This is a genomic window from Clostridium sp. 1001270J_160509_D11 (assembly GCF_015667935.1).
Classification (GTDB): domain Bacteria; phylum Bacillota; class Clostridia; order Peptostreptococcales; family Peptostreptococcaceae; genus Intestinibacter.
Map to the genome: position 1 here is coordinate 1 of NZ_JADPET010000002.1, position 57,671 is coordinate 57,671.

A 57,671-nucleotide genomic window follows, 5' to 3' on the forward strand; every position below is an offset into this window, starting at 1 on the left:
ATAATATATATGGAAAGAAAAATTTAAAAAATCACCAGTAAAAGTACATAATCATATCTAAAATTAATAATTTCAAAACAACTTATTGGAAAAGCTTATCTAAATTAACATCACACAATAAAAATTTTCAAAATAACAATTAAAAATACATTATCAGCCCAAAGTTACTATCACATTTGAAGGATTAACCCAAAATGTAACATAGTAACTTTTTTTATTTGCTCTATGAAAGGGGGGCGAGGGATTATGGGTTAAAAGTATAATCAAATATAGTTAGTTTCTAAGTATCAATTCTAAAATTAAAAGTTTATAAAATCAAAAAGGAGTGATTTATATGAAAAAACAATTATTAATCGGATCTATGTTGGCATTATCTACCATATTATCTGCTTGTAGTAATGACAAGTCAAATCAGTTGTATGAGGAGGCTATGGCAAATGGCAAGTCAAGTGTAATAGAAGAGGAGTATTACGAGGCAATTGATGATTTTAGGTCCGCTCTGGAGTATAAAGAAGGGGATACAGAGGCTGAGAAGTTAATTGAGCAGTTGGAGTTGTTGTTGGATGCGAAAAAGGCAAAGGAAGATAATGTTTATTCTGGGGAAATTGAGAAGTTAGACAAGGTTAATTCTATTACAACTGATGATGATGTTGTTAAGGAGAAGGCTAATGAGTATAAAAATGAAGCAGAGGCTTTTACAATATATGAGGCTATAGTAAAAGCAGAGAAAGACTTGGATACACCTATATATGATTCATCAAAGAATTATGAAAAAAATCATGAATCATATATTTCTATAAGTAAAGAACCTCAATATATTAATGGTGAGAAGGCATATATAGCTACAGTTTATTGGTATGAGAAAGGTGATGATTTTTGGATGCATCAAAATGTTTATGTATTTGAAAATAGAATAGAGTAATTTTATTTGGTACTCCCAGGGGGATGCTCCTGGGAGTTTTTTTAACAAAATCAAAGAAAAGAAAGGATGATAATATGTCAAAATATAAAAAACAACATTATGTACCACGTTTATATTTAAAAGGATTTGCAATTAATAAAAAGCAAGACAGAATAAATGTGTATGATAAATCTAGAAATAAATTTAGAAAAAATCAACAATTTATGAATGTTGCAGCAGAAAATTATTTTTATGACTTTGATTTGGAAGCCATATATGAAAGTTGTTCTGAAGAAAAGAAGACAGAATTTCATAAGGTTTTTGGAAATGATGCCACACCAAAAAGTGTAAGAGATAAACACTTAGTAGAAAAGTTTTTAGGGGATATGGTAGAGGGGGCTTACAAAAAATTTTTGGATAAATTAATTTCTTCAATAGATAGAGCAAAAAATAATAGTTGGTGTCTTAAGAATTGTATGTGCTTATCAGAAGACGATAAAAAAGAATTTTCATATTATTTAGCAATTCAATTTTTTAGAGGAAAGTACTTACCGAATTCATTTACAGCATTTTGTGAAAAGGTAGTAGGGATTAAGATTAGCGAGAATGCAGCTAAGTTAGAACAAATTAAATGTTTAATTGACAGCAAAAGAATAAATATAGTTAGGGATGTACTTTTGAAGCATAAATGGGTAATATATATAAATAATACAGATATTGATCTTTATACATCAGATAATCCATTTATAATACAACCACACACATCTAAAATGGGAGTCCAATGCAACTATTTGAATGCTGATTCGGTTGAATATGTTTTTCCAATAACAAAGTCTGCAATACTTGTTATTTATAGTGAAAAAGCATATGAAGTAATGCAATCAAAACATGGTATAGATATATATCCTGATGATATGAAGCCTGAAGATAGAAGATTTAGAGAAATGAATAATATAAAACAAGCTGAATATTATAATACTCTTCAAATAGCTTATAGTATAAATGAGATTTACTTTAGTGATGATAGTGATAAATTTATAAAACGAACTTTAAAAGCCCATCCAGAGTTTTTAACGAAAGAGTATATTACGAAATTGGACGATAATGAATAAATATATATAGTTCAGAAGGCCTTGGAAAGTAGTATATGAGGTCTTTTTATGTTGTCTCCTATATAATCAAAAAAATACCACAAAAAAAAGGAAAAAACTCCTTTAATGTAGAACTTTAGAATGTAGTCTGAAAACAAACAAGGAGGCATTCCATGAAAATAACATTATCACAAGGAATATTAGTAAACGAAAGAAGCAAAGAAATAGATGAATTTGCGAATATTGTCAAAACAATCGAGAGTGATGTCATACCTCACAAAGGGGATTTTATAAGCGACAGTTTATACGGCGAGTTTAATATTTACGAGTATGAAGTTACTGATGTTGTCATAAGTTATACGGATAATTGCTGTCAAGTGGATTTGGAACCTATGATTGTGGGAAGTAAGGAATTAGTACAAAGATATAAAGACGAAATTGCTCCATGGCACGGTTGGGAGTAAGATAAAAGGCTGGAATAGAAGTTCTGGCCTTTTTTGCGTCATGAAATGCACTGTCGAAATAGGGGCTATGATGGGGTATTTTAATTAGAAATCAAACAATATACAAAGTAAGTTTTTAGTTTTATAAACATATATCAATTTATGTATTATTTTATATAAGACTATCAATTATTATAGATATTAATAGGAATATGTCGTACGAAAGTATTAAAAAAATTGACGGAAAATAATGAAAATTCCAATAAATTGTGGTACTATTATATTACTGAAGGTGGCCGCTTTTATTTAAAATAATTTGTTTATGAGTATTTTAAGTGATATATTTTTTATTAGAAAGAAGGGTAGATAAAAAGCTATATAATCTTAAATAATTTGGTGAGAGTAAGGAATTTTGATAACTAATGTGGTTGTGAAGTGCAAAATAAGTGATGTTTAAAGGAGGTAACTTATGCAAAATATAACAAATATAATTGCAGAGATACTTTGCAAGAGAAATCTACTTTCGACAATTAAGTATGATGCTTTCCTGGATGAAATAAAAGAAAGAAATGTCTATATTATAAGTGAAAATACTGTGAAGAATATACTTTTGCTTATCGAAAATTATGGTTCTTATTATGTATATGTTCCAAGCAAGAAGACAGTTTATAAGTATCTTAGAGATGCAGAAATTGTAAAATCTCGTGATAACGGAATGACTTCAAAACAGATTGGCGAACTTTTTAATCTTAATAGAAGGAGAGTCGATCAAATTTTAAAGAAAAAGCGTGAAGAGGCTAAGAATAAGGATAAGAGAGATTCATCAATAGAAATAATATTGTTGATAAATGAGGATGAATAATAAAGTTAAATAATTACGAATAAATAATCGATAGCAAGGAGCTGAAAAGTTTCTTGCTATTTTTATTTTGAAACGTGTGCATAAATATATAAAACCTATGCAAAATATGAGAAAGATATGCAATTATAAATTTTGAAATTTTAAGGAAATTATAAATTAAAAGTGCAAATTTGATTATGTTGAAAGGAAGGATTGTTATGACTAAGGAAGAAATGATACAAGAGCTTTTAGATTATTGTGAGCAAGATGAGGAGGAACTTATGGATTATTCTGAGGAAGAGTTGGAGGAGATTTGGGAGACGAGGGAGGGGATTATTCAGGGGCTTGTTGAGGATTTTAACCAATATGATGAGGAACTTCGACAATATTCTAAGGACGAGCTTATTGAGTTGCGTGAGGAACTCGACGATATGAAGGATTTGTTATATCCAAATGAGTATGATGAGGATGCTGATGATTTTGAATATGACGATTTTGATGATGATTATGAATAAGGAGGCATAAGTCATGTTACTTGAGTTTTCCTGCAGCAATTTTAAGTCGATTAAGGAAAAGGTCACTTTTTCGGCTATTGCGACGGATGATAGCAAAAACGAGGAATTTTTAAGGAAGTTTGGCGATTTTAGGGTTTTGCATACGTCTGTGATTTATGGGCCAAATGGTTCGGGAAAGAGCAACCTTTTTAAGGCGATTGGATTTGTGAGGGATTTGGTGCTTAAAAGTTGTGAGAAAAAGGCTGGGGAGGTGTTGAAACAACCTCGTCACAAGATGGCATCTCAGGATGAAAAAAGCGAATTTAATATACAATTTATAATGGGCAATGTTAGATATGCTTATGGATTTGTGTTAAGAAACAATTTGGTGAGTGAGGAGTATTTATATTATTTTGCGCGTGAGCGCGAAGAAATTGTGAAAGTTTTTGAGAGAGAGGAAGGAGAAGTCTGTCTCGGTGAAAAATTTGAGGAAAATAAGGTGTTGTTGGAGATAACTAAAGACGAGCTTGGCGATAATAGGCTGTTGTTGTCTTGTATTGGAAATAAAAGTGGCATTTGTGAGATAAGTGATGCATTTTTGTTTTTTAAGTTACATCTTGTCATACATAATATGGAGGTAAAAAGCGAAAGGGAAAACTGCATTAGGGCCATGATGGAAAATGAGGAGATGAGGAAGTTGATCATCTCTGTTTTTAACGAGTTGGACAGCGATATAAAGGATATTAGAGTTGAAGATGGGGACGAGGGGCCAAGGGTGAAAGTGGTTTACGATGAGTTTGAAACTGATTTGGCCTATGAGGAGTCGACGGGAATCAACAAATTGTTTGACCTCGTGCTCCCTATGGTGCAGAGTTTTGTAAATGGGAAGGTGATGATTGTGGACGAAATCGAGTTAAACCTTCACCGAAATGTCTCTTATAAAATTATCAACTTATTCAACACCCATCTTCCGAACAACTCTGCCCAGCTTATTTTCACAAGCCACGATATAAGTCTGCTTAGCTTGAATTTGTTTAGAAATGACCAGATTTGGTTTGCACAGCTGGGAAAAGATAGGGCGACTGAGTTGTATTCCCTTGTTGAGATTAAAAATATTAGAGCAGATGAAAATATCGCCAAGGGGTATGTTATGGGAAGGTATGGAGCTGTTCCTATTTTTAAAAACAATGGCGGTGTTGTGAGATGAAGTCTGGTAAGCAGCGAAATTTAAATTTAACCCAAAGGAAGTCGGGGACAAGGGATAAAATCCAACCTGAAGTTGTGAAGTTTAGCTTAGATGAGATTAAAAAGCATTTTGAGGATAGCATCTCAGACATCGAGGAGCAGTTTAAGACGATTGACTTGTTGGAAAGCAAGGATAGGGAGAAAATAGACTATATCCTGCGCTCCCAAATTGTGTTTTTAGGTGGCTCGCTCGACTTTTATTTTCACGAAATTACTCAATTCGGCATAATGCAGATGTATGACGAAATATGGCAAGAGACAAAACCTTATAAAAATCTAAACATCAAGCTTGGGACGATTTTGGGCGTGTTAAAAGGAGAGAAGGACGACTCCTGGTTTATCGAGTTTATCAACTACGAATACAGCAAGATTTCGCTGATTTCTTACGACTCGATTGAAAAGGCGATGAACATGATCGGGCTGCATATGTACCAAATTGCGAACAAAATCTACGGCGAGGAAATCGAGAGAAAGGAAAGAGTAATCAAGCTGAAAGAAAGGATGAACCGCCTCTGCGAAAGACGAAACTGCATCGCCCACCAGTTTGATATGTTTCACGAAAATGCCGAGAAAAAGCCGATTCATATTAATACGGTGAGGGAGTTTATCGAGGATGCGAAGGAAATTGTTGATGTCGTTTATGAATTGATGCTGGAGCATGACGTCGTGAAGAGATAGTGTTGGTGTATTAATTGCATAATCGTGTTCAACCATTGGACATCAAATGGTTGAGTATGATTGTGCGAGTTTAAGGTTTAAGTAAGAAATATTAGAGCATTGTTATTCTATTTAACAAGTTTGTGATGAATAACTTTATAAAAAATTAAAATCCCACCTAAGTTACTTATTATGGGGGCATGGTTACTTGTTGTAGAACCTTGTTTACTTATTATAGCAACTGGGGTGGGGTTTGTATTTTATAGAAAACATCTTGTGACGATTTTAACGATATTTTTTTACATATTTCGTACTTGCTGTGATGAAGTATCCTGATTTCAGCTTATACATATTTGTGTCGCTTCGTTTTATTAGGGAGTCGACTGTGAAGACTTCGCCAGTTTTTGCGACTCCGACGACGCTGGATGATTTGAAGTCAGGGGTCTTGTGGTAGTTTACATCTTGGATGATTTTTATTAATTTTGGGATTGGTGTAGGAGCTGTGCAGTTTATTATATCGTCGACATTTATTTTGCCAGCTTTCAAATTCCAACAATCTAACTTAAATTGCACCATTTTGTCTGGATTTTTGACCATATATATTGGGCAAAGTTTGTATGATTTGCCGACGACGTCGGTGTGAGTGATGATGTCTGTTTTACAATTTAGCCCTTTATATTGACAGAGCCACGCGCATAGATGGACCATGCTTTTGTAGGTTGCATCTGTGTAGTGATTGTCTGAACCTGTTGTGGCAACTTCGATTGCGATTGCGTACGAGTTTGCACTATTTGTCGCATAACATATTTCGTTTGTCGGAATAAGTTGATAAATTGTGCCATCGAGGTCGATAACGTAATGCGATGAGGCGTAGATGTACTTGCCATTGACTTTGTAGCCATTTGCCACGACATTGTTGAAATATGAAACAGTTTTTAGGCCCTCTACATCAGCTTTGCCAGTGTAGTGAATGGCGATTTTCTTGGCAGTTAGGGGAGTGCCCGGTCTGCCGAATTTGTTTTTCTTCTGCCATTTTTCAATGACAGTTGGCTTGTTTAACATGGTATTCCTCCTTTAAAATTGTAGATAATTAACGATAAATCCTTTGCTAAAATAGCAGAGGATTATTGAGTTAAAATGATAAATTAATTATTTAAAATGGAAGATCATCATCAGTACAAGCTGTCAAGTTAGAAGTCGGGTCGTCGCTTAGTTCTGAATTATTAGTTGGATTATTAGAGGTAGTGCCAGAATTAGTGCTTGATGAAGTCTGACTATTTGTGACATCGCTGCTAGTAGATTGACTATTAGATTGATTGCCAATTTCGCTATCAGTTCCACCGATATTAGTATTTGCAACAGTAGTCTCGCTATCAGTTATATCACCACCACTATTTGTGACAGCAGTTTCGCTACTATTTATTTCGTTGCCACCATTATTCTTATTAGGCGTATTGAGTTTCATAATAGAATTTGCTACGACTTTGGCGTAGTTTCTGTTGTTGCCTGTTGAGTCGATGAAGCGGTCGATGTGGAGACTGCCGCTGATTGCAACGAGGCAACCTTTTTCGATATAAGTTGCGCAGTATTCCGCCTTTTTGCCCCAAATTTCAACAGGGATAAAGTCGGTTACGGCTTGGTTATCTTTTCTGTAGCTGCGGTCGATTGCTATTGTGAATTTTGAGATTGCAGTGCCTGTGTTGATAAATCTAAGGTCCGGGTCGGCTGTAAGTCTTCCGATTAAAGTAACTGAATTCATAATTAAACCTCCTTAAGGTATATAAATTTTAGCAAAAGCTGTCTTGTGTCCAGACAGGGGTATATCCAAAGTCTTTTTTAAGTTCGTATTCGCCTTGGGTGTAAAATCGCTTGCGGCTGTTGTCGAATGATAGTGAGAGTTTGTGTTTTACTATGCCGGTAATTCTGTTTTTTAGTATGTCTATGTAGGTTACTGACTTTTCGGTATCGCGGTATGCTTTGAATACGTAGTCGGCTAAGTTTGGGATTTCGCTGGCACCTGATATTTCAAACACGTGTGATTCTCTGTTCATAAGCGAGCTTTTGTTTGAATGGGCGACTAGGATTATGACGAGGTCGTATTTTTTAGCTAGGTTTTTCAATGCTTTGACGGCGATTATTTGTTTTTCGTATTTGTCCGAACCGCTACATTCTAGAGTCATCAAGTTGTCGAGGATAAAAAATTTTACGTCTTTTCTTATGGCGAGATATTCGATAACATTCGCCAAATTTATTTCGTCGGCTCTGGCGTCTTTTGAATATATAAAAAGTCGCTCTTTTGTCCAGTTTCTGATTAAATCAATCCCTTCTTGTGTGACTTTGGTGTATTTGCCAAAGCTGTTTGTGTAAGAGCCAAGATGTTCTGGATTTGCAACAGTTCGACAAAACCACTCGATCATCATCTGGTAAGTCAGCTCGCCGGAGTAGAGAAAGGAATTAAACCCGAGGCTTAGCGCATTTGCCAAGACTTGATTTAAAAAAGTACTCTTTCCGGAGCCGGGATTACCTGTCAAAATCGACAAAGTTCCGTAATTTAGCCCACTTCCAGTCGCCGAATCGAGACTCATAAACCCAGTCTGGATGGCGCCTGTGTTTTGGTTTTGGAGCGAAATTGTGGATGCATCGATAAAGAGATTTTCGATGTCGCCATTGTCCAAAATCGTCGACTTCAAATCATCAGACACTTTTATAAGCTCGGAACTCTCCATAGTCTGGATAGTTTTTGTCGTTTGTGAAAGAAGTTCTTTGATGCTGCGTTTTACGGCGTACTCCTTGACAATTTTCATATAGAAGATGATGTTGTCGGTGGATGCGACGATTGTCATCAAATCTGCCAAATATGACATACCGCCGATTTTTTCAAGCATACCTTCTTTTTTAAGCTCGTTGCCCAAGGTTATCGGGTCGATTTGGCTGTTGGAGTCGGACAGCTTTTTCATACATTTGTATATTATTGTGTGTTTTGGGACGAAGAAGTCGTCGGCACAAAAGTTGACGTCGTTGCCATGAGTTATGCTCTCAGGCTCGATTAAAATTGCGCCGAGAATATTTTGTTCGGCCTCAATATTGTAAAGTCCCATAAAATCTCCCCCTTATTTCAAATTTAAAACATAATATTGCAGAGCTTATATCCTAGTAAAATTGCCGTTTTCGTAGTTTTTGCGAGCGAGAATCTCGTCGTATTGTTTTCTCAAATCCCACGGACTAAGCACCAAACTTGACCAAAATTCATCATCGAGATAAATCCACTTGATAAGCTCCGTAACCTCCCTGAAATCTCGATTGTCCTCATGTAAAATAAGCTCAAATGCACTTATCCAGTTTTTAAGGTCTGGAGTTTTGAAGTTGTGATTGTTTTTCTTGATCAGCTTGAACAAAAGCTGAGCAAGTAAAAACTCGGCACTAGATTCATCGAATGTTTTTAATTTATTTGATTTATTTAATTGATCAATTATCTGTTCGTCATTTTCATCATGGGGATAAGGCATTTTGTCAAGGGGGTTGTGACTAAAATCTATGACGTTTGGATTTTTATCTAGGGGGTATTGACTGAAATCGACGATGTGTTTATCCATGTCAATAGGGTCGTGATTAAAATCATTACCTTCATTATCTAAATCACTATCTTCGGGATTAAAATTATCGATTGCGTGATTTATATCATTGAGACTGTAGTTAAAATCATTAGGGTCGGGAATTGAATCGATTGAGTTTTGGGCTGAGGTTGCATTTTTCTTATCAGTTTGGAAACGGATTAGATGGACATAATTTTCGCCCAAAGCGTAATAAGAATAATTTCCGCCATAATGAAGAAGTTTTTTCTTTAAAATTTGTGAGTCGCACATTTTTTTCAGCCTTTTATAGACGGCGCTTTTTCCGATAGACATAATGCAGATATCTTCCACAATCTTTTCGTAAAAGACCCAATAATATTTTTCCTCATCAACAATAGCACAGCGCATATTGCCAGAGTCCTTAAAATCGACAAACCATCTTAATATAACAAGATCTATCAAATCTAGATTAAATTCGCACGCGGCCTTTTGGGAAAAGCCCATAATAGTATACTTCATAATTTCACTCTCCTAAAAATTTATATAAATAGACCTCCCCCACAAGAGCAGGGGAGGCACAGGCACTCGGGGAAGTAAGCGCCCGTTTGATAGCTTATTTTGACTCTTTTAAACTGATGATATTAGTTGAAAGCTCATTTATACTACTTGTTAAGGTTTCCAGCTTGGCCTCGAGCCTTATCAAAAGATAAATCGACACAGCCACCGGAAATCCGACGTTCGCAATCAATGTTTCAATAATCTCCATATTACCACCGAGCTAAAAATTTTATAAAACTAAGTCGTAATCAGTTGTTTGAGTAGTAACAATTTGAGCCTCAACAGCTTCAACTAAAGCGTAGTCGTTTTTCTTGAAAACATTCTTTTCTACGATTAACTCCATCGCAGTTTTGATTTGTTCTTCAGTCAGGTCGTCTTTCGGGTCATCAATAGATATAGTCACATTTTTACCGGCTGAATTTCTAAATATCATTACGAGTTTTTTGTTTTCATCCATAATAAGTCTCCTTTCATATTTGGGCTGGGGAAAGATATGGTAAAGTCCCCAGCCTTAGTTTACTTCCTTTTGAAACAATGTTTCGTTATTCAGATAATGTGCTGTTGTCTAACCTAACAATGTTGTAGACTTCGTGTTTTTGGAGAGAAGCGATTGCGTTTGCAACGTCCAACACGTTTTGGTTAGTAGCAGCGGGATCGACAAAGCCGAAAGTTTTTGTACCTTTTATTTGTTTAGAGTTTTGGTCCAAACCTTTGTCAAGATATAACTTTAATGATGATAAATTTTTAGTTGCTATAACTGCCATAATTTTGCCTCCTTTTATATTATTTAAGAGAAAAAATCTCCTAGTTACATTTTTAAAAAATTAATTAGTTGCAAAGATCTAAAGAATTAAGTCGTAATCGTCTGTTTGTGAATTAATAATCTGTGCATCGACTGCCTCCACAAGCGTGTGGTTGTTTTTCTTGAAAATATTCTTTTCAATTATAAGCTCCATCGCAGCCTTGATCTGCTCCTCTGTCAAATCGTCCCTTGGGTCGTCGATACTCAGCGTGACATTTTTTCCAATTCTGTTTTTAAAAGTCATCACAAGTTTGTTGTTTTCAACCATTTCATCACCTCCAAAATCTAAAATTATCGCTTTTCTTACTAAAATAGTAATATAGATGGGGGCGCAAGTGTTAATGTAAGGCGCTTGTGTAATGTTACATTATAAAGTTACAAAAAACTTTCCAAAAATATAAAGTAGGGAAGTGATTAACATATATTATTTCCGAGTTTGAGTATAAACTTATAAGAAAATAACATATAAGGGGGAAGTAAAATGGATAAAAAAGATGAACAAAGAATATACGTTCCAGAAGACTTGCAACGCTTTTATGAAATAGTCGGCGACAAAGCATACAGAGAAGTTGTCGCTGAATATGGCGGAACTAATGTCTACATACCTGTGGATATTTATTTTACAAAGGAAGAGCGAAATAAGATGATATTTGAGGAGTATAAAAAGGGGGTTGGATATATTAAGTTGGTGAGAAAGTTTGGCCTTTGCGAGAGTACGATTAGGAAGATTGTGAAGAAGATGAAGAAGTAGGTGGATAATTTAAAGGTCTTTATTGTTCTATTCATTTATGATAAAACTTACAAAAATGGATAGAACAATACTTGTCTAAAGTACTAAATTTAAAAATATTCTATTTAATAATAAAAAATATTAAATTTATGGAAAAAAGTACCAAAAAAGATATATAATATAAAAATAAAGAGGAATAATAAGAATTATTAGTATTTAGGTAAATAATGGTACGTTTCCTATATTAAAGATATTAAATTTATTTTATTAAAAGGAATTTGTATAAATTTATCGAATTTTTTCATATTGAGGTTTTAAAATATAAATTCAGCTCTTAATAAGAGTGAAAGGGGATATTTTGATGAATAAAAAAAAGGGTGTAATAGGTGTAATAATAGTAGTTATATGTATAGTTGCAGTCGTAGCAGGTTTTTATATTAATAAAAGCAAAAAGGAAGAGGCTAGAAACAAAGTAAAGGAAGATTATAATTTATCAGATGAAGAGATGAAAACACTAACAGACGAAGATATAAAGAAACTAGCAAATGATGAGGCAAAGGTAGAAGTAAAGGAAGTTAAAAAACCTACAAAAGACTCTTTAGATGTAGATAAAATAGCAGGGTTTGACTATCAAAATCAAAAAAAAGTAGGAGGACTTACACTACCATATAAAGTAGAAAAAACAGACTTAGTAGTAGAAAATATAGGTCAATACACTGGCCAATTTATTGAAGATGGAAGCGATAAACCTGTAGCAAATGTATTATCATTATTAGTAAAAAACAATTCAAACAAAGTAGTTCAATATGGAGAAATTAACATCAAAGTAAACGGAAACAAAAATGCAGTATTCAAAGTTACAAATTTACCACCAAAAACATCAACTTTAGTTATGGAGTCTACAGGAAAAATCGAATTTAACAAAGATGACAAGTACAAATATGTTGATTCAATACAAGCAAAACTAGACAATATGTCACTTATGAAAGACAAGGTACAAATTACAAAGCAAGAAGACGGAGTAATAGGTATTAAAAACGTATCAGGCAAGGATTTGGGAACTGTATATGTTTACTATAAATACTTCCAAGAAGGGGGAGCTTATTTAGGCGGTATTACATATAGGGTTAAATTTGAAAATGTTAAAGCCGGTGCGAGTGTTGAGGAAAAGACAAGCCATTTTTCTAAGAATTCTAGTGAGATATTGATGGTGGATGCTTTTTAGGGAGTTAAATATTATTAATTACATATTTAGATATAAATTGTAATTTAATATTTATATAAGATATTTATATAAATTTGTTTAATTTATCTTAAATTATTTTGATAAAAAAAGGGGGGAAAAGATAAATTCTTAGCCGTATTTAAGGTAAATTAACAAAATGAAAGGGGGACAAAAAATGGACAAGATTTTTAAAAGAACAGTAAGTATTCTTGTTGCACTTGTTATGACGATTGTTATGATACCTGCTAATGCTTTTGTATCCTTTGCTGATGAAGGTGGAAATATAAAATCGGGCAAAGTAACAGCTAATGCAGCAGAGAATTTAACTGCAGAAGGGGAAATTACTGAAGCTAAGTATCAAAAAGTAAATAGTATAGATACACAATCCGATTATTTAATTGTTTATGAAAATGGTGGTACTTCAGTAGCATTAAATAATAAAGGTAATAGTAGTGATAATGGTACGAGTGTAACTATAACAGATGCTAAAGATGGATATTATAACATTACTAATGTTGATAGTAGTATGTTATGGAGTTTTAATAAAACAGTAACATCTAATAATACCACTAGCGAAGTTAAGATAACAAATAAAGCATCTAATCAGAATTTATCATTTAGTTCGAGAGATATTGATATTGGCAGTTCAGATAATACATTATATGTAGCGAATAGGGATGACAAATTTTCTATATATAATAAAGTTGATTATTATATAGATTATTCTTACTATTATTTAAATTATAATAGTAAATTTATGGCAAGTAGAAATGGACAACAACCTCCTTCAGCAGGTAATTTAACAATATATAAACAAATATCACAACAAACTAAAAAAGTAACTTATACATTAACTAAACCAACTAAATTAACTTATAGAGTAGGTCAAAGCCAAAATTTAAACGGGGGTAAAATAACAGTAAAGGATGAAAGTGGAAATCTTTTAAAAGAAGTAGATTTAAGTGATGAAGATGTTCAAATTACTGGATTTACTAGTGAGGCTGCAGGTACACCAGAAATAAAAGTTACATATGAAGGAAAAACTTTTAATTATTATATTACAGTAACTAACTCAACTGTAACTCCAGTTGATCCAAGTATAGATGATGATGCTCAATATCCTAATCAAGGTTCAGTAAAAGTTAATAAACAAGTTACTGAGGCAACAAAGGAAAATTTCGAAAATACAGGCCTTGCTAGATTAGAGCTTGGAGTAAAAGGTGTTCCAACTAAAAAAGGCGTAGATGCTGTATTAGTATTTGATAGATCAGCTAGTATGAATAAAACAGTATCTAATGGTAAGACTAGAACTCAAGTTGCAAAAGAAGCATCTATTAAATTTATAGAAAAAGTATTAGAAGATAATGCGGATGGAAGTTTTTCCAACAATCGTATTGCAATAGTTACTTTTAATGCTAATGCAACACGTTTAGTGGCATTAAGTGATAATGAGGCTGAACTTATAAAGGCTATAGAAGGTTTGAGTAATACAGTAAGTTCAGGAGATACCAATTATGATGCTGGTGTAATAGAAGCATCTAATATTTTAAATAGTGCTAGAAACCAAAGTGGTTATAATAGAGAGCAAGCAGTATTGTTTTTTAGTGATGGGGCACCTCAAAATGGATATAATGATGTGAACAAACCTACTAACAGTGATGGATATAATCATGATGCAACATATAATGAGTTAAAAAGTGCAGGTGCTTTTTTAAACAAACATAAATACTCTACACAAGTCAAAAATCTTCCAGCAACTATGTATACAGTTGGATTTGGATTGGCTGATTATAGTGGATTTACTAAATCTCAAATGGAAGAAATATTAAGAGATTATATGGCAACATCATCAGAAACTTTCTATTCTGTTCAAAGTGCAGGTGAATTAACAGATGCATTTGAAAAAATAGGAACAGCTATCAAAAAAGCCGGTACTAACGCGGTTGTAACAGATAAAATGGGTCCTGAATTTAATTTACAAATGGGTAAACAATACCCTTCAGGTGTAAAAAATGCAGCATTCCCAGAAGATTTTGATACAACGATAAAAGTATCAAGCTATAAAGTTGACTCAGAAGGTAATAGAACAGGAAATCCAACCAATATAGAAACAGTTACATTTAGTAATGATGGTAAGACTGCAACTTCTGATAAATTACCAGACAAGAGTAATATTATAGAAAACAATAAAATTAAGGCTAAAAATTTTACTTATGATTTAAGTACAGAAACATTTACTTGGGATATAGGTGATATAACTCAAGATGAAATAGTATTAAGTTATCCAATATACTTAGAAAATTCGATGGAAGGAACTAGAGGAGCTGGAAACTACGATACTAATGAATCTGCGATTCTAAATTATACTAATATAAATGATAAGCCATGGCATAAAGACTTTGAGGTACCATCATTACCATGGAAGAGTGCAAATGTTAAAATTGAATATTATTTAGTTAATGAAAATGGACAACCTATAAATTCAGCAGGAACAGTAGTTCCTTGGGAATATAGAGTTACATTATCTAATGAAACAAGACCGTTAGCAAAAGGTTCAAATTTAAATATAAAAGCTACAGATAATATACCTAAGGGATATGTTCTTCACAATAAAGATGCTTTCTATAAAATAGATAAAGTAGGCACAGAAAATGTAGTTAGAACATATTCAGAAAATGATAAGAGTACTCAAGTAACGGGAACTTCACCATATACAACATCATCTGTTGCATTTGGTGTAATGACTACTACTGATTTAACTCCAGATACAATAGTTCTTGACTATGGTAAACCAGTTACATTTAATGTATTAGATAATGATGGATTAAAGGATATTACATTGAATGGTGTTGTTGAGCAAGAAGGAACTGCATTAGGTGTTAACTTAAATTCAGGAGTTTCTACTACACCTAATAATAAGTTTACTAATGAAGCAACTGATGATTATGGAAAACTTGAAAAGAAAAATAATAATGGCGATGTAACTTATACATTATCTAAATATATGGATGGAATAGATAAATTCTATTATGAAGTTACAGGTAAAACTACTGGTCAAGATGGAAAAGAAGAAGATTTCTATAAATATTCATCAATAAGTGTAATACCAGCAACATCTGTTTATTATGAAGATAACTTCTCTAGTGGAACTACAAATAAGGATAAAACTACTAATGGAATAGTCTACAATGGTAAGGCATGGGAAAAAGTAACTAATGGAACAACAGATGGTAAAGAGGAACAAGATGCTGAACAAGGTATAAATACTACTTATGGTCAAGATTCTTCATATGCAAACGACACTACATTTAGTTATGGTTCTGCACACGTAGTAACTGCCGAAAAAGGAACACCAGCAAGTGCGAAGTTTACATTTAAAGGTACCGGTTTTGAAATAATAGGTAGAACTGATAATAATACAGGAATGATGACTGTTAAGGTGTATGATTTAAAATCTAATACATTAGTTAGAAATATACCATGTAATACTGTTTATGAAGAACAAGATGGTGTATTATATCAAATACCTGTAATATCTGTTGATGGATTATCTTATGGACAATATAAAGTTATTATTACTGTAACTGGAACAACTGACCAAGATGGTATGAATCATAGCAGTACAGTATATATAGATGGTGTACGTATATTTAATCCAATAGATCCAAATGGCACAGATGCTACAGAGGCTAATAATAAATATAAAGAAGACAACGAAGCAAATCAAGTTGTTTATGAAATAAGAAACTTATTATTAGACAAGAATAGTTTAACTGGTGGTACAGATGCTAATGGTATAGTATATGTTGATACTGAAGGAAATATAACAAATCCTACTACTTATAAAGATCTTGGTCCTAATAATGAAGTATACCTTAAAAAAGGTAACTCTATAGGATTTAAATTAAGATCTTCTCAACCAGCAGCTATAAAAATAGGATTAAAAACTCCTAATGGTGAAGCCGGTGAAGTGACTGTAGGTTCTAGCAAAGATTCATCTGGAGATCCAATAGTATTAAATACAGCTACATCAATGTATTATGATGTAACAAATAAAATTGTATTTGATGATAACAATGAAGCTTATGTGGTAATTACAAATACTGGTGATAATGACGCGATAGTTTCTTTAACAAAAATTAAATTTACATTTGAAAGTGAACCAGCAATTTCTCCACAATTAGTAGTTAATCAAAATGATGCAAAATATATATCAAATATGACATTGAGTAGAAATGGTGTAGAAGTTGATGATAACAATAAGGATAATACATCAGATGATAAATCAAACAGTGACACAACAGATAAACCAAATAATGATACAACAAATAATAATACAAGTGTGATAAATAAAGTTGTTAATTTCTTTAAAAATTTATTTAAAAAATAAATGATTTAAAATAAATTTTGGTAAAGGAGGGGAAAAACAACGTGAAAAAAGAATACGAGAAACCACAAATACTTGTGGAAGATTATAATATAACAGATTTATTAGCGACTAGTCCGTGTGAACAAAAAGTAAATTACGCAGATGGTTCAGTTTGCCATTCATGGTTTGAAGTTGATATTACTGATGATGAAGGAATGCCTGCAGGAGTAGGTTATTTATTTAATTCAGGAAATGCTGCATGCACTGGAGGATATATGGATCAATTGGGTAGCTATAACGGTATATGTTATCATGGTCCAGAAAATAATAACTTCTTTACTTCATAGAATTTTATTTAGTATATAAAAACTAAGATATGGTCATACCTTTTGGTATGGCCATATTTTTCATAAAAGGTACATGGAGGAGTAAATAAATGGGTTTCTATAAAATAGGAGATATATTTATAACTATTGATTCGGAGATAAGATTGAACAAATATAGCATAATGGAAAAATTTAGATGCGATAATAATGTGGAAAAAGGAGTTATTTATAAAATTAGAATATCAGAGCCATATAGATTAGATGAAGAAAAATTAATTTATAAAAATGGTAATATTAGAATATATGATTATGGTGAAAAAATATTTAGGATATATGGTACAAATGATTTATTTGGAGATTATGCTTGTGTAGAAATTAGAAGAGATAGTAGTGAGTATATATGCAATATATATAAAGGAAAAGAAAAAGCTTTTTATAGCACAAAACAATTATTAGAATTATTGGTTATGGAAGATGTATTTTTAAAAAATAAAGGTATAATTTTACATTCATCAAATGTGATGTTTGAAAATAAAAGTGTACTTTTTACTGCTCCTTCAGGTACAGGAAAGTCTACTCAAGCTGGCTTATGGAATAAAGTATTAAATACAAAGATAATTAATGGTGATAAAACACTTATCAAAAAAATTGATGGCAAATATTTTGCAATGGGAATTCCATTTTGTGGTTCTTCAAAAATATGCGAAAATGAAAAATATCCTATTAGAATTATAGTATATTTAAAACAAGGTAATTATAATAATATTAGAGAGATTTCAAAAAGTGAGTCTTATAAAAAAATAATAAGTGAAGTTACTATAAATATTTGGGATCAAGAATTTTTTAATAAAGTATCAGATATAGTATTAGACTTAATAAATTCTGTTAAAATAATAGAATTTACGTGTTTACCAGATGAAGATGCTGTTAAAGTATTAAAAGATTATATAGAAGGAACTTAAGTTGGGGGATAAAATTTATGAAAAATAAAGCAAAACAACCACAAATTACTGAATACTTATATAGAAAAGCTTGTTTAAAAAATATACCTCTAAGTGGTACGTTTGAATTAACACCAAGATGCAATTTAAATTGTAAGATGTGTTATGTTAGAATGACAAAACAAGAAATAGAAGATAGTGGTTATAAAGAAAAAACTTTAGATGAATGGTTAGAATTAGCAAGGCAATGTAAAGAGGAAGGAATGTTATTTCTTTTAATTACAGGTGGAGAGCCTTTTTTATTAAAAGATTTTAGGGTATTATATGAAGAATTATGTAAAATGGGATTTATAATAAAAATAAATTCAAATGGAACAATGATTGATGAAGATACAGTGGAATGGTTAAAACAAAACCCACCTGCAAAGATAAACTTAACTATATATGGGGCATCAAATGAAACGTATAATAGGTTATGTAACAATCCTAATGGATTTGATCAAGCTAAAAATGCAGTTAAATTGTTAAAGGAAGCTAATATACCACTAAGGGTTAATATGACATTAACAGAGTATAATAAAAATGATATAGAAGAGATATATAGATTTGCAAAAGAAAATGATATAGAAGTACATACAACTAGTTATATATTTCCACCAGCTAGAAAATTTGAAGATAAGTTTGGAATGGGAGATAGGATGTCTGCTAAAGAGGCAGCTAATTATGAATTATATGGAGAACAGTTGAAACTTAGTGAAGAAGGGTACTTGCAAAAAGCTAATATAATAAATAGAGAAGTAGAAAAAATGAAAAATCAACCTAAAAGAGATGGAAGATTACCGATATCTTGCAGGGCTGGAAAATGTTCGTTTTGGATCAACTGGAAGGGTGAAATGACTGCTTGTGGAATGATGAATCACCCAAAATCATATCCATTTGACTTAGGTTTTAAAAATGCATGGCAAGAAGTAGTTGAAAAAACAAAAGAAATATTTTTGCCAGAACCATGTACTACATGTAAATTTAAACCTATATGTCATGTGTGTCCAGCATCAACTTATACAGAAACAGGGGATTATGGTAAGAAGCCGGAATATATATGTAAAATGACAGAGTGTGAATATGAAGGGTTAATGAAAATTATAAAATAGGGGGATAATCAAATGATTTTAAAGAAAAAATTTGTAAAAAGGGAAATAATGGGCGATTGTATACTAGTACCAATCGGTCAGAATGAATTTAATGGTCTGATAACACTAAATAATATGGCTTCATTTATTTGGGATAATATTGAATCATCTAAGGATGAAGAAGATTTATTACAAAAGATTTTAGACGAATACGAAGTGGAAAGGGAAGTAGCAAATGCTGATTTGGATGAATTTTTACAAACTTTAAAAGATGCAGATATAATATAAATAGAAGCGGGCATGAAAGTGCCCGCTTTTTTAATAAAAAGAACTTCATATACACATATATTGATGGAAAAAACAGATCAAAACATCAATACAACCTATATATTTACAAATACCCCTCCACGTCCACCAAAAAGTGCTAAAATATCTATATACAAAAAAAATAACGGGGGAATCAAATGGAATTTATAAAAAAACTCATAAAAAAAATCAAAGATGGAATGCTACAGGAAATGTACGAAGAGACAAAATGGATGTACACCTATGCGAAAAAATACAAATTTCAAATTGTATTTTACATATGTCTGGGGATAATGACGACGCTGATGGGGCTGGCGTCGAGTGTCGGGTCGAAGTATTTAATCGATGCTGTTACAGGGCAGGATACGGGCAACATCGCCTTGATTGCGATTTTTATAGTATCTATGGGGCTTTTTAGTATCGGGATTAATGCTGTGACAACTATGATTTCAGCAAAAATTAATATAAAAGTAAATAATGAAATTCAAGCTGAGGTATATGACAAAATCCTCGTGGCTGACTGGATATCTATGAAGGAGTTTCACAGTGGTGATTTGCTAAATCGTCTAAATGGCGATGTGAACACGGTGGCGTCTAGTATTTTGAGCTGGATACCGAGTTTGATTACGCGTGGGGTTCAGTTTTTGGGGATTCTTGCGATAATTCTTTATTATGATCCGACGATGGCGGTGATTGCGCTTGGTAGTGCGCCTGTGATGGTGATTGTGTCAAAGACTTTGATGAAAAAGATGAGGGATTATAACAAGAGGATGAGAGAAGTTTCGAGTGAGGTTATGTCTTTTAATGAGGAGTCTTTTCAAAATATACAATCGGTCAAGGCGTTTGATTTGGTGGAGTTTTTCAGCAAGAGGCTGAGAAATGTGCAACAAAATTATAAAGATGTCTACTTGGATTACAATAAATTTTCTGTCTATACATCGTCTTTTATGTCGGTTGTGGGGATGTTTGTGGCTTATGCTTGTTTTGGGTGGGGTGTTTACCGCCTTTGGACAGGTCACATCACGTTTGGGACAATGACTTTGTTTGTCCAATTATCGAGCCAATTATCGTCATCATTCAAATCGCTTGTGAGCCTTGTTCCGTCTGCAATAAGCGCGACGACGTCTGCTGGCAGGATTATGGAGTTTTTCAAAATTAAAAACGAGACAAAGCTAGACGACGAAAAGGTGAGATTAATACAAAACAACACACAAGGCAAGGGGCTTAGTATCGAGCTTGAGGATGTTAATTTTAGTTACAATAACACTAAAACTGTATTTAAAAATGCAAATGTAGTGGCAAATCCAGGCGAGATTGTGGCTCTTGTTGGTCCTTCTGGTGAAGGTAAAACTACAATGGTGAGACTTCTTTTGGGGCTTATTAATACTAAATCTGGAGGTGCATTTATAAAAGATATAAACGGTATAAAATGCAAAATTTCAGCATCTACAAGGCGATTTTTCTCTTATGTTCCACAGGGAAATACGATTTTTTCTGGAACAATAGCAGACAATATGCGCATGGTAAAACCAAATGCAACAGATGAAGAAATTATAGAAGCCTTAAAAACAGCTTGTGCATATGACTTTGTAAAAAAACTTCCAAAAGGTATAAACTCCAAAGTAGGTGAGAGGGGTGGCAGATTTTCAGAAGGACAAGCACAACGTATCTCCATTGCAAGGGCGCTTTTAAGAAAATCACCGATACTTTTACTAGACGAGGCGACTTCTGCATTAGACGTATTTACAGAAAGACAAGTCCTTCGCAATATAATGAATAGTGAATATGAAAGAACTTGCATCGTTACAACCCACCGCCCGAGCGTACTAACAATGTGTGACAGAGTTTATAGAATAGATAATGGAGATGTCAGCGATATTGATGAAAGAGAAGTAAATAGGCTTATAAAGGATTTTTAGAATTATATAAATTTAGCTAGTCAGGGGGAATAACTATGGGTAATAAAAAAACTAAGAAAAAACTAAAGATAGTATTGTGTATAATTTGTGCACTAATAATAATAGCAATTTCAGTTTGCTATTATCTAGTATACATTTCGTACAACCACCTAACAGTAAATTCTTACGATATAAATAGCGACAAAATAAATTCTTCAGTAAAATTCGTAGTGATAGGTGATTTACACGACAACACTTTTAAAGACGATGACAGAGAATTATTAAAACAAATAAAAGAACAGAATCCAGATTTTATAATAGCAGATGGTGATATTTTAAACGACGATTCTGAAAACAGCGACATTGCAATGAGTTTTATAAAAAGACTTGTAAAGATAGCTCCTGTTTATTATGCTTTGGGAAATCATGAGCTAGAATATATGGAAAATCAACATTCTGAAAAATTATTAGACGAAATAAAAAGCACAGGGGCAACTTTATTAGAAATGGAGTACAAAGATATAAAGGTAAATGGTGTCGATATTCGTATTGGTGGAATGTATGGATATGCGTTTGATCCAAATGGAACAACAAAGCGTGATGATATGGGAGATGGAATATATGACTTTTTGACAGAATTTGAAGATACGTCGAGTTATAAAATTATGATGAGTCACAGACCAGATAGTTTTGTATTTGGTGAAGCATCAAAAGCTTGGGATATTGACTTAGTTGTAAGTTCACATGACCATGGTGGACAAGTTATAGTACCGTTTTTAGGAGGGCTTTATGGCGGTGATCAAGGCTACTTCCCAGAATACATCCATGGTCTTTATAAAAAGGACAATATGCAATTATTAATTACAAGTGGACTTGGATCAAATACTCAGAAGCTACCTCGTTTTAATAACGTTCCAGAGATTATGGTAGTGAATTTAAAGAAATAATGATCGTAAATAATTAAAGATAAAAAGATTAAAAAAAGTGAGTTGCAAAACTTTAAAACATTTTACAATTCACTTTTTATATAACTAAATTTAAGTATTTTATATAGATAAAGTTATTTATTTTATCCTAATAATTAAGCTCTATTTTACTATCATCTTTTAAATACTCATTATCTTCCATATTAATATCTTCATATATGAAATCGTGAAGTACTCCTGTTGAGTTCACATCATACAACCATACCCAACCTGCGTTTTTATATTTTCCGCCTTTTACGTGCTTATCGTCGATTATTGGATATTCTGCTTGTTTGATTTCTTTTGATGTTGCAAAACTATATGAAGTAAATGCAAGGTTTAGCATTTCTCCTACTGTCAAGTTCGTTTTTACATAAGGCAGTAGTGTGTTTAGTAGTTTTGGATATTCAGACATTGAAAGGTCCTTTACTCCATCAAACATCCCCGAAATTATTTTACGTTGTCTTCCATCTCTGTATATACCATTATCAAGGTATCTCATACGAGCATAGGCGATTGCTTGGTATCCATTTAAAGTGTGTTTTCCGGCGTTGTTTATAAGTTGCATTTCGCCTTTATCTGCATAAGTACATGAATTATATGCACCTGGAATACCTTCATTTAAAGATTGAATTTCTCTTTCTTCAATCTCTACGTCTACACCACCAATAACAAATACTATATTCATAAGGTCTTCAAAATCAACTTGGACAAATTTATCAAGTCCTATTTTAAAGTTCTGTTCTATAGTCTTAAATAATAAATCTTCTTTGCCCCAGAAATAAGCAGCATTAAGTTTTCCTTTTCCGTGGTCTGGGATATCTACATATGTATCACGTGCAAGTGATGTAAGTTTTATATCATTGTGAATTGTGTCGATAGTAAGAATCATCATAGCATCTGATCTATATTTATCTTCGTTTTCACGACCATCTGTACCTAATAAAAGTATGTTTGTTATTCCCTCTACTTTTTGGTATTGAGAGTTGTAGTTGTCTTCTACATGAGCCGAATTTATTCTAATTAACACAACCCCGAATGTAATTAGTGGAATTAGAATAAGTAAGACTAGCAAGGTTATAGTAACCTTTTTAAAAGTAAAAAAGTTTTTTAATTTACCCAAATATGTGTGCTACTGATAAATATTTTTATCGTAGCGTTTCACCTCCCCTTAAATTTTCATTATATTCATTATATACAACAAGTTAAATTGGTTCAATATGTAAAATTAAAAGAAATATGGAAAATATACAAGAAATTATAAAAAATATACTGTTTAGATAGCTCAAAAGATGTAGATAAATTATAATTAATGTAGTAATTAAAAAGATTTTGCTAACTAAATATAAAAAATAACTCTATACAATATTAATAATAAAAGGGGGAAATATGGAGAAGTTTAATTTACAGTTTTTAGACTTATTAAAGTCATCATTAAATAATGGTACTTATGAAGGGGGATATATTGATTCACAAGATTTGAAACAGATTTATCGTTTATCTGAAATTCATCACGTTTTGCCTATGATATACAGTGCTTTATATAATCAAGAGTGTTTTAAAAATGCTGATGAAGAGTTTAAAAGAATGTTTAAGCAAGTTGCTCTTAGGTTAGTTGTATCTCAAATTCAACGCAGCAATAGGTTTTTAGAACTTTATAAAATTTTACAGAAAGAAAATATAGAAACAATTATATTTAAAGGTATAATTTTTAGAAATATGTACAATAATCCAGATGATAGGATGTCGTCGGATGAAGATATATTAGTAAAGCAAGAAGACTACGAAAAGATTAAAGAAATTTTATGTAATGAGGGGCTTGAATTTATTGAAAAAGAGGGAAATGAGTGTGCGTATTTCTGTAAAAAAACAGGCCTTTGTATAGAAGTCAGTACAAGCCTTTTTCCTGTTGAATCAAAGGCTTATGGACATCTAAATAAAGTATTTGAAAATATATTTGAAAATAGTATAAATATAAACATAGACGGCATTGATATCAAAACTTTATCACATGAGCAACATCTTATATATATTGTATTTCACAATATGAAACACTTTTTACATGGAGGTTTCGGCATAAGGCAAGTTGCCGATTTCTCCAAATACATAGAAACTTATAATCAATTTATAAATTGGGAAAAGTTCTGGAGTGATTTAAAAATCTTAAATTACGATACTTTTGCACTAAATTTAATCGATATAAGTTTAAAATATCTCGGATTTGATTATACTAAAGCTATATATCCTGAAGGGGTTAGAGATTTTAACATAATTATAAATTCTAAGGACTACTACATAAATAGCTATGATTTAATTAACGACATATTAAATGCAGGAGTCTTTGGCGGAAGTACAAAAGAGAGAAAACATACAGCGCTCATGACTTTAAATGCAGTCGAAGGGCAAAATAACACAAATAGATTTAAGGCGATATTCCCAAATGTAGACTATTTAAAGGGAAGTTATACATATTTACAAAAACATCCGATTCTTCTTCCTATCGCTTGGACACAAAGAATTTTATCTTATTTAAAGAAAAATAAAAACAACACAACATCTTATATAAATACTATGGAATTGGGAAAACAGAGAATAGAGCTATTAAAAGAATATAAAATCATAAAATAAAGTCGAAAATAGTAAATTTAAGAAAAATGTAATATTGTTGTAAGTTGAAAATATACTGGAAATATGGTATTTTTAATCTAGATTTTGACTAAAAATAATAAATAAAAGAGGGAAGAGGTAAAACGCAGAATGGATAAATATATCAGTAATAAGATAAAAAATGTGTCGTTATTCATGACGTTTTTTGTAGTTTTACTACATTCAAACAATCTTGAATCGGCAAAAGACGTAATAAGCGCAAATTCAATAATACAAAACTTTATAGGTCAAGGGATTGTCAGAATTGCCGTTCCTGTATTCTTCTTAATATCAGGATACTTATTCTTCTACAATTTCACACCTACTATGGAAAAATGGAAATACAAATTTAAAAGCAGATTCCATAGTTTATTTATACCATATGTAATTTGGTGTACAGGTTGGTTAGTTATACTATACTTAGTAGAATTAGTACCTGCTGGTAGGGCTTTATTTTCAGACAGAATAATAACAGACTATACTTTAAAGGAATTATTCGTAAATACATACGTATATCCACTACCATACCAATTTTGGTATATAAGATCATTGATGTTAGATGTATTATTAACACCAGTGTTCTACTATATAATTAAATCATTAGGCAAAAAATCACTACCTATATTTATTGTAATTTGGTTCTTATATCCAATATCAGAGATGTTTGGAGGAGTATGGATATTACAAATATTTAATTATCCATTCATGTTATTTGGAATAGGGGCAGCTCTTGCAATAAACAAAGTAGACTTACGCTTTAAATCAGTAACAGAAAATCAAGTTGTAGTAATAGGAATTATATATATATTAGCGTGTGCAGTTAGGGCAGCCCTTATGTACACAGATTTACCATTATTAGATTTAGCAGAGAATGTAGTAATCTTATTTGGTGTTCCGTTTATGTGGTTATTATACGATAGAATAGACAACATAAAAAATAAGAAATTCAAAATGGCTAAATACGGAATATTTATATACTTCTTCCACATACCATTCCAATCTATCCTTAAAAAGATATGGTTTAAAGTTATGCCTATGAGTAATATGAGCAGCTTAATAATCTTCTTCGTAGCTCCAGTTATAACAATAACTGTATGTGTACTTGTGGCTATGTTCTTAAGAAGGTTTATGTATAGATTCTATGAAATTCTTACAGGAGGAAGATAGATTCTATTAATATGAATATATATAGTACTTCATTTCAACTATTTTGATGTGGAGTACTATTTTTTTATATAAAGTCTATAAATACTGTAGTTTTGTATATTAGTAACTTGATATTAGTTGTATTTATGAATTTATTGTAGATATTTGACATTTTAAGGTGGCTATAAAGATAATTATATCGAATTTTTAATAGAGGTTATTTTATTTTAGTGTCAAATTTGATTAATATAATATTCAAGAGTGCAAGTTATAATCTGTAGATTGATTAGGAGGGGTTGCTGTGAAAAAATTTTTTAACGTTTTTACTATTTTAATAATAGTATTTATATTTAGATCGCCATTAAAAGATATATCTAATAATTTAATAAGTTATGTGCAAGGAAATGTAAACAATATAATAAATAAAATAGATAATGAAGATGAATACATAAATAATTCTGCTATTGGTGATGAAAATAATGTAGAGGAAAGTGTATCAGATTATAATGGTTCAGTTTCATTTGATAATTACTCGACAATAAAGCTAGGAGAAAGTGTTAAAAATGTAATCTCTAAAATGGGGGAGCCAAATAAAAAAGAAGGTAGCGAGTATGGTTTTAAATGGTATGTATACAATCAAGATATAGATAAGTTCTGTATGATAGGGATTTCTAAAAATAAAGTCGTAGCATTATTTAGTAATACTATGAATTCATGTGAATCTAATGGTATAAAACTAGGTGACGTGGAAAGTAAAGTGAAAAGTGAGCATAAATTACTTGATTATAGACGAATAAAAAACACTAGATATATCTTAAATGAAAAATATTATAATTTGATTAAGACAAAATCAAGTTATATCACAGTTTTTTACGATTCATTTGAAGATAATAAAGTAGTAGGAATACAAATTATAGGCAAAAAGACAGAAGAAAATATGGCTGAAATTTATACATCTGATGAGTCTGTTACTACTAGTTTTGAAAATATAAACAGATATTTGATAAATGAGGAAAGAAGCAGACGAGGACTAAATATGCTTTCATATGATGAAAACGCTACTTTGTGTGCTCGTGCTCACAGCAAAGACATGAGAGACCAAGACTATTTTTCACATACTAATTTAAAAAATCAAAGTCCATTTGATAGGATGATTCAATATGGAATCAACTATCAAGGTGCCGCAGAAAATATCGCAGCTGGACAAACTAGCGCAATCTTCGCCCACTATGCACTTATGAATTCAGAAGGGCACAGAGTGAATATATTGGGAAACTATAGATACATAGGTGTCGGCGTTGTATTCGGTGGAAGCTCAAGCATGTACTTAACACAAAACTTTTATAGATAAGTATATAATTTAGAATAAATATAATTAAAATTCAAATATATGCTTGACATAAATAAACAAATGTGTTAATATAGGATTCGATTAAGTAGACCAGATAATCGCGGGCAGCGCAAGCTGCGTGAGGAAAGTCGGAGCTCCATAGAGCAGGGTGCTAGGTAACGCCTAGTGGGAGTGATCCTAAGGAAAGTGCAACAGAAAATAACCGCCACTTTATGTGGTAAGGATGAAAAGGCGAGGTAAGAGCTCACCGTCGACTAGGTGACTAGTCGAGCCGTGTAAACCCCACCTGGAGCAAGGCCAAGATAGGGCATAAGGGATGTTGCTCGCATCCTCCGGTAGGTAGGCCGCTCGAGCTTATTGGTGACAATAAGCCTAGAAAGATGATTATCAAATACAGAACTCCGCTTATAGATTTGCTTAATTAACCATGAATGTAAAACTGCAATTTTAATAATTGCAGTTTTTTTGTGCAAAAAATAGTATTTTGTAACATAAAACTACATCATAACCCACGTTTAGATATTTAGTAATCTAATTTATTGCGGTTTCATACCAACTGTGATACTTTTATGCAAAAGGGGTAATTATAAATCTGACTGTATAAAGTCCATTGGGGGGAAGGCAAATGAATATTTTAGTTACTGGGGGTGATGGTTACATAGGAAGCCACACTGTCATAGAATTAATCAATGCTGGGTATGAAGTAGTTATTGTCGATAATTTATGCAATAGTAGTTCTATTGTATTGGATAGAATTGAGGAGATTACGGGAAAACGCGTAAAATTTTATGAAATCGACACGAGAGATAGCGAAAAACTTAAAGTGGTATTTGAGGAGAATAAAATCGACGCAGTAATACATTTTGCAGCGCTTAAGGCAGTTGGTGAATCTGTCGAAAAGCCACTAGATTATTACGATAACAATCTTACAAATACTTTAACAGTATTAAAATTAATGAGGGAGTTTGGGGTAGATAAATTTGTATTTAGCTCATCTGCAACTGTTTATGGCAATCCAAAAACTTGTCCAATAAAGGAAGATTTTCCACTTTCAACAACAAATCCTTATGGAACAACAAAATTAATGATAGAAGAGATTCTTAGAGATATCTGCAATGCTAATAAAGATTTTAATGTTGCAATACTTAGATATTTCAATCCAATTGGCGCGCATGAAAGCGGTCTTATAGGAGAGGAACCAAATGGAATTCCAAATAATTTAATGCCTTATATAACTAAGGTAGCAGTTCGTCAGTTAAATCAACTTAGTGTGTTTGGAAATGATTATGATACACACGACGGAACTGGTGTAAGAGATTATATTCATGTTGTCGATTTAGCAAATGGCCATGTCAAGGCACTTGAAAAATTAAACCAAAAGCCAGGATTAGTTACATACAATCTTGGAACAGGAACAGGATACAGCGTTTTAGATTTAGTAAAGGCGTTTGAAAAAGCAAGTAATGTACAAATTCCATATAAAATAGTAGATAGAAGACCTGGAGATATCGCTATGTGTTATGCAGATCCGACCAAGGCTAAAGAAGAATTAGGCTGGGTTGCAAAATACGATGTAAACAAGATGTGCAGAGATTCTTGGAACTGGCAAAGTAAAAATCCAAACGGATATAAAGATAAAAAACTTCAAACTGCTAAATAAAAATTCTAATATACACAATAATTTTATAATCGATAAATTAAGAAAATTTAAGAAAGCTTTATAATATAATTAATAAAAAATTGACTAAAAGTATGATATATAATATATATGGCTTTTAGTCAATTTGCGTTTATAATAAAAATTTTTAGCTACAATAGGAGGAAACGTGGAGTATTTAAGAATTTTAATTTTATCAATGATACCAGTAACAGAGCTTAGAGGAGCTATACCGATTGGGATGGCGCTAGATTTAAATCCAATTGGGGTTTATATAGCGAGCGTTGCTGGGTCGACATTAGTTTCGGTGCCTTTAGTATTGACTTATAGGCATATTGTACAATTTATGAGGGATAAAAAAATTTTCGTAAAATTGTTAAATAAAATAGATCAAAAAATAGAAAATAGTATGAAAAAAATGAAGGCAGCATCTTTGCTTGGAATAATATTATTTGTCGGAATACCACTTCCAACAACGGGGACTTGGACGGCTGCGGCGATTGCATCAATTCTTAGAATGAGGATAGTAGAGGCGTTTGCAGGTGTTTTCATAGGAAACTGCTTATCGGGAATTATAGTTTCATTAATCTCTTATCACATAATATAACAAAAAATGGTAACAAAATCTTAACTTATTTTCGCAAAGAAAAATAAGGTAAAATATGGTAAAAGGTGCTAATATATTTGTAGAGAGGGGGTAAGAGTATGAAGAAAGCATTCAAGAAAATTTTCATTGTACTTTTTACAGTAGTAGTTATATTAGTTGGTACAGCACCAATAAGTAGTGCAGAATCAAAATATCTTATAGTTGTAAATTCAAAGAAAAATACGTTGAATTATTACGTTAATTATACTCTAGTAAGATCATTTAGATGTTCTACAGGAAAACTTAGAACTCCGACACCACAATGTAAAACAACAATAGTAAATAAAATAAAAAACAGACCATATTATCAAACTCATATTCCAGGTGGAGCACCAAATAATCCTTTGGGAAAAAGATGGATGGGGCTAAATATCAACGGAACTTATGGAACTACTTACGCTATTCATGGGAATAATAATGAATCATCAATAGGTAAAAATATAACTGGAGGATGCGTAAGAATGCACAATAGCGAGGTTGAGTGGTTATTTGACCAAGTCCCAGTTGGAACAACAGTATTAATCAAAAATACTAGTGAATCAGATAATTATATAATGAAATACTATAATATGGGAACATTAAAAGCTACTTGGTACACAGAAAACAAGAAAACATATTATAAAAATCCAGATGGTACATTAGCTAAAGGATGGCAAACAATCGATGGAAATAAATATTATTTCGGAGCAACTACAGGAAAATTATATAAAGGTTGGGCAAACATCAATGGAAGTAAATACTACTTCGGCACAAACGGAGTAAAAGTAACTGGATGGCAAACAATTGACGGCAAGAAGTACTATTTCGGAACAACTACCGGAAAATTATATACAGGATGGAGCCAAATCGGTTCAAACACTTACTACTTCAGCAAAACATCAGGTAAATTATATACAGGATGGAGTAAGATAGGTGGCAAGACTTATTACTTAGGTTCAAATGGTGCTAAACAAACTGGCTGGGTTATAGTAGACGGAGAAAAATACTATCTAGGTACAGATGGAGTTAGACGTACAGGATGGCAAACAATCGGTCAACATAAATACTACTTCGGCAAGAAAACTGGTAAGTTATGCACTGGCTGGGCTCAAATTGGAAACAAAAAATACTATCTAGGTGACGATGGTGTTATGGTTACTGGAAAACAAACAATTGACGGGGTTGTATATGAATTTGATGCAAATGGAGTATTAATCCAAGGTTCAGAAAATAATTCTACTAATAAACCAAGTCAAAACACTACTAAACCAGAAAACAACCAACCAAGCCAAGATAATAATCAAAATAAAGAAGACAATACACCAAATCAAGATAATACAAATGGCGATGTGAAAAATGAAGATAACTCTTCAAAAGAAGATAATTCTTCACAACAAGAAAACGTAGAACAAATGCAAAGCGAAATTGCAAACTAAAATAGAACAAATGAAAAGTAAAATTACAAACCGATCAAAGGATTGTAGTTTATGCTTTAAAATACGAATATAATTATTTTTGTTATAAATACTGCTTAACGTAAAACAAACCTACATTAGGCAGTATTTTTTTAATTGTAAGTAAATTGTAAGGTTTTATCCGCCCTACTTAATTGAAATTTAAAATTTATTGTTCTATAATAAATTAAGTAACACGAACTATTTCAATGTATTGAGTATAAAAATAAGACAATTTCAATTTAGGGGGGAATGTTGTGAAGAAATTAAACGAAATATTTAAGTTAGACAAAAGGACAATACATCAAATTTTATTATGGTTAATCGGAGGATTAGTACTAGTATTTGCAACTGAATTTCTACTAAGAGGCAGTTTTGAAGATGTAATAACATTGATAAAAGAAAAGCCAGGAGTAGTTTTGGCTAATTATCTTCTAATACTTATGTTGACATCTATATTCTTCTTAGTAAAAAGAAAATATATGGTATATTTTATTTCCTTTATGGTAATATTAGGAGTAGCAATTACGACTTTCTTCCTAATGAAAGTTAGAGGTATCCCGCTTACTTTCTCTGATTTATACTCTATTGGAGAAGCTATGGAAATAGCCGATAAATACATAAACAAAACTATGATAATAATAGCAGTGATATGTTTAGCATTCTTAATAGCAGTTGCAGTATTTTTATATAAATTAGACTGTGATACAAAAAGATTTAAATTAATCAACTTTGTACTTATATTTATAGTATCAATAGGATTTTTCTCAACAGTAAGATCTCAACAATCAAAAAATATAATGCAATTTAAAAGATGGGACATACCTGCATCATATAAATGCAACGGTCTGACTTATTCAACTGTAGAGTCATGCGTTAAATACATCAGAAAAAAACCAAACGACTACTCACAAGCTAAGATACAAGAAATTAAAGACAAGGTGGACAAGGCTGAAGCAAGCGACAACAGAACACTAAACAACAAAAAGCCAAACATACTATTTGTTCAGCTTGAGGCGTTTATGGATCCTACTGAAGTAAAGGGAATCAAATACAGCGAAGACCCAATACCAAACTTCAGAAAGTTAACACAGACATTTACTCATGGGATGGCAAGTGCTCCGACAACAGGAGGAGGAACAGTAAGAACAGAGTTTGAAGTTATGACAGGAAACAACATCGACTACCTTACACCTGGAGAAATCCCATACAACACAATACTTAAGAGTAAATACTATAACTCTGTAGCAACAACACTAAAATCAGAAGGATACAAAGCTCATGCAGTCCACAACTTCCAAGGTAACTTCTACGGAAGAAATAACGCTTATGCAAAACTTGGATTTGATGATTTTACATCAAAAGAGTACATGAGCAACTATGAATTAAACGAAAGAGAATGGGTAAAAGACGTAATCTTAACTAAATATATCGAAAAGGCATTAGATTCTACAAAAGACTCAGACTTAGTATATACAGTCAGCGTTCAAGGTCACAGTAGTTATCCTACAGACGCTGAAAACTACGACTTCCCAATAAAAGTATCAGGTACATTAGACCAAAAAGTTCTAAACCAAATGTACTACTATGTCAACCAAATAAAAGGAACTGACGACTTTATTGGAGAGCTAGTAGATATGGTAAATAAAAGAGACGAAGACACAATAATCTTATTCTACTCTGACCATATGCCAAAGCTTAAAATATTTGAAGATGACGATTTTTATTTAGATAAATACAAAGCCCCATTTGCATTTTATGCTAACTTCGACATAGAAAAATACGATATAGACGAAATAGAATCTTATGAATTAAGTTCATTAATGTTTAAAGAAGCAGGATTAAAATACGGTCCAATGGAGAGATTCAACACATATATGAAAGATGATCCAGAATTCTCAAAAATGCAAGACCTTATAGAATACGATGTTTTATTCGGAAAATCATACTACATAAATGATGACGAAAAAGCAAAGAAAAACACTCTTAAAATGGGAGTAGAAGACATCGTAATCAACAATATCGAAACTAAAGGAAATAAAATGATTATACATGGAGCAAACTTCACTACAAACAGTAGAGTTTACCTAAACGACAAACAAGTCGATAAAAAATTCATAGACGAAAACACTTTAGAAGTCGATAAAATAGACAACTTAGACACAATATCAATAAAACAAATTGGACGTAATAGTGTAGTACTTAGTTCGACACAAGACTTCAAATACAGCGATTTACAAGCTAGCAAATAATTTTATAAAATAAATTAGCAAGTAAGTCACAAATTATCAAATAAACTGATTATAAGCTATGAAACAGGTTTAGTAAAATTTATAAAATAAGCTGATTATAACTTATAAACATAAGTGGGGGATATAAAAATACTTAGAGATTTTTATATCCCCTTTATTTGTTTAAATTAACTTAATATTAATTTGCTAAATTATAAATTTAAAACAAACATTATTAGGAGGTGGGGCTGATGTCTAGGACTGCGAAGAATGCAGTTATAATTATGGTGGCGACTTTGTTATCTAGAGTACTTGGATTTTTAAGAGAGACAATACTTGCGAATTTCTACGGAACAAGTATGGTTGCGGACGTATTTGTACTTACTCTAAATATCCCAGGGCTTATTATATCTATTGTCGGTTCTGTAATTTACATGATGTACATACCGATGTACTACGACACGAAAGAGCGTCTCGGCGAAGAGGAATCGCTTAAATTTACAAATAATATACTAAATATTTTATCAGTATTTTCAATAATAGTTTCAATCTTAGGAATAATTTTTGCATCCGAAATAATCAAAATCTTTGCGATTGGATTTACTGGAGAAAAATTCGCACTAGCAGTAAAATTCTTGCGTATTATGATGTTTGGTGTATTATTCTTATCTTTAAACAAGATTCAGTCATCCTTCTTACAAGTGAAGGACAGCTATTTGCCAGCGTCAATTGTAGGCGTTGTCTACAACTTAATCATAATAGGCGCAATATTTATAAGTGTAAAATACGGAAGTTATTACTTGGCGATTGGAGCATTAGTAGGTCTTTTTGTCCAAGTTATCATACTACTTCCTTGCATGTATAAAAGAGGATATAAATACAGCTTTTATATGAATATAAAAGACGAATCCATCATCAAAATGATTAAATTAAGTATACCTATGATGATGGGGGTTGCGATGAGTCAGCTTAATGTATATGTCGATAAGGCGCTTGCGAGTACTTTAGGTGATGGTAAATTATCAGCTCTTAACTACGCATCAAGACTTAACGACTTTGTCGTTGCTATTTTCGTAACATCTTTAATTACTGTTATTTATCCGAAATTATCTCAGTTTGTAAACGAAAAAGACATAACAAACTTCAAAAAGATAATGGTTAAATCGAGTAACTGCATAATTTTAGTCGTTGTACCGATAGTATTCGGAGCGATATTATTAGCAGAGCCGATCGTAAGAGTTTTATTAGAAAGAGGAAGTTTCAGCCACGAATCAACTCTTATGACTTCAAACGCACTTAGATTTTATGCAATAGGTATAATCGGATATGCAGTAAAAGAAATACTGAGCAGAGGGTTTTACTCATTGGGAGACACAAAAACACCAATGATAAATTCATCAATCGCTGTAATTATAAATATAATACTAGACTTATTATTTATAAAACCATTTAGTTATATGGGGCTTGCTATGGCGACAAGTATCTCATACATGGTTACAGTAGTTCTGATGTTCTTCAGCCTTAGAAAAAAGGTAGGCTCATTTAACGGTAGAGCAGTAGCACAAGTTCTTATAAAATCTATAATTGCATCAATTGCTATGTCGATAGTAGTATTATTTACTTACGACGCTTTAGTTTCAATGTTAGGATTATCGTTTATAGGAGAATGTGCGTCTTTAGGTGGAGCGATTTTATTAGGAGTTGTAGTATATGCAATTTGTATAAAATTATTTAAAGTAGAAGAAATTAAAGTTTTAGAAGGAAGTATAAAAAACTTCTTCTCTAGATAAACTATATTAGTTTTAATAAACTACTTTGATAGTGACAATTTTGATTTGGAAAAGTAAGAATCATACCCCTAAACAGCCAAAAACTTAGGTTTAAATTTGTGTATGTAAATTTATTAAAAAATAAAATGAATTTAACTTAAAATAAATTTAAAATCGAATAAATTTGGTTTATACTTTAAATTAAAAAGAAAAAGTAGAATAAAACATGTAAAAAAATTTACCAAAAAAGCCAAAAACTAACTATAAATTACCTGGCTTTGTAGAAAAAAGTTTTGAAGTATGTTAGAATAAATAGGAAATAAAATTTATAATATTAGGGGGTGAGTGTCACAAATCATGTTTACTGAAAAGAAAACAAAAACGACACTATCAAAAGCATTAGCTCTAGGAATGGTTGCAACATCTGTTTCTTTAGCTGGGCAAACAACAACAGCAGACGCAGCAAAAAACGAAAATACAGATACAACTTCATTATATAAAACTCAAACAATATCATCAAAAACAGGAACAGTTACAGCAAGTTCTTTAAATATTAGAAAGGGACCATCTACTTCTTACTCAATCGTAGGAGCTTTAAAAAATGGCCAATCAGTTACTATAACTGATACTGATAGCGCTACTGGCTGGTATAAAATAAAAACTTCAGCAGGAGTAGTTGGATATGCAAGCAACAAATACATAAAAGTTGATGGGCAAGTATCTGAAAATACTGGAAGCAATAACACAACTACAGCAACTGCTAAAAAAACTGCTACAGTTACTACATCATCACTAAATGTTAGATCTGGACCAAGCACAGCATACTCTATAGTAACAACTTTATCAAAAGGACACAATGTTACTATACATGAAACTGCTAGCACAGGTTGGCACAAAGTTACAACTGCTACAGGAAAAACAGGATATGTTTCACCAACTTATGTAAAAGTAACAGGAAGTACTAATAGTGGAACAACTAATAACAATACTAACACAAACACAAATACACAAAGTGGTGTTTATGTAGTACAAAGTTACTCAACTATAACTAAAGTTGGTAAAGTTAATGCGACATCATTAAACGTTAGAAGTGGACCATCTACATCTTACAGCGCGAAATCTAGTGTTAAAAAAGGAAATGTAGTAGGAATACTAAAACAATACAGCAATGGTTGGTATGAAGTTAAATTAGCTAATGGAACAACAGGATGCGTTAGTGGAAGTTACTTAACAATAACAGCAGGAAGTTCATCTAGTATAACTTCAGGAAGTACTTCTGGAACTACATCAGGAAATACAAATACAAATACAGGAACAAGCACAAATGCAAAAGTTCAAGCTGTTGTAAATATGGTAAAAAGACAAGTTGGTAAACCATATGTTTATGGAGCTAGTGGACCAAACTCATTTGACTGTTCAGGACTTATGTACTACTGCTACAAAAATGCAGCTGGAATAACTATTAATAGAAGTTCTGCTGCTCAAGCATCAAACGGTAGATATGTAAGCAAAAGCAACTTACAACCAGGAGATTTAGTATTCTTCAACAGTGGAACAAACAGAATACGCCACGTTGGAATGTACGTTGGAAACGGACAATTTATCCATGCTCCAAGTCCTGGAAAAAGTGTTAAATACGAAAACTTATATTCTTCATATTACGTAAAAGGATACGTAACTGCTAGAAGAATTATCGGATAATAAATATTTTTTACATTAAATAATTATATTGTGAAGAAGACCACAAAACTTCTATTCGAAATAAAAAGAATAGTCGTTTTACGTGGTCTTTTTTGCGTTTTATAGAATATACTATGTTTCTGATTCATAAAATTTACTATTATAGAGGTAATTGGAGGAAATTGGTATGGTAAATATTACGAGCGGATTAATAGATAAAAAGGTAAAAAATATGAGGTTTTTCTTAAATTATCCGAAAATCGAGGTGGATGATGAAGGCGAAGAGATTCAACAATTTGCACAAGAGGTAAATAAATCAATATTAAACGAGGTAAGCATTTTTGAAGAAGTGGTTATCTACACTTATTGTGATGAAATAATAATTGGAAATATAAATGTTATTTCGGAATACAACGTTGCATTTAATAGAGGAAATATTGTCAGCATTCCTATGGAGTTTTCTCAAATTATTGGACTCACTGACATAAGCAATATCTACAGCTATAATTACGATTTTGATTTAATGAAAAAGATTACCTTAGAAGATATTTTTAAAGAAGATGTTGATTATGAAAAAATAATCCAAAGTTATATAATGGAAGAGATTTACGAGATTTTGGATAATTATACAAGCCACATAACTTATGATTTATATGAGTTGATGATGGAATCTATCTATATATGTGAAGATCCAGTTTTCTATTTTAATGGTAGAGATTTAGTAATCTGCATATCGAGTTTTGAATTAACAAGTCAAGTCTGCAATCTAATTGAATTTACAATATCATTTAAAAAAATAAAGAATATTCTAAGCGATTATGCTTTGAAAAATATATTTTTATATTAAATTTTGAGGAAGTGAAAAAAATGTTTGTCCGATATAATAGAGAATTGGCGGTGAAATACGCTACTGATTGGGCACAAGACAGAAACCCAAACTACAAAGATTATGAAAAATGGGGAGGGGACTGTACTAATTTTGTGTCACAATGTCTACACGAAGGAGGTATACCTTTTGATCATCATGGAAATGATATATTAAAACAGTGGTATTGGTATAGCGATATGAACAGAACTCCTACATGGACAGCCGCCGAGCCTTTTTACAAATACATCACAAAAAACAACACAAAAGACACCCAAAACTTTGGGATATATGCTGTGGAAGTATCATATAACGAATTGCAAATAGGAGATATTGTACAACTTATATACGAAAATGACTTAGCATATCACAACATGATAATCACAGATGTTATTTTAGATGGAGGGTATTTAATCGACTACTTAGTATGCCAACACACATATGATTTATACAACTTTCCTCTTAGCCAAAAACAAGGTGAAAAGCGATATATAAAAATTTTAGGATATTATGAGTAAAAGAGGATTAAATTGTTAATAATATTTGAAAAAAGCCTTTCTTAATGATAAAATTACCTTATAATATATAATGTAAAATATGCTCAGAATTGACTTAATTTAGGGCATATAAATTTAACCTAAAATGGAAAGGTGAATTCAGTGACTAAGAAAAGAACAAATAATCCAAGAACTACCTCAAATCAAGGTAATAAAACAAATACTCAAAATAGAAGACCGCAGACAAAGACGGCACAAAGGCCTACACAACCGCGAAAAAACAAAAAACAAAAAGGTTTACATAGAAAAAAATCATCAACTAAAAGGAAAAAACAACTAATAGTTTTAGTAGGGTTAATCATATTGATTTCTGTTGTAGGATTTATAGGAAAGAAAACATACAATTTCGTAAGTACTATTTGGCCAAATGTAATATCACTAAAAAATTCTCTGACAGGTGGAGCTATCGACACTTCAAACGTAAACACCGACGAACAATACGACGTAGGTGACGAAAAAGAAGCAACTCTACAAGTTAGACACAACGTATTTATAGATGCTGGTTGTGGCGGAAACGAAACAGGATATATAACAAATGACAAAATAAAAGAAAAAGAACTAAACTTAGAAATTGCAAAAAAAGTAGCAAAAGAGTTAAACAAACAACAAGATATCAACGTAATACTATCTAGACAAGATGATGTCTACATGAGCCCAGACGAAAGAAAATCTCTAGCAGAAAGCCAAAATGCTGAGGTATTTGTATCTATCCATATGGCTGCTGAGACTACAGGAAAAGCCACAGGAATAGAAACTATATACCACAAAGATTCCAAAAATGGCTCGGCTGACTTTGCAAGTCTTATGCAAACTTCTATAGTAGCGTTTGTAAAAGCCGAAAATAGAGGAACAAATACATACAATATGAGTGTATTGAGAGATAACAGTATGCCTTCTATATATATTCAATGTGGATTTTTAAGTAACTCTGGTGAGGAGAAAAATTTAAAAGATGAAAATTACCAAAATGAATTAGCGAAAGGTATAGCACAAGGGATATTAACTTATATAGATGCCAAAAAATAAAAAAGGAAGTGCAGATATGGCTGATTTAGAAATAAAGAAAATTTTAATTGAAGAATCTTTGAGAAAAAATCAAATGTCACAGATTTTTGATGTGGTGAAAAACGAAAAAATGGTGTTTTTCAGATCACTACAACAATACAAAAACAACAAATTTTTATTAGGCATAATACTAGACGAATCTGCCTACACTACAATCACGATATTTTTCGGGAAAGTAGCAGACGAGTCCAAAAAAGACATAATAATTAAATTAATAAATGAATTAAACGGTATACATAATGTAGAAAAATTTGTACTAAACAGAAATGACGAGCTTTTAGTCCAAATTCCTTATGTATCACTATCACAAGATTTCAACGGAGACGTAGCGATAGACTTATTGAGAACACTTTATCACATGCTTGTCCACAATGCATACGACAAGTTTGAAGAAATCCTAGGGGAGAGTATGTATAACCAGATATAATTAACTAGCTTAAATACAAAATCAAATAAAATTGGCAATACTCTAAAGCCAAATTTAGATAAAAATCAATCTAAATTTGGCTTTTTTACATGCAGAAATCAAAATATAACTATATAATTATTTACAGGACTAACTTTTAGTTTAAGTAGTAGTGATTTCGTTTAAATTTATTTGATGGGGGGCGACTATGGAAGAAAGTTTTGAAGTTTCAAAGAGGTATGAGAATAATTTAGATATTAAAAAGAGAAAAAATCAGGGGATTTATTATACGCCATACGTTGTTGTGGAGTATATATTAGAGCAGACAATACAAAAGCACGATGTAGTAGATGAGCCGTATCCAAAGGTGCTCGATATGTGTTGTGGCTGTGGCAATTTCTTAATAAGTGCATATGAAATACTTCATAAAAAGTTTTTGGAAAATATAGATAATTTAAGGATTAAATATGGAAGAGGTTTTATTTCATCAGAAGATATAAGTCTGCATATTATAAAAAACTGCATTTTTGCAGTAGATACAGACGAAGATGCATTATTTATATTTAAAAGACAAATTATGAATATTTTAAAAGATGAGCTTAGAGAAATTTATAAAGATAAATTTCTAATTAGTGAGGACGAGCTAGACGAGATTTTGTTTGATAAATACGAGAAAAATCTCAATATACTTTGTGCTGACAGCTTAAAAACAGACTTATGCGAAGTATTTTCTATAAAAAAGTTTGACTATATTGTCGGAAACCCGCCATACATTGGTCAAAAGCTTTTAGACAACGAATATAAAAAATTTTTATACAAGGAATTTGGTGATGTATATAAAAACAAAGGGGATCTTTATTTTTGCTTTTATAAAAGAATACTGGATTTATTAAAAGAAGATGGAAAATCAGGGATTATTACACCGAGGTATTTTATGCAGAGTCCATCTGGAAAGTATCTTAGAAAATACATGATAGACAATGCCAAGATAGACAATATAGTTGACTTTCTAGGTGCGAATTTATTCTCAAACCTAGGAATTGCAAGTTGTATCGTAGTGTTTGAACATAAAAACAAAAAAGATAAATACATACAATACTATAAAATAATAGATGAAAATATCAATATAAAGAAAATAGACAACTTAGGATTATATTTAAAACAAGATAATTTTAAAAAAATCATGGTAAATATCGAGTCACTTGGGGAAGATTGGTTAATGCTAGACCAGGTAGAATTCGAATTTTATAACAAAATCCAAAATAAGTGTCAATATTTTTTAGATGAAATAGGTGAGAGTTTTCAGGGGATAATCACAGGTTGCGACAAGGCATTTGTCGTAAATAAAGACGATAAAAATATAAGTAAAATAGACAAAAATCTACTAAAAAACTGGATTAAAAATACAAATGTCGAAAAGTACATAATTGATAATTCAAATTATAAATTGATATATTCAAACGACATAAAAACAGAACAGGACCATCCATTTGTTATAGATAATTACTTTATGCCATATAAACAAAAGCTCCAAAATAGGAGAGAATGTATACGAAATAGCCGAAAATGGTACGAACTTCAGTGGGGAAGAGAAAAATCTCTATTTGAGCAGACAAAGATAATGTATCCATATAAGTCTAGAAACAACAGATTTGCGATAGACTTTGATAATAGCTATGGAAGTGCAGATGTGTATTCATTTTTTATAAAAGAAAAATACAAAGATGAATTTTCATATGAATACTTAGTCGGGCTATTAAATTCAAAAGTATACGATAAATATTTTAAGATAATAGGTAAAGAAATGGGCAAAAAAATATTCGATTATTATCCGAATAGAGTTATGAAATTAAAGATTTTTAAAGATGAAAATTACAAGAAAATAGAGTCATTATCAAAAGAAATAATATTCCTCTCAAGAAAAAAACTATCTATAATAAATGAATTAGAAAGTACTTCAAAAAAATTAGCAATTTCAAGCGATTTAACTAAAATAACAACTTGTGAAAACGTTATGGAAATACAAGACAAAAATATTTCGCTCTTAAAAGAAAAACATTACCTTGAAAATAAAATCGATTTCATAGAAAATATAATAGAGGAAATAATTAAAAAATCTTTAAATTTAAATCATGACACTAATTTGGATTAAAACTTAAAAATTAGGTGATGTAAATGAAAGGTTTAGTATTAGAAGGGGGAGGCACTAAAGGTGCTTACCAATTAGGGGCTTATAAAGCTTTAAAAGAATTAGGTGTCGAGTTCGACGGTGTAGTTGGAACTTCAATTGGGGCATTAAATGCAGCATTTATAGTCCAGGGGGACTATGAAATAATGAAAGACATCTGGTTAAATAGGGATTATAAAAGTTTTATGGACATAGAAGAAGACTTCTATGAAAAATATAAAAATGTGGAGTTTAAGGCAAAAGATATAAATGTAGTCATAGATCTTATGAATAAAGCCAGAAAAAACGAAGGAATAGATATAACTCCTCTTAAAAATTTACTAAAAGAAAATATAGACGAAGAAAAAATAAGAAATTCATCAAAAGATTTTGGATTAGTAACAGTATACTTAGACAAAAAAATCATCCCACAACACTTGATGAAAGAGGACATACCGCAGGGGAAATTGGTAGATTATTTAATCGCAAGTTCGAGCTTACCTATATTTCAATTAGATAAATTTGAAGATAAACGTTATCTAGATGGCTTTTTATCAGATAATACGCCAGTTGGGTTATTGGCGAATAAAGGATATAATGATATAATAGTAATTAGATTATCGAATGATGCCGCAGGAGATAAAAGTTTGCAAAAATATGTAGATTTAAATCTAACAGTGATAAAACCTTCGATGGTTTTGGGAGGTTCTCTAAACAAGGACAAAGATCATATGGAGACATTGTTCAAACTTGGATATATGGATACAATGAAAGTATTTAAAAGATACGATGGGGTGAAGTATTTCTTTAATGCAGATTTCATATATGACGAAGAGACATGCTTTAATTTGATAAGTAACATAGATATAAAAACGATAGAATACATATGCAAGATCTTAAAAATAAGGAGAAAACCAAGCCTAAGAGTTTTATTAGAAGAAATCATACCACAACTTGGGGATATGTTTCATTTGGAAAAGGAATTTACATATAAAGATATTTTTTACAGTATATATGAAAGAAAACTTGAGGAAAATAATATAGACGTTTTGAATTTATACGATTTTTCAAAGGTTATAGACTCAGTCAATTCACAAATTGACTCAATTAATTTCGATTATGAAAATAATGAAAATAAATCCATTATTTTGTTAAATAAAAAAGAAAAAAATGAAAAGGCGATAACAAATAAACTACTAAACGATTTTAAAAATCAAAGTTTAAGAAAAATGCCTATATAAGTTTTTATGTGTATTAATTAGGAGGTACAAAATGGAAAAGACAGTAGTAATAAAAAATGCAACAGGATTACATGCTAGACCAGCAGGGATGTTCGTTAAAAAAGCATCTGAATTCACTTCAACAGTAGAAGTATTAGCTAAAGGAAAAACTGTAAATGCTAAATCAATCATGGGAATAATGAGCTTAGGTTTAGGTCAAGGTGAAGAAATAGTTGTTAAAGCTGAAGGTGCAGATGATGCAGCAGCAGTTGACGCATTAGTAGAATTAATCGAAAGCGGATTTGGTGAATAATATCCAAAGCCACATACAATATAAAACCTGGGGAAACCCAGGTTTTTAAAAATCAAACTGCAAACTATCTAAAAGAAGTTAAAATAAAAGTGAAAATAATAAATAATAAAAAGAAGTAAGGGTATATTTTAGGAGGAGTAAAAAAGATGTTTAAAGGAACAGCAGCATCACCAGGTATAGTACTTGGGAAAGCGTTAGTATTAGAGCATAATGAATTAGTCATAGAAAAGAAATCGATATCAGACGTAGAAACAGAAATAGCTAGATTAAACGAGGCAGTAGCTATATCAAAAACTGAACTTGAAAAAGTAAGAGATAAAGCAAAAGTTGAATTAGGTGAAGAAGAGGCACAAATATTTGAGTCACACTTATTAGTTTTAGAAGATCCTGAACTACTAGGCTCTACAATGGACAAAGTGAAAACTGAAAATGTCAATGCAGACTTTGCATTAAACGAAATAAAAGAGATGTTCGTTGGAATGTTTGAAGCTATGGACAACGAATATATGAGAGAGAGAGCGGCTGACATAAAAGACGTTACAAACAGAATATTAAGACACTTACTAGGTGTAAAAATAGTAGACTTAGCTGCATTAGAAGATGAAGTAGTTTTAGTTGCACACGACTTAACTCCATCAGATACAGCTACAATGGACAAAAAGAAAGTATTAGGATTCTTAACTGATATCGGTGGTAGAACTTCTCATACAGCTATAATGGCAAGAACTTTAGAAGTTGCTGCAGTAGTTGGACTAACAGATGCTACACAAAAAATAAAAGACGGGGACTTTGTTGTATTTAACGGAGATACTGGAGAAGTAATAGTAAATCCAGACGAAGAAACAATAGCTAAATACTCACAAATGAAAAAAGAATTCGAAGATTATAAAAAATCATTAGAATTATTAAAAGGACAACCATCTGTTACAACTGACGGAAAACATGTTGAATTAGCAGGAAACATAGGAACTCCAAATGACGTAGATGGTTTAATTAAAAACGACGCTGAAGGTGTTGGACTTTATAGAACAGAATTCTTATATATGGACAGAGTAGACTTCCCAACAGAAGACGAACAATACGAAGCTTATAAAGCAGTACTTGAAGGAATGAGCGGAAAACCAGTTGTAATAAGAACTTTAGATATAGGTGGAGATAAAAAACTTGACTACTTAGAAATGGACGAAGAAATGAATCCATTCTTAGGATACAGAGCAATCAGACTTTGTCTAGATAGAAAAGAAATATTCACAACTCAATTAAGAGCTTTATATAGAGCGAGTGTTCATGGAAAATTAAGAATAATGTTCCCAATGATATCTTCATTAGAAGAATTATTACAAGCAAAAGCAGTATGTGAAGAAGTAAAAGAAGCACTAGATAAAGAAAACATAGCTTATTCAAAAGATATAGAAGTTGGTATGATGATAGAAGTGCCATCAGCAGCAGTAATATCAGACGTACTTGCAAAACACGTGGACTTTTTCTCAATAGGAACAAATGACTTAATCCAATATACTTGTGCAGTAGACAGAATGAACCAAAAAATAAGCTACTTATATAACCAATTCAATCCAGCAGTATTAAGATTAATAAAAATGGTTATAGAAAATGCACACAAAGAAGGTAAATGGGCAGGAATGTGTGGAGAAGCAGCAGGAGATCAAAGAATGATACCAATATTATTAGGATTTGGTCTTGATGAATTCTCAATGAGTCCAATCTCAATATTACCAGCTAGAAAATTAATAAACTCTGTGAGTCAAGCCGACATGAAATCATTCTCAGAAAAAGTGTTAGAACTTGGAACGGCACAAGAAATAGAAGCATTTATAGCAGAAACTTTTAAACATTAATTAAATAAATGCTATAAACATAGCTACCGAAAAATTTATATATAAATTTTTAAAGGTGTAAAGAAATATAGATTAAACTAATTTTCTATATTGCTTCACACCTTTTTTTTATTTAAATAACGAATGAAGTCGCCCGCGCCATGAATTTAAAAAAAAAAACCAATCGGTAGGTTTTATTCCTACGACTGGGGAAATTAAACTATAAATTATAAAATTTACATAAATCTAAAAGGTATTTTGTTTTGGTTTGCATACCAATGTGCGTACGAATTTTTCTTTCCGTAGATTGTTAAGTTTGGACAGTTTTTAAAAGCAAATTCGCTTATTGATGTTATTGTCTGTGGTATAACAACTTTTTTCAAATTCATACAACTTCTAAATGCATATTCCTCGATATTTTGGATAGTTTCTGTAAGAGTTATTTCTTCAAGATTTATGCAGTCACAAAATACTCTAGAACCGATAAATTTTAACCCATGATTTAATTTTATTTTGTTTAGATTTGTGCAACCTAAAAATGCTGTATTTTTTATGTAAGTCACCTTTTCTGGAAGTTCAATTTCTCTTAGTGATTTGCAGTTGGTAAATATTCCAGATGAAATAGATTTTAAATTTTTAGGTAGTTTTACTTTTTTTAATTTTATGCAGTTTGAAAAAGCACCTTGTTTTATTGATAAAATTGAATCAGGCAAATCAACCTCTCTCAAATTAATACACATTGAAAAAGCTCGTGAGCCTATTGACGAGATATTAGGTGAAAATTTCACATTTTTTAAATCAGTACAATTAAAAAATGCCAAATCGTTTATAAGTTCCACACTTTCTGGAATATCAATTTCTTCTAGATTTGAGCAATATCCAAATAAATACGTATCTAAAATTTTTAACTTTGGAGAAAGAGCTATATTTTTTAAGTGGCTACATTTAAAAAATGCACCTTCATTTATATTTTCAATATCATCTGACAAATATATATCAGATAAATTGTTACAATTTTTGAATGCGTATTTTCCAATAGTTTTTAAACTTTCTGGTAGACTTAAATATTTCAAATTTGTGCAATTTAAAAAACATTCATCAGAGATAGTTTCTAACATATCTGGAAATATTACTTCAGAAAGTGAGCTACACCCAGCAAAAAGTTTTTTGTTAAGTTCTTTCATACTTCCTAAAAAGACAATTTCTTTTAAAGATTCGCAATTAGAAAATGCCTCTCTTTCAACATTAGATATATTGTCTGGTAGATGAAGTGATTTTAAATTTATACAGTCCGAAAATCCTAGATATGGAATAGATTTAACATTTCTAGGGATATATACATTTTCAACACTTTTGTTTACACAACTTACGGCATTATTTATTATAAATAGATTTTTCAAATTATCTGGATCATCTGCTAAAAAGTCGTCGTTTAAATTTCCATGTAAATCATCAAAAATCGGCATTGTATTCCTCCTTATATAATTGATTTTTTATATAAAGTCAAGATAGGCAACCCATCAATTGCTGGGTTTACCTATAATTGTCATATCATAATGATAAGATAATATCACTTTTCAAATGGATATTCAAGTGATAAAATAATTGATAAGAGAGTCATTAAAATATGTAAATGGTATCGACATAATTTAATAAAAACCCTACATTTAAGTAAACAATCAAAATAATAAATTTACATATTAAAATGAGAATATACTTATTTAAGGAGGATAAATATGTCATCATTAACAATTAGCCCAGAAGAAGAGAAAAGAGTGAAAGGACTAGGATTTTTGAACAACAAAGGAACAGACAATTTTTCAGCAAGAGTATTAACAGTCAATGGTAAAATAACTGCAGCTCAACATAGATGTATTGCAGAAGCGGCAGAGTTATTTGGAAATGGAAATATAACATTTACAACAAGATTATCTATAGAAGTTCAAGGGATACCATTTGACAAAATTGACGATTTTAGAAATTACATAGCAAAAGAAGGCCTAAAAACTGGTGGGACAGGGGCGAAAATACGTCCGATTGTATCATGCAAGGCGACAACTTGTAAATTCGGTAGACTTGACTCATTTGCAATATCTGAAGAAATGCACCATAGATTTTTTGAAGGCTATAATGATGTAGCCCTACCACACAAATTTAAAATGGCAGTAGGCGGATGTCCAAATAACTGCATGAAACCAGACCTAAACGATATGGGGATTGTAGGTCAATTAATTCCAACTCATGACTTAGATAAATGTAAAGGATGCAAAAAGTGTAAAATAGAACAAGTATGTCCAATGGATGCATGTAAAGTTGTGGATAAAAAAATAACTAGAGACACAAATATATGTAATAATTGCGGACGTTGTGTCGGAAAATGTCCATTTGGTGTAGTCGATGAAGGTACACCGGGATACAAACTTTATATAGGTGGTAGATGGGGCAAAAAAATCTCTATAGGAAAACCACTAACTACAATTTTTAAAACACAAGAAGAAGTTCTAGACGTTATGGAAAAAGCAATCTTACTATATAAAGATCAAGGTATAAAAGGTGAGCGTTTTGAAGAAACAATAAAACGTATCGGCTTTGAAAATATAGAAGAACAACTTTTAGACGACGATTTATTAAATAGAAAAGATGAAATACTAAACAAAGAACTAGCATTAGCAAAATAAAAGTTTATATATAAAATAAAATTAAAAAATTTAATATATTTACAATTAAATTATCAAAAGAGGTTATCAATATCCAGATAACCTCTTTTTTAATATAAAATTATACTTATTTTTTAAAAATACATGTCTGGAATCCATGAAATCACGTATTCATAATCTGTTTTTATATTTGGATTCAATATTTTAAATCTTCCTTTTACCATTTGTTCCTCAAATACACTATCTAAATGGCAAAGAGCGATTCCCATATCTATTTTATTGATATCTTTAGTTTTAGTGCTGTAAAAATGAAGTCCATCATCATTTAGTACAACTCTCCATGGCTGACAATTTAGTGAAGATGGAGCAAGACGAACTGCCTCTAATGCATCTGAATAAATTCCCGCATCTTTTTTTGTAAGAGGGGTATAAAAATCGTCTTTGTGAAATAATGAGCTAAATGAATCTCTTTTGTTGTGGTTATTTCCAATTAAAAATCCTATTGGACTTCTTCTGCCGCCTTCATACCCAACAGGTGATACAACCGGTAGAACATACCCATCTTTAAGTTCAACAGCTTTTGCAAATTTCCCTTTATTAAAAGTTCCACCAAGCCAAACTGTACCAAGTCCAAGTGAAGTACAATATAAGATAACTTTTTCAAAAGTATAACCAAGCGCTTCGAGTGTAAGGGGTTTATCCTCACAATAAGCAGCCAAGAAATAACTTGGATTTTTGATAACGCCATATGTACCCAGCTTTTCGTTGTGATATCCGTCTGGTTTTAAAAGTTTAATTTGAATTTTCTTGTTGAATGGATTTGTAACACTATCGATATAAGTTTGAATTTTTTCTAAAATACTTTCATCTATCGGATTATTGCTATAAGTCCTGACAGAATGTCTACTTTTTATAACTTCAAGAATAGATTGTTTCATAGGATGAACCTCCTTAATTTACACAAATATGATATAAGAAAATAATAATTTAAGCTATTTTAAAATATAAATTTTCTTATACTTAAATTATAACATGAAAACCCAATTCTTGAAGAAAATGTAGTTATCTAAATTAATCACTTCAATATAACATAAAATATATTAGATAGTGCTATAATGTAATAAATAAGGGGGGAGCGAAATGTTTAACCTACCGTACAATAAATTTCACAAAACACTAGAAATAGTAACTTTTATTTTGCTGTTAGCACAAATTGTATATACTGCTGTTTTATATCCGCAGTTGCCGAGCAAAATACCATCACATTTTAACTTAGAAGGACAAATAGATGGTTGGTCAGGAAAAGGATCGATAATAATACTTGTTATAGTTAATGTAGCATTATATATACTGCTTACTGTTACAATGTTTTTTCCAAGATTGTGGAATGTGCCGGTCAAAATTACAGATAAAAACAAAGGTATAGTGTTTAATTATACTATTAATATGGTTTTATTAGATAAACTTATCTTAGTTATGAGCTTTTCTTATATAACATATTGCTCAATTTCAGCAACTAAAATGGGGTGGTGGTTTACGCCAGTTATGCTTGTAGGAGTTTTGGGGGTGACTTTTTACTATACCTTTAAATTATTTCTAGTTAAATAAATAAATAAGAAGTTTTTAATTGAATAGGAGATAAGACAATAAGGAGAAGAATATGAAAAATTACGATGCTTATATATTTGATTTTGATTATACATTAGCAGATGCAACAGACCCAGTAGTGGACAGTTTCACATATGCACTTGAAGAAATGAATTTAAAAAAGGCAACTCGCCAAGATATAATAAATACAATAGGAATACCAATAGGGGAGTCATATACAATTTTGACTGGTGATGATTCAGAAGAGGGTATAGATTTATTTAAAAAATATCAAAAGGAAAAATCAGATGAAATAACAGTTCCAAATACAGTTTTTATAGGTGGAGCAAGAAAAGTTTTAGAAACTCTTAAAAATAGAGGCAAAAAAATTGGAATAGTTTCATCTCGTTGGGGACAGAGAATAAACGACGTATTTGAAAATCTAGGATGTAGAGAATTAATTGACTTTATAATAGGAACAGAACATGTTGAAAATTATAAACCAAATCCAGAGGGATTATTTAAAATGATAGAAATGATGAAATGCGAATCTCCAATTTATATCGGAGACAGTTATATAGATGCAAAAGCGGCACAAAACGCCAATATAGATTTTGTCGGCGTGACAACTGGCACAACATCAAGGAAGAATTTAGAATCATACCCACATGTGGCAGTATTAGATAATTTAGAGGAGCTTTTAGAGATATAGTGTAATTAATAGATTTACATCTATGTTTAAGGAAAAAAATTCCTTGACTTTTTCTTATATCAGTATCTACAGCAGCAGTAACAGCATACGGAGTTTATTATAAAATACAACAATTTGTATTTTTCGCAGCATTCGGTTTAAACAACGCAATCATTCCAATTGTTTCATTTAACTATGGAATGAGAAATAAACAAAGAGTAAAAGAAGGAATATTCTACGGCATGATGTATACACTAATTATCATGGGTATTGGGTTAGCATTTTTACAAATTTTTGCATATCAAGTCGCAGGTATATTTGCATTATCTCCAGATATACAAAAATACCAAACTCAGAAAATGTAATTTGGTGGGCATTTCCAATAGCAGAAGGATTCGCACTAATTGTCGCTGTATTTATAATGAAAAAAATCAATAAAGATAAAGTAAAAGAACTCGCATAATAACAGATTTAAAAATATAAGAATGTCTGTTAAATCCTCTCGCTATATAATGTATGGATTTTTGAAAAAACTTTAATTAAAATTTTAATTTTATGTCAAAACTAAAGTAGTAAGAAATTATGTGTTATTATAATAGTAGATAGATTATAAAGAGAGGTGACTTAAATGTCTATGAAAAGAGCGAATGTTGTAAGCCCTGTGCAATAATTTAGAAAACATGTTGTATAGGGCAAGTTTATAAAAACTTAATTAAAAAATTTGCGCATGTTTTCTTAAAATTATTGCTTTTAGTTTACAAAATAAATGTAGATAGGAGCAAGGGTTTATGAAATACAAAAAAGCGCAGGATGTATTACCTCAACATATGATTGAAGATTTGCAGAAATATATAGAAGGTGGTTATCTTTATATACCTAAAAAAGAAGAGAATAAAAAGTCTTGGGGAGAAAATACGAGTACTAAAGATGAATTAAATAAAAGAAATAAAGAAATTGCCAAAAAACATAAAAATGGGAAAACTATAGAAGAATTGGCTGATGAATATTATTTAACTGGATATAGTATAAGACGAATTATTAAAAAGGTAGATTTATAAGTATAGTAATTAAAAGAATATATGTAGTAAAGAAAATATATAGTAATTAAAAAATATATATTAATTGAGATAAATATATGGCTATTGCAGAGATATTGCAATAGCCTTTTTGTTATTTTTAATGCCAATAAAAAAGTGTATATTAAATTTGTAAATTGGAAATTAAATTTAATGTTTACTTTTTAGTATTTAGATGAATTATAAAATTAACATGTTTAATTCAGAAATATTTGTGTTCTTGTGCACAATGTAAAAAGGGAGTAATTTATAAATATAAGTACTTTTAAAGAAAGGGGTGCTAATATGAGTATTTTAAACGTGGAAAATATGACTCAAGGTTTTGGGGATAAAATTATTTTTAATAATGTCAATTTCAAATTAGAAAAAAATGAGCATATTGGTCTTGTAGGGGCAAATGGTGAGGGCAAAACTACTTTTTTTAAACTTATTACAAATGAGCTACTTCCCGACAGTGGCACAATTTATTGGAATAATAAAGTTAGTATTGGATATATGGATCAAAATGTTAATATAAATAATTATCCGACAGTTAGGGAATTTTTACAAAGTGCTTTTGCGGATTTATATAAAATAGAGGAGAATTTAAACGAACTTTATAATAAAATGTCGACATCTAATGATATTGAACTTGAAAAAATAACACAGAAAGTATCAACCTTACAAGGTGTGCTAGAAGATAGTGATTTTTATAGTATTGATTCAAAGATAGATGAGATTTCATACGGAATAGGAATAAATGATTTTATGTATAATAAGTCAGATGAATTGAGCGGAGGGCAAAGGAGCAAGGTTCTTTTGGCAAAGATGTTACTCGAAAAACCAGATATTTTGTTGCTTGATGAACCGACAAATCACTTAGATGAGGAAAATATAAATTGGCTAAAAAATTATCTGAAAAGCTATGAAAAATCATTTATATTGATTTCACATGATACAGAATTTATGAACGAGGTCGTAAATGTAGTTTACCATCTGGAGCATAAGAAATTCACAAGATATAATGGGGATTATAAGAAATTTCTAAAATTATATGAGCTTCACAAAGAGCAGTTAATGAGGGATTATACAAAGCAACAAAAGGAGATAAATAAACTAGAGGATTATATAAGAAAAAATAAAGTTAGGGCAGCAACAGCAGCACAGGCAAAGGCTAGAGAAAAGAAGCTTATGAAGATGGATAAAATAGAAATAAGTAAGCAAAAACCAAAGCCACATTTTGATTTTAAATTTTCTAAGCCATCCTGGAGCGTTATTTTCAAAACTAAAAATTTAGTAATAGGATATGACACACCACTCACAAAACAACTCAATTTAAAGATGGATAAAAATAAAAAAATAGCAATTATCGGTGCAAATGGAATAGGCAAGACAACTTTATTAAAAACTTTGATGAAAGTTATAAATCCAATAGAAGGGAAAGTTATGTTAGATGAGCAACATTTGGATATAGGTTATTATGAACAAGAAAATTATTATACAGAAAATGTTGTTATTGACGAGATTTCAAATGAATTTCCTAAAAATACGAAAACAGAAGTGAGGCGAATGTTGGCAAGGTGTGGATTGACAGATGAGCACATAAACAGCAAGCTTTGCAAACTTAGTGGAGGGGAACAAGCAAAGGTAAGGCTTTGTAAAGTTATCAACAACCCAAGTAATATACTATTTTTAGATGAACCGACAAATCATTTAGACGTAGATGCAAAGGAAGAATTAAAAAGAGCTCTTATAAATTATGAGGGTAGTATAGTTTTAGTAAGTCATGATAGAGATTTTTACAAAGATATTGTGACTACAGTTTGGAATTGTGAAAACTGGATAATATAAAGTCTGTAAACACCATATATAGTAAAAGATAAAAAACATCTACTATATATGGTGTTTTATTTTTAAAAAAATACAAAAAATAAATTAAAAAAGAAATTATGTGGGTATAAATCATAAATGGACATTATATAGATATAGACTTTAAGCCCAAGACAAATTTCTACACTTATTATTTCAAACCTTAAAATGTGTAAAAATCTTATAAATAATTATTGTGGGCAAGATAAAAACGAAATTATAAATATAAACTAGGCGACAAAGGAGAAATTCGATGAATTATATAGAGTTAAATAACCAAGTTATAATCAGGGACGAAAATGGGAAATATCAACTTGACAAAGATAAAGAAGCTCTAAAATCGTATTTAGAGGATTACATAGAGCCAAGAATGAGAAAATTTAATAACTTAAAAGAAAGATTAGATTATTTAGTTAAAAACGATTACTACTCAAAAGAAATTATAAATATGTATGATGAGTATGTGATTGAAGTTATATATGATTTTATAAGATCGAAGAATTTTAAATTCCAATCTTATATGAGTGCGAGCAAATTTTATCAAAATTATGCTCTTAAAAGTGATGATGGGGAAGAAATATTAGAAAGTTATGAGGATAAGGTGTTGATTGTTGCATTGACGCTTGGAGATGGGGACTCTAAACTTGCAAAAGATATTGCAGGAAAACTTATAAATCAAGAGTTTCAACCAGCGACACCGACTTTCTTAAATGCAGGTAGAGCAAGAGCAGGAAAGATGGTATCTTGCTTTTTAGTAAATATAGAGGATAGCTGTGAAGGTATATCTTATGGAGTTTCATCTGCAAACCATTTGTCAAAAATAGGCGGTGGGGTTGCGCTTAATTTGACTAGACTTAGGGCTGCAGGCGAATCTATAAAAGGAATCAAAGGAGCAGCCGGCGGGGTTATGGGTGTTGCAAAATTACTAGAGCAATCATTCAGCTATTTCAACCAAATGGGAGCGAGACAAGGCGCTGGGGCAGTTTATTTAAATGTACTTCATCCAGACTTTGAAACACTACTAGACAGTAAAAAGATAAATGCAGACGAAAAAATAAGGCTTACAACACTTTCAATCGGAGCTATAATTCCAGATAAATTTATGGAGCTTGCGGAGAAAAATGAAAATTGTTATGCATTTTATCCACATTCAATTTATCAAAAATACGGTGTTCATCTTGATGAAATAAAAATGGACGAATGGTATGACAAATTAGCACAAGATGATGAAATTGAGAAAAAGGAAATAAATCCAAGGGAACTTCTAACTAGGATTGCACAAACTCAACAAGAATCTGGATATCCATACGTTGTATTTATCGACAGTGCAAACCAACAACATACGCTAAAGGACGTGGGAATGATAAAAATGTCTAACTTGTGCTGTGAGATTTTCCAATACCAAACACCATCAGATATAAAAGGTTATGGTCAAGTCAGCGATTGGGGACAAGATATAAGTTGTAATCTGGGCTCTTTAAATATAGCAAATGTTATGGATAATAAAGATATTGAAAAGACGATAGATGTAGCGATTAGAGCCTTGACATATGTTTCTGACAATACAAATATAGAAGAAGTACCTACTATCAAAAAAGGAAACGACTCATCACATTCAATAGGTCTTGGAGCGATGAATTTACATGGATATTTAGTTAGAGAAGATATAATCTATACGTCAAAAGAAGGTAGAGAATTTGCCGATGTATTCTTCGCAATGATGAGATATTACGCGATAAAAACATCAATGAATATAGCAATTGAAAAAGGAGAAACATTCAACGGATTTGAAAAATCAGAATATGCAAAAGGGCCAGAAAGTGAATTATTTAAAAAATACTGCACAAAAGATTTCTTGCCAACTAGCGAAAAAGTATCAAAATTATTTGAAGGAATAAACATTCCGACAAAAGAAGATTGGAAAGAATTATTACAACAAGTTAAGACAAATGGTATTTATAATGCTTACTTAAGTGCAATCGCACCGACTCAAAGTATAAGCTACGTCCAAAATTCAACTTCGAGCGTTATGCCGATAACTGAGCAGATAGAAGTTAGAACTTATGGAGATTCGACAACAATTTATCCAATGCCGTTTTTAACTAATGAAAACATGCTTTACTACCAATCAGCATACAGAATAGATATGCTAGACCTTATCGATATGGTGGCGATAATTCAAGGACATATTGACCAAGGAATTTCGACAACACTATTTGTAACAGACGACAAAACAACAAGAGATATTGCAAGATACTACATTTATGCACATAAAAAAGGACTAAAAAGCCTTTATTATACTAGAACGAAGATGGAAAGAAATAATGAATGCCTAGTGTGTTCAGTTTAAGATTCAACATAAAGAGGTGATAAAATGACATTTAAATTAAACAACGTACACAAAGCAGTCAACTGGAATGTTGAGGACGACGACTTCACTCAGGCATTTTGGGATCAGAATGTAAAACAATTTTGGCTGCCAGAAGAAATATCAGTGTCAAAAGATGTAAAAGTATGGAGCGAACTTTCGCCAGAGGAGAGAAATCTTTATAAAAAAGTGTTAGGTGGACTGACACTTTTAGACACAAAACAAGCCAACAACGGAATACCATCGATGATGAGTTTGACAGATAATCTTCAACGAAAAGCCGTACTTTCATTTATGGGAACTATGGAAGAAATCCACGCAAAGAGCTATTCATCAATATTTACAACATTATTAACAGTGCCGGAAATAGACGAGATATTTGAATGGATAGAAAGCGAGCCGACTTTACAGAAAAAAGCCGAAATAGTTTTAGCCCAATACGAAAATACAGATGACAGATATGGTCTATATATGTCGATGGCGACATCAGTATTTTTAGAAAGCTTTTTATTTTACTCAGGATTTTTCTACCCATTATTTTTAGCTGGACAAGGAAAAATGATGGCAAGTGGAGAGATAATTTCACTAATACTTAGAGACGAATCACTTCACGGAAAATACATCGGACTTCTTGCACAAGAGATATTCAAAGATTTTTCAAAAGAAGAACAAAAAGAGTACAAATCAAAAGTCATGGACGTATTCGATAGACTTATGGAAAACGAAATAAACTACACAAATACAATATACGAAGGAACAGGGCTAGCTGATGAAGTCATAAACTTCCTAAAATACAACGCAAACAGAGCAATGGAAAACCTAGGATACGACAACAGACTCGAAGTCGACCCAGTAAATCCAATCGTGCTAAACGGACTTAGCACAGAAACAAAAACACACGACTTCTTCTCAACAAAAGGTAACGGATATCAAAAAGGAGTGTATGAATCGCTACAAGATAGTGACTTTATTTTCGATAGGGAGATATAAATTTAGAAGTTTTATATATATTATAAAAAAGACCACATCTTAGAGTTTCATTAACTGAATCTCGAGATGTGGTTATTTATAGTACATAGGAAATTATAGTTCATTTAAAAACTGTTGATAAGTATAATTTCTGTATATGTGCTTCAAAGAAATCTACATTTTTAAGGGTCTTTTGAATTAAAGATTTCTTTATTAATTAAGGTGCTTTTTTATTATTTCTCTAACCCTTTCTATATCGATTTTAGTGAATCTTGAAATAGTTGCCTCATCAAGGCCTTCGCCTAACATATTTAATACTATTTCTACTTGATTTTTCTCAATACCTTTCTCAATACCTTTTTTAATCCCCTTTTTTTCAACTTATGGATCATATAAACTCTTAGTCATGATATTCACCTCTTTTTCTAAGTTTTCATCATCTATATAATTTCTATTTAGATATTCAATTAAATTTTGAATTGCTAAAAGCATACTGTGAAAATCTTCACCGAGGATTTCATCTTGGTCAAATAACTCCTTTGACTCAATAGCTAGTTTTTCATAACATCAACTTCATAAAGAAACTCTTTTTCATCTCCAAAAACTATCATTAATTTTAAGCTATCTTCAATATTTTTATTTTCCTCAAAGAGAATCACCTTCTGCTTTGGAAAATACAATCTTTTGATATTATCCCCATCATAATCAGCATTTTCTTTTCCTTTTCTAAATCCATACTCAAACATACGAATTATCATGGTGTTGTCATTTTTAATTTATTATAACTAATATTTTTCTATTTGGATATCACCTCTTTAGGTATATCTAATTCTTTACTGAAAATTAGTATTTTAAACAAAATAAGTAAATTTTTCTATAATTATAAATATAAAAAATCCATTGGAAAGTACGAGGTTTAGGTTATGATATAATATAAGTAAAAATATCAATTAAGGAGCAAGTATGATTAGAGATTTAAAACAAAAAGATATAG

Annotated in this window: 54 protein-coding genes and 1 other RNA gene (1 of these 55 running past the window's edge); 43 read left to right on the plus strand and 12 right to left on the minus strand. The window is 31.3% G+C overall.

Annotation, left to right across the window (positions count from 1 at the left end; genetic code table 11):
* Nucleotides 1-334: 334 nt before the first annotated feature.
* The 7 genes from I4U58_RS00390 to I4U58_RS00420 all read left to right on the plus strand — a co-directional run bounded on the left by I4U58_RS00390 (nucleotide 335) and on the right by I4U58_RS00420 (nucleotide 5,693).
* Nucleotides 335-922, plus strand: coding sequence for a hypothetical protein (locus I4U58_RS00390; protein WP_195928831.1), 588 nt, complete (start codon nucleotides 335-337; stop codon nucleotides 920-922).
* 74 nt (nucleotides 923-996) lie between these two features.
* Entirely contained in the window at nucleotides 997-2,013 is a 1,017-nt protein-coding gene (locus tag I4U58_RS00395; RefSeq protein ID WP_195928833.1) for a DUF4238 domain-containing protein, read from the plus strand.
* A gap of 152 nt (nucleotides 2,014-2,165) precedes the next feature.
* Nucleotides 2,166-2,456: a hypothetical protein gene (locus I4U58_RS00400; protein ID WP_195928835.1), complete on the plus strand. Its 291-nt coding sequence runs from the start codon at nucleotides 2,166-2,168 to the stop codon at nucleotides 2,454-2,456.
* A gap of 448 nt (nucleotides 2,457-2,904) precedes the next feature.
* Nucleotides 2,905-3,297, plus strand: a complete 393-nt coding sequence (locus I4U58_RS00405) for a helix-turn-helix domain-containing protein (RefSeq protein WP_195928837.1) — start codon at nucleotides 2,905-2,907, stop codon at nucleotides 3,295-3,297.
* A 197-nt stretch (nucleotides 3,298-3,494) separates the two neighbouring features.
* Entirely contained in the window at nucleotides 3,495-3,791 is a 297-nt protein-coding gene (locus tag I4U58_RS00410; protein ID WP_195928839.1) for a hypothetical protein, read from the plus strand.
* A gap of 13 nt (nucleotides 3,792-3,804) precedes the next feature.
* A complete protein-coding gene (locus I4U58_RS00415) occupies nucleotides 3,805-4,977 on the plus strand; it encodes an ATP-binding protein (protein WP_195928841.1) in 1,173 nt (390 codons plus the stop codon).
* Nucleotides 4,974-5,693 carry a HEPN domain-containing protein gene (locus I4U58_RS00420; RefSeq protein WP_195928843.1) on the plus strand — a complete coding sequence of 240 codons (720 nt, stop codon included), beginning with the start codon at nucleotides 4,974-4,976 and terminating at the stop codon, nucleotides 5,691-5,693. Before I4U58_RS00415 ends, I4U58_RS00420 begins: the two co-directional genes overlap by 4 nt.
* A gap of 264 nt (nucleotides 5,694-5,957) precedes the next feature.
* On the opposite strand, the gene I4U58_RS00425 is transcribed toward I4U58_RS00420, so the two are convergent.
* From I4U58_RS00425 to I4U58_RS00460, 8 genes are all read right to left on the minus strand, one after another.
* Nucleotides 5,958-6,734: an N-acetylmuramoyl-L-alanine amidase gene (locus I4U58_RS00425; RefSeq protein ID WP_195928845.1), complete on the minus strand. Its 777-nt coding sequence runs from the start codon at nucleotides 6,732-6,734 to the stop codon at nucleotides 5,958-5,960.
* Nucleotides 6,735-6,825: 91 nt separating this feature from the next.
* Entirely contained in the window at nucleotides 6,826-7,431 is a 606-nt protein-coding gene (locus tag I4U58_RS00430) for a single-stranded DNA-binding protein (protein ID WP_195928847.1), read from the minus strand.
* Nucleotides 7,432-7,459: 28 nt separating this feature from the next.
* Complete coding sequence (locus I4U58_RS00435; RefSeq protein ID WP_195928849.1) at nucleotides 7,460-8,770, minus strand: DnaB-like helicase N-terminal domain-containing protein; 1,311 nt, start codon at nucleotides 8,768-8,770, stop codon at nucleotides 7,460-7,462.
* A 45-nt stretch (nucleotides 8,771-8,815) separates the two neighbouring features.
* On the minus strand, nucleotides 8,816-9,763 hold the full coding sequence (locus tag I4U58_RS00440) for a hypothetical protein (protein ID WP_195928851.1): 948 nt from the start codon (nucleotides 9,761-9,763) through the stop codon (nucleotides 8,816-8,818).
* Between the two features lie 94 nt (nucleotides 9,764-9,857).
* Nucleotides 9,858-10,010: a YvrJ family protein gene (locus tag I4U58_RS00445; RefSeq protein ID WP_195928853.1), complete on the minus strand. Its 153-nt coding sequence runs from the start codon at nucleotides 10,008-10,010 to the stop codon at nucleotides 9,858-9,860.
* Between the two features lie 21 nt (nucleotides 10,011-10,031).
* Nucleotides 10,032-10,259 (minus strand): DUF2922 domain-containing protein, encoded by a 228-nt coding sequence (locus I4U58_RS00450; RefSeq protein WP_195928855.1) that lies wholly within the window; start codon nucleotides 10,257-10,259, stop codon nucleotides 10,032-10,034.
* A gap of 85 nt (nucleotides 10,260-10,344) precedes the next feature.
* Nucleotides 10,345-10,566, minus strand: a complete 222-nt coding sequence (locus tag I4U58_RS00455) for a DUF1659 domain-containing protein (RefSeq protein ID WP_195928857.1) — start codon at nucleotides 10,564-10,566, stop codon at nucleotides 10,345-10,347.
* A gap of 78 nt (nucleotides 10,567-10,644) precedes the next feature.
* Nucleotides 10,645-10,872: a DUF2922 domain-containing protein gene (locus tag I4U58_RS00460; protein WP_195928859.1), complete on the minus strand. Its 228-nt coding sequence runs from the start codon at nucleotides 10,870-10,872 to the stop codon at nucleotides 10,645-10,647.
* 213 nt (nucleotides 10,873-11,085) lie between these two features.
* On the opposite strand from I4U58_RS00460, the gene I4U58_RS00465 reads away from it, so the two are divergent.
* From I4U58_RS00465 to I4U58_RS00505, 9 genes are all read left to right on the plus strand, one after another.
* The gene (locus I4U58_RS00465; protein ID WP_195928861.1) at nucleotides 11,086-11,355 is read left to right on the plus strand and encodes a Mor transcription activator family protein; all 270 of its coding nucleotides are present in this window, start codon (nucleotides 11,086-11,088) and stop codon (nucleotides 11,353-11,355) included.
* A 340-nt stretch (nucleotides 11,356-11,695) separates the two neighbouring features.
* Nucleotides 11,696-12,559: a hypothetical protein gene (locus I4U58_RS00470; RefSeq protein ID WP_195928863.1), complete on the plus strand. Its 864-nt coding sequence runs from the start codon at nucleotides 11,696-11,698 to the stop codon at nucleotides 12,557-12,559.
* A gap of 175 nt (nucleotides 12,560-12,734) precedes the next feature.
* The gene (locus I4U58_RS00475) at nucleotides 12,735-16,949 is read left to right on the plus strand and encodes a VWA domain-containing protein (RefSeq protein ID WP_195928865.1); all 4,215 of its coding nucleotides are present in this window, start codon (nucleotides 12,735-12,737) and stop codon (nucleotides 16,947-16,949) included.
* Nucleotides 16,950-16,990: 41 nt separating this feature from the next.
* On the plus strand, nucleotides 16,991-17,275 hold the full coding sequence (locus I4U58_RS00480; RefSeq protein ID WP_195928867.1) for a hypothetical protein: 285 nt from the start codon (nucleotides 16,991-16,993) through the stop codon (nucleotides 17,273-17,275).
* Nucleotides 17,276-17,364: 89 nt separating this feature from the next.
* Complete coding sequence (locus tag I4U58_RS00485; protein WP_195928868.1) at nucleotides 17,365-18,216, plus strand: hypothetical protein; 852 nt, start codon at nucleotides 17,365-17,367, stop codon at nucleotides 18,214-18,216.
* Between the two features lie 17 nt (nucleotides 18,217-18,233).
* Nucleotides 18,234-19,346, plus strand: a complete 1,113-nt coding sequence (locus I4U58_RS00490; RefSeq protein WP_195928870.1) for a radical SAM protein — start codon at nucleotides 18,234-18,236, stop codon at nucleotides 19,344-19,346.
* 12 nt (nucleotides 19,347-19,358) lie between these two features.
* The gene (locus tag I4U58_RS00495) at nucleotides 19,359-19,613 is read left to right on the plus strand and encodes a PqqD family protein (protein ID WP_195928872.1); all 255 of its coding nucleotides are present in this window, start codon (nucleotides 19,359-19,361) and stop codon (nucleotides 19,611-19,613) included.
* A 251-nt stretch (nucleotides 19,614-19,864) separates the two neighbouring features.
* On the plus strand, nucleotides 19,865-21,550 hold the full coding sequence (locus tag I4U58_RS00500; protein ID WP_243269517.1) for an ABC transporter ATP-binding protein: 1,686 nt from the start codon (nucleotides 19,865-19,867) through the stop codon (nucleotides 21,548-21,550).
* A gap of 35 nt (nucleotides 21,551-21,585) precedes the next feature.
* A complete protein-coding gene (locus I4U58_RS00505) occupies nucleotides 21,586-22,476 on the plus strand; it encodes a metallophosphoesterase (RefSeq protein ID WP_195928876.1) in 891 nt (296 codons plus the stop codon).
* Between the two features lie 127 nt (nucleotides 22,477-22,603).
* Here I4U58_RS00505 and I4U58_RS00510 read toward each other — a convergent pair whose 3' ends face one another.
* On the minus strand, nucleotides 22,604-23,524 hold the full coding sequence (locus tag I4U58_RS00510) for an LCP family protein (RefSeq protein WP_330605529.1): 921 nt from the start codon (nucleotides 23,522-23,524) through the stop codon (nucleotides 22,604-22,606).
* Nucleotides 23,525-23,883: 359 nt separating this feature from the next.
* Here I4U58_RS00510 and I4U58_RS00515 point away from each other — a divergent pair, with 359 nt between their 5' ends.
* The 18 genes from I4U58_RS00515 (at nucleotide 23,884) to ptsP (ending at nucleotide 45,502) form a co-directional block, all read left to right on the plus strand.
* Nucleotides 23,884-25,122: a nucleotidyltransferase family protein gene (locus tag I4U58_RS00515; RefSeq protein WP_195928880.1), complete on the plus strand. Its 1,239-nt coding sequence runs from the start codon at nucleotides 23,884-23,886 to the stop codon at nucleotides 25,120-25,122.
* Nucleotides 25,123-25,251: 129 nt separating this feature from the next.
* Entirely contained in the window at nucleotides 25,252-26,307 is a 1,056-nt protein-coding gene (locus I4U58_RS00520) for an acyltransferase (protein WP_195928882.1), read from the plus strand.
* Nucleotides 26,308-26,587: 280 nt separating this feature from the next.
* The gene (locus I4U58_RS14295) at nucleotides 26,588-27,637 is read left to right on the plus strand and encodes a CAP-associated domain-containing protein (protein WP_195928884.1); all 1,050 of its coding nucleotides are present in this window, start codon (nucleotides 26,588-26,590) and stop codon (nucleotides 27,635-27,637) included.
* 82 nt (nucleotides 27,638-27,719) lie between these two features.
* Nucleotides 27,720-28,061, plus strand: an RNA gene (gene rnpB, locus I4U58_RS00530) — RNase P RNA component class A.
* A 201-nt stretch (nucleotides 28,062-28,262) separates the two neighbouring features.
* The gene (galE, locus tag I4U58_RS00535) at nucleotides 28,263-29,297 is read left to right on the plus strand and encodes a UDP-glucose 4-epimerase GalE (protein WP_195928886.1); all 1,035 of its coding nucleotides are present in this window, start codon (nucleotides 28,263-28,265) and stop codon (nucleotides 29,295-29,297) included.
* Between the two features lie 166 nt (nucleotides 29,298-29,463).
* Nucleotides 29,464-29,901, plus strand: coding sequence for a small multi-drug export protein (locus tag I4U58_RS00540; RefSeq protein ID WP_295677328.1), 438 nt, complete (start codon nucleotides 29,464-29,466; stop codon nucleotides 29,899-29,901).
* Nucleotides 29,902-29,999: 98 nt separating this feature from the next.
* Complete coding sequence (locus I4U58_RS00545; RefSeq protein ID WP_195928888.1) at nucleotides 30,000-31,355, plus strand: L,D-transpeptidase family protein; 1,356 nt, start codon at nucleotides 30,000-30,002, stop codon at nucleotides 31,353-31,355.
* Nucleotides 31,356-31,630: 275 nt separating this feature from the next.
* Nucleotides 31,631-33,625, plus strand: a complete 1,995-nt coding sequence (locus tag I4U58_RS14010) for a sulfatase-like hydrolase/transferase (RefSeq protein WP_195928890.1) — start codon at nucleotides 31,631-31,633, stop codon at nucleotides 33,623-33,625.
* Nucleotides 33,626-33,855: 230 nt separating this feature from the next.
* Nucleotides 33,856-35,394, plus strand: coding sequence for a murein biosynthesis integral membrane protein MurJ (gene murJ, locus I4U58_RS00555; protein ID WP_195928892.1), 1,539 nt, complete (start codon nucleotides 33,856-33,858; stop codon nucleotides 35,392-35,394).
* A gap of 324 nt (nucleotides 35,395-35,718) precedes the next feature.
* Nucleotides 35,719-37,074 carry an SH3 domain-containing protein gene (locus I4U58_RS00560; RefSeq protein WP_347708151.1) on the plus strand — a complete coding sequence of 452 codons (1,356 nt, stop codon included), beginning with the start codon at nucleotides 35,719-35,721 and terminating at the stop codon, nucleotides 37,072-37,074.
* Nucleotides 37,075-37,240: 166 nt separating this feature from the next.
* Nucleotides 37,241-37,900 (plus strand): DUF3298 domain-containing protein, encoded by a 660-nt coding sequence (locus tag I4U58_RS00565; RefSeq protein WP_195928894.1) that lies wholly within the window; start codon nucleotides 37,241-37,243, stop codon nucleotides 37,898-37,900.
* 20 nt (nucleotides 37,901-37,920) lie between these two features.
* The gene (locus tag I4U58_RS00570) at nucleotides 37,921-38,436 is read left to right on the plus strand and encodes an amidase domain-containing protein (RefSeq protein WP_195928896.1); all 516 of its coding nucleotides are present in this window, start codon (nucleotides 37,921-37,923) and stop codon (nucleotides 38,434-38,436) included.
* 141 nt (nucleotides 38,437-38,577) lie between these two features.
* On the plus strand, nucleotides 38,578-39,501 hold the full coding sequence (locus I4U58_RS00575) for an N-acetylmuramoyl-L-alanine amidase (protein ID WP_195928898.1): 924 nt from the start codon (nucleotides 38,578-38,580) through the stop codon (nucleotides 39,499-39,501).
* Nucleotides 39,488-39,967, plus strand: coding sequence for a hypothetical protein (locus I4U58_RS00580; protein ID WP_243269516.1), 480 nt, complete (start codon nucleotides 39,488-39,490; stop codon nucleotides 39,965-39,967). The genes I4U58_RS00575 and I4U58_RS00580 overlap by 14 nt, the downstream gene beginning before the upstream one ends.
* A gap of 187 nt (nucleotides 39,968-40,154) precedes the next feature.
* Nucleotides 40,155-42,098, plus strand: coding sequence for an N-6 DNA methylase (locus I4U58_RS00585; protein ID WP_195928900.1), 1,944 nt, complete (start codon nucleotides 40,155-40,157; stop codon nucleotides 42,096-42,098).
* A gap of 23 nt (nucleotides 42,099-42,121) precedes the next feature.
* Nucleotides 42,122-43,354, plus strand: a complete 1,233-nt coding sequence (locus I4U58_RS00590; RefSeq protein WP_195928902.1) for a patatin-like phospholipase family protein — start codon at nucleotides 42,122-42,124, stop codon at nucleotides 43,352-43,354.
* Between the two features lie 31 nt (nucleotides 43,355-43,385).
* Nucleotides 43,386-43,646 carry an HPr family phosphocarrier protein gene (locus tag I4U58_RS00595; protein ID WP_007287452.1) on the plus strand — a complete coding sequence of 87 codons (261 nt, stop codon included), beginning with the start codon at nucleotides 43,386-43,388 and terminating at the stop codon, nucleotides 43,644-43,646.
* A 146-nt stretch (nucleotides 43,647-43,792) separates the two neighbouring features.
* Nucleotides 43,793-45,502, plus strand: coding sequence for a phosphoenolpyruvate--protein phosphotransferase (gene ptsP / locus I4U58_RS00600; RefSeq protein ID WP_195928904.1), 1,710 nt, complete (start codon nucleotides 43,793-43,795; stop codon nucleotides 45,500-45,502).
* A gap of 215 nt (nucleotides 45,503-45,717) precedes the next feature.
* Here ptsP and I4U58_RS00605 read toward each other — a convergent pair whose 3' ends face one another.
* Complete coding sequence (locus I4U58_RS00605) at nucleotides 45,718-46,947, minus strand: leucine-rich repeat domain-containing protein (protein ID WP_195928906.1); 1,230 nt, start codon at nucleotides 46,945-46,947, stop codon at nucleotides 45,718-45,720.
* 270 nt (nucleotides 46,948-47,217) lie between these two features.
* Between I4U58_RS00605 and I4U58_RS00610 the strand changes: the two genes are divergently transcribed.
* Nucleotides 47,218-48,159, plus strand: coding sequence for a (4Fe-4S)-binding protein (locus I4U58_RS00610; protein WP_195928908.1), 942 nt, complete (start codon nucleotides 47,218-47,220; stop codon nucleotides 48,157-48,159).
* Nucleotides 48,160-48,272: 113 nt separating this feature from the next.
* Here the strand turns inward: I4U58_RS00610 and I4U58_RS00615 are convergent, their stop codons facing one another.
* The gene (locus I4U58_RS00615; RefSeq protein ID WP_195928910.1) at nucleotides 48,273-49,076 is read right to left on the minus strand and encodes a nitroreductase family protein; all 804 of its coding nucleotides are present in this window, start codon (nucleotides 49,074-49,076) and stop codon (nucleotides 48,273-48,275) included.
* Nucleotides 49,077-49,278: 202 nt separating this feature from the next.
* On the opposite strand from I4U58_RS00615, the gene I4U58_RS00620 reads away from it, so the two are divergent.
* The 7 genes from I4U58_RS00620 to nrdF all read left to right on the plus strand — a co-directional run bounded on the left by I4U58_RS00620 (nucleotide 49,279) and on the right by nrdF (nucleotide 56,698).
* Nucleotides 49,279-49,746: a DUF1648 domain-containing protein gene (locus I4U58_RS00620; protein ID WP_195928912.1), complete on the plus strand. Its 468-nt coding sequence runs from the start codon at nucleotides 49,279-49,281 to the stop codon at nucleotides 49,744-49,746.
* Nucleotides 49,747-49,798: 52 nt separating this feature from the next.
* Nucleotides 49,799-50,437: an HAD-IA family hydrolase gene (locus I4U58_RS00625; protein WP_195928914.1), complete on the plus strand. Its 639-nt coding sequence runs from the start codon at nucleotides 49,799-49,801 to the stop codon at nucleotides 50,435-50,437.
* Nucleotides 50,438-50,541: 104 nt separating this feature from the next.
* A complete protein-coding gene (locus I4U58_RS14015; RefSeq protein WP_347708152.1) occupies nucleotides 50,542-50,781 on the plus strand; it encodes an MATE family efflux transporter in 240 nt (79 codons plus the stop codon).
* A 423-nt stretch (nucleotides 50,782-51,204) separates the two neighbouring features.
* Nucleotides 51,205-51,474, plus strand: a complete 270-nt coding sequence (locus I4U58_RS00635; RefSeq protein WP_195928917.1) for a CD3324 family protein — start codon at nucleotides 51,205-51,207, stop codon at nucleotides 51,472-51,474.
* Nucleotides 51,475-51,777: 303 nt separating this feature from the next.
* Nucleotides 51,778-53,322, plus strand: a complete 1,545-nt coding sequence (locus I4U58_RS00640; RefSeq protein WP_195928919.1) for an ABC-F family ATP-binding cassette domain-containing protein — start codon at nucleotides 51,778-51,780, stop codon at nucleotides 53,320-53,322.
* 271 nt (nucleotides 53,323-53,593) lie between these two features.
* Nucleotides 53,594-55,690, plus strand: a complete 2,097-nt coding sequence (nrdE, locus tag I4U58_RS00645) for a class 1b ribonucleoside-diphosphate reductase subunit alpha (protein WP_195928921.1) — start codon at nucleotides 53,594-53,596, stop codon at nucleotides 55,688-55,690.
* Nucleotides 55,691-55,714: 24 nt separating this feature from the next.
* Nucleotides 55,715-56,698: a class 1b ribonucleoside-diphosphate reductase subunit beta gene (gene nrdF, locus I4U58_RS00650; protein WP_195928923.1), complete on the plus strand. Its 984-nt coding sequence runs from the start codon at nucleotides 55,715-55,717 to the stop codon at nucleotides 56,696-56,698.
* Nucleotides 56,699-57,228: 530 nt separating this feature from the next.
* Here the strand turns inward: nrdF and I4U58_RS00655 are convergent.
* Entirely contained in the window at nucleotides 57,229-57,423 is a 195-nt protein-coding gene (locus I4U58_RS00655) for a hypothetical protein (RefSeq protein WP_195928924.1), read from the minus strand.
* Nucleotides 57,424-57,640: 217 nt separating this feature from the next.
* Between I4U58_RS00655 and I4U58_RS00660 the strand changes: the two genes are divergently transcribed.
* Nucleotides 57,641-57,671, plus strand: partial view of an N-acetyltransferase gene (locus I4U58_RS00660; RefSeq protein WP_195928926.1) — the start only. Its footprint extends 395 nt past the window's final position; only the first 31 of its 426 coding nucleotides appear in the window; its start codon is at nucleotides 57,641-57,643; its stop codon lies off the right edge, out of view.

Excerpts from the sequence above, each read along its gene's own strand:
- I4U58_RS00390 (WP_195928831.1), top strand. The coding sequence starts at position 335 with ATGAAAAAACAATTATTAATCGGATCTATGTTGGCATTATCTACCATA.
- I4U58_RS00395 (WP_195928833.1), top strand. The coding sequence starts at position 997 with ATGTCAAAATATAAAAAACAACATTATGTACCACGTTTATATTTAAAA.
- I4U58_RS00400 (WP_195928835.1), top strand. The coding sequence starts at position 2,166 with ATGAAAATAACATTATCACAAGGAATATTAGTAAACGAAAGAAGCAAA.
- I4U58_RS00405 (WP_195928837.1), top strand. The coding sequence starts at position 2,905 with ATGCAAAATATAACAAATATAATTGCAGAGATACTTTGCAAGAGAAAT.
- I4U58_RS00410 (WP_195928839.1), top strand. The coding sequence starts at position 3,495 with ATGACTAAGGAAGAAATGATACAAGAGCTTTTAGATTATTGTGAGCAA.
- I4U58_RS00415 (WP_195928841.1), top strand. The coding sequence starts at position 3,805 with ATGTTACTTGAGTTTTCCTGCAGCAATTTTAAGTCGATTAAGGAAAAG.
- I4U58_RS00420 (WP_195928843.1), top strand. The coding sequence starts at position 4,974 with ATGAAGTCTGGTAAGCAGCGAAATTTAAATTTAACCCAAAGGAAGTCG.
- I4U58_RS00425 (WP_195928845.1), bottom strand. The coding sequence starts at position 6,734 with ATGTTAAACAAGCCAACTGTCATTGAAAAATGGCAGAAGAAAAACAAA.
- I4U58_RS00430 (WP_195928847.1), bottom strand. The coding sequence starts at position 7,431 with ATGAATTCAGTTACTTTAATCGGAAGACTTACAGCCGACCCGGACCTT.
- I4U58_RS00435 (WP_195928849.1), bottom strand. The coding sequence starts at position 8,770 with ATGGGACTTTACAATATTGAGGCCGAACAAAATATTCTCGGCGCAATT.
- I4U58_RS00440 (WP_195928851.1), bottom strand. The coding sequence starts at position 9,763 with ATGAAGTATACTATTATGGGCTTTTCCCAAAAGGCCGCGTGCGAATTT.
- I4U58_RS00445 (WP_195928853.1), bottom strand. The coding sequence starts at position 10,010 with ATGGAGATTATTGAAACATTGATTGCGAACGTCGGATTTCCGGTGGCT.
- I4U58_RS00450 (WP_195928855.1), bottom strand. The coding sequence starts at position 10,259 with ATGGATGAAAACAAAAAACTCGTAATGATATTTAGAAATTCAGCCGGT.
- I4U58_RS00455 (WP_195928857.1), bottom strand. The coding sequence starts at position 10,566 with ATGGCAGTTATAGCAACTAAAAATTTATCATCATTAAAGTTATATCTT.
- I4U58_RS00460 (WP_195928859.1), bottom strand. The coding sequence starts at position 10,872 with ATGGTTGAAAACAACAAACTTGTGATGACTTTTAAAAACAGAATTGGA.
- I4U58_RS00465 (WP_195928861.1), top strand. The coding sequence starts at position 11,086 with ATGGATAAAAAAGATGAACAAAGAATATACGTTCCAGAAGACTTGCAA.
- I4U58_RS00470 (WP_195928863.1), top strand. The coding sequence starts at position 11,696 with ATGAATAAAAAAAAGGGTGTAATAGGTGTAATAATAGTAGTTATATGT.
- I4U58_RS00475 (WP_195928865.1), top strand. The coding sequence starts at position 12,735 with ATGGACAAGATTTTTAAAAGAACAGTAAGTATTCTTGTTGCACTTGTT.
- I4U58_RS00485 (WP_195928868.1), top strand. The coding sequence starts at position 17,365 with ATGGGTTTCTATAAAATAGGAGATATATTTATAACTATTGATTCGGAG.
- I4U58_RS00490 (WP_195928870.1), top strand. The coding sequence starts at position 18,234 with ATGAAAAATAAAGCAAAACAACCACAAATTACTGAATACTTATATAGA.
- I4U58_RS00495 (WP_195928872.1), top strand. The coding sequence starts at position 19,359 with ATGATTTTAAAGAAAAAATTTGTAAAAAGGGAAATAATGGGCGATTGT.
- I4U58_RS00500 (WP_243269517.1), top strand. The coding sequence starts at position 19,865 with ATGTACACCTATGCGAAAAAATACAAATTTCAAATTGTATTTTACATA.
- I4U58_RS00505 (WP_195928876.1), top strand. The coding sequence starts at position 21,586 with ATGGGTAATAAAAAAACTAAGAAAAAACTAAAGATAGTATTGTGTATA.
- I4U58_RS00515 (WP_195928880.1), top strand. The coding sequence starts at position 23,884 with ATGGAGAAGTTTAATTTACAGTTTTTAGACTTATTAAAGTCATCATTA.
- I4U58_RS00520 (WP_195928882.1), top strand. The coding sequence starts at position 25,252 with ATGGATAAATATATCAGTAATAAGATAAAAAATGTGTCGTTATTCATG.
- galE (WP_195928886.1), top strand. The coding sequence starts at position 28,263 with ATGAATATTTTAGTTACTGGGGGTGATGGTTACATAGGAAGCCACACT.
- I4U58_RS00545 (WP_195928888.1), top strand. The coding sequence starts at position 30,000 with ATGAAGAAAGCATTCAAGAAAATTTTCATTGTACTTTTTACAGTAGTA.
- murJ (WP_195928892.1), top strand. The coding sequence starts at position 33,856 with ATGTCTAGGACTGCGAAGAATGCAGTTATAATTATGGTGGCGACTTTG.
- I4U58_RS00565 (WP_195928894.1), top strand. The coding sequence starts at position 37,241 with ATGGTAAATATTACGAGCGGATTAATAGATAAAAAGGTAAAAAATATG.
- I4U58_RS00570 (WP_195928896.1), top strand. The coding sequence starts at position 37,921 with ATGTTTGTCCGATATAATAGAGAATTGGCGGTGAAATACGCTACTGAT.
- I4U58_RS00580 (WP_243269516.1), top strand. The coding sequence starts at position 39,488 with ATGCCAAAAAATAAAAAAGGAAGTGCAGATATGGCTGATTTAGAAATA.
- I4U58_RS00585 (WP_195928900.1), top strand. The coding sequence starts at position 40,155 with ATGGAAGAAAGTTTTGAAGTTTCAAAGAGGTATGAGAATAATTTAGAT.
- I4U58_RS00590 (WP_195928902.1), top strand. The coding sequence starts at position 42,122 with ATGAAAGGTTTAGTATTAGAAGGGGGAGGCACTAAAGGTGCTTACCAA.
- I4U58_RS00595 (WP_007287452.1), top strand. The coding sequence starts at position 43,386 with ATGGAAAAGACAGTAGTAATAAAAAATGCAACAGGATTACATGCTAGA.
- ptsP (WP_195928904.1), top strand. The coding sequence starts at position 43,793 with ATGTTTAAAGGAACAGCAGCATCACCAGGTATAGTACTTGGGAAAGCG.
- I4U58_RS00605 (WP_195928906.1), bottom strand. The coding sequence starts at position 46,947 with ATGCCGATTTTTGATGATTTACATGGAAATTTAAACGACGACTTTTTA.
- I4U58_RS00610 (WP_195928908.1), top strand. The coding sequence starts at position 47,218 with ATGTCATCATTAACAATTAGCCCAGAAGAAGAGAAAAGAGTGAAAGGA.
- I4U58_RS00615 (WP_195928910.1), bottom strand. The coding sequence starts at position 49,076 with ATGAAACAATCTATTCTTGAAGTTATAAAAAGTAGACATTCTGTCAGG.
- I4U58_RS00620 (WP_195928912.1), top strand. The coding sequence starts at position 49,279 with ATGTTTAACCTACCGTACAATAAATTTCACAAAACACTAGAAATAGTA.
- I4U58_RS00625 (WP_195928914.1), top strand. The coding sequence starts at position 49,799 with ATGAAAAATTACGATGCTTATATATTTGATTTTGATTATACATTAGCA.
- I4U58_RS00635 (WP_195928917.1), top strand. The coding sequence starts at position 51,205 with ATGAAATACAAAAAAGCGCAGGATGTATTACCTCAACATATGATTGAA.
- I4U58_RS00640 (WP_195928919.1), top strand. The coding sequence starts at position 51,778 with ATGAGTATTTTAAACGTGGAAAATATGACTCAAGGTTTTGGGGATAAA.
- nrdE (WP_195928921.1), top strand. The coding sequence starts at position 53,594 with ATGAATTATATAGAGTTAAATAACCAAGTTATAATCAGGGACGAAAAT.
- nrdF (WP_195928923.1), top strand. The coding sequence starts at position 55,715 with ATGACATTTAAATTAAACAACGTACACAAAGCAGTCAACTGGAATGTT.
- I4U58_RS00655 (WP_195928924.1), bottom strand. The coding sequence starts at position 57,423 with ATGTTTGAGTATGGATTTAGAAAAGGAAAAGAAAATGCTGATTATGAT.